This is a genomic window from Microbacterium sp. NPDC056052 (assembly GCF_042266785.1).
GTDB lineage: Bacteria > Actinomycetota > Actinomycetes > Actinomycetales > Microbacteriaceae > Microbacterium.
The window spans coordinates 1-56002 of record NZ_JBHJWV010000002.1; the positions used below are offsets into that span (position 1 = coordinate 1).

Annotated in this window: 53 protein-coding genes (1 of these 53 cut by a window edge); 27 read left to right on the forward strand and 26 right to left on the reverse strand. The window is 71.6% G+C overall.

Annotated features, from left to right (window positions below; all coding sequences use genetic code 11):
• Window positions 1-344: 344 nt before the first annotated feature.
• Both ACFC1J_RS04085 and ACFC1J_RS04090 read left to right on the forward strand, forming a co-directional pair.
• Window positions 345-740 carry a hypothetical protein gene (locus ACFC1J_RS04085; RefSeq protein WP_375902750.1) on the forward strand — a complete coding sequence of 132 codons (396 nt, stop codon included), beginning with the start codon at window positions 345-347 and terminating at the stop codon, window positions 738-740.
• Window positions 741-1009: 269 nt separating this feature from the next.
• Window positions 1010-1498, forward strand: coding sequence for an FBP domain-containing protein (locus ACFC1J_RS04090; RefSeq protein WP_375902752.1), 489 nt, complete (start codon window positions 1010-1012; stop codon window positions 1496-1498).
• Between the two features lie 52 nt (window positions 1499-1550).
• Here ACFC1J_RS04090 and ACFC1J_RS04095 read toward each other — a convergent pair whose 3' ends face one another.
• The 3 genes from ACFC1J_RS04095 to ACFC1J_RS04105 all read right to left on the reverse strand — a co-directional run bounded on the left by ACFC1J_RS04095 (window position 1551) and on the right by ACFC1J_RS04105 (window position 4938).
• Window positions 1551-1898 (reverse strand): hypothetical protein, encoded by a 348-nt coding sequence (locus ACFC1J_RS04095; protein WP_375902754.1) that lies wholly within the window; start codon window positions 1896-1898, stop codon window positions 1551-1553.
• Between the two features lie 176 nt (window positions 1899-2074).
• Window positions 2075-3790, reverse strand: coding sequence for an amidase (locus ACFC1J_RS04100; RefSeq protein ID WP_375902756.1), 1716 nt, complete (start codon window positions 3788-3790; stop codon window positions 2075-2077).
• A 113-nt stretch (window positions 3791-3903) separates the two neighbouring features.
• Window positions 3904-4938 (reverse strand): agmatine/peptidylarginine deiminase, encoded by a 1035-nt coding sequence (locus ACFC1J_RS04105; protein WP_375902758.1) that lies wholly within the window; start codon window positions 4936-4938, stop codon window positions 3904-3906.
• 69 nt (window positions 4939-5007) lie between these two features.
• Here ACFC1J_RS04105 and ACFC1J_RS04110 point away from each other — a divergent pair, with 69 nt between their 5' ends.
• The gene (locus ACFC1J_RS04110) at window positions 5008-5604 is read left to right on the forward strand and encodes a TetR/AcrR family transcriptional regulator (RefSeq protein WP_375902760.1); all 597 of its coding nucleotides are present in this window, start codon (window positions 5008-5010) and stop codon (window positions 5602-5604) included.
• A 97-nt stretch (window positions 5605-5701) separates the two neighbouring features.
• Here ACFC1J_RS04110 and ACFC1J_RS04115 read toward each other — a convergent pair whose 3' ends face one another.
• Together ACFC1J_RS04115 and ACFC1J_RS04120 are read right to left on the reverse strand one after the other, a co-directional pair.
• Window positions 5702-6316, reverse strand: a complete 615-nt coding sequence (locus ACFC1J_RS04115; RefSeq protein ID WP_375902761.1) for a cysteine hydrolase family protein — start codon at window positions 6314-6316, stop codon at window positions 5702-5704.
• Window positions 6313-7773 (reverse strand): purine-cytosine permease family protein, encoded by a 1461-nt coding sequence (locus ACFC1J_RS04120; protein ID WP_375902763.1) that lies wholly within the window; start codon window positions 7771-7773, stop codon window positions 6313-6315. Before ACFC1J_RS04120 ends, ACFC1J_RS04115 begins: the two co-directional genes overlap by 4 nt.
• Window positions 7774-7992: 219 nt before the next feature.
• Here ACFC1J_RS04120 and ACFC1J_RS04125 point away from each other — a divergent pair, with 219 nt between their 5' ends.
• Entirely contained in the window at window positions 7993-9366 is a 1374-nt protein-coding gene (locus ACFC1J_RS04125) for a pyridoxal phosphate-dependent decarboxylase family protein (RefSeq protein ID WP_375902765.1), read from the forward strand.
• A gap of 169 nt (window positions 9367-9535) precedes the next feature.
• Here the strand turns inward: ACFC1J_RS04125 and ACFC1J_RS04130 are convergent, their stop codons facing one another.
• Window positions 9536-10822, reverse strand: a complete 1287-nt coding sequence (locus tag ACFC1J_RS04130; RefSeq protein ID WP_375902767.1) for a M18 family aminopeptidase — start codon at window positions 10820-10822, stop codon at window positions 9536-9538.
• Between the two features lie 325 nt (window positions 10823-11147).
• Here ACFC1J_RS04130 and helR point away from each other — a divergent pair, with 325 nt between their 5' ends.
• Window positions 11148-13406 (forward strand): RNA polymerase recycling motor ATPase HelR, encoded by a 2259-nt coding sequence (gene helR, locus ACFC1J_RS04135; protein WP_375902768.1) that lies wholly within the window; start codon window positions 11148-11150, stop codon window positions 13404-13406.
• 139 nt (window positions 13407-13545) lie between these two features.
• On the opposite strand, the gene ACFC1J_RS04140 is transcribed toward helR, so the two are convergent.
• Window positions 13546-14562, reverse strand: a complete 1017-nt coding sequence (locus tag ACFC1J_RS04140) for a DUF5937 family protein (protein ID WP_375902770.1) — start codon at window positions 14560-14562, stop codon at window positions 13546-13548.
• Between the two features lie 67 nt (window positions 14563-14629).
• Here ACFC1J_RS04140 and ACFC1J_RS04145 point away from each other — a divergent pair, with 67 nt between their 5' ends.
• From ACFC1J_RS04145 to ACFC1J_RS04155, 3 genes are read left to right on the forward strand one after another with little or no spacing between them, the layout of a single operon-like run.
• Window positions 14630-14986: a cupin domain-containing protein gene (locus tag ACFC1J_RS04145; RefSeq protein WP_375902772.1), complete on the forward strand. Its 357-nt coding sequence runs from the start codon at window positions 14630-14632 to the stop codon at window positions 14984-14986.
• A gap of 20 nt (window positions 14987-15006) precedes the next feature.
• Entirely contained in the window at window positions 15007-15300 is a 294-nt protein-coding gene (locus tag ACFC1J_RS04150) for a DUF4287 domain-containing protein (protein WP_375902773.1), read from the forward strand.
• Between the two features lie 34 nt (window positions 15301-15334).
• Window positions 15335-15979, forward strand: a complete 645-nt coding sequence (locus ACFC1J_RS04155; RefSeq protein ID WP_375902775.1) for a dihydrofolate reductase family protein — start codon at window positions 15335-15337, stop codon at window positions 15977-15979.
• A 112-nt stretch (window positions 15980-16091) separates the two neighbouring features.
• On the opposite strand, the gene ACFC1J_RS04160 is transcribed toward ACFC1J_RS04155, so the two are convergent.
• Window positions 16092-16439, reverse strand: coding sequence for a DUF4229 domain-containing protein (locus ACFC1J_RS04160; RefSeq protein WP_375902776.1), 348 nt, complete (start codon window positions 16437-16439; stop codon window positions 16092-16094).
• A gap of 126 nt (window positions 16440-16565) precedes the next feature.
• Between ACFC1J_RS04160 and ACFC1J_RS04165 the strand changes: the two genes are divergently transcribed.
• The 11 genes from ACFC1J_RS04165 to ACFC1J_RS04215 all read left to right on the forward strand — a co-directional run bounded on the left by ACFC1J_RS04165 (window position 16566) and on the right by ACFC1J_RS04215 (window position 30029).
• On the forward strand, window positions 16566-16925 hold the full coding sequence (locus ACFC1J_RS04165) for a PLD nuclease N-terminal domain-containing protein (protein ID WP_375902778.1): 360 nt from the start codon (window positions 16566-16568) through the stop codon (window positions 16923-16925).
• 98 nt (window positions 16926-17023) lie between these two features.
• Window positions 17024-18655, forward strand: coding sequence for a 2-succinyl-5-enolpyruvyl-6-hydroxy-3-cyclohexene-1-carboxylic-acid synthase (gene menD / locus ACFC1J_RS04170; RefSeq protein WP_375902780.1), 1632 nt, complete (start codon window positions 17024-17026; stop codon window positions 18653-18655).
• A gap of 65 nt (window positions 18656-18720) precedes the next feature.
• Window positions 18721-19578 carry a polyphosphate kinase 2 family protein gene (locus ACFC1J_RS04175; RefSeq protein ID WP_375902781.1) on the forward strand — a complete coding sequence of 286 codons (858 nt, stop codon included), beginning with the start codon at window positions 18721-18723 and terminating at the stop codon, window positions 19576-19578.
• 176 nt (window positions 19579-19754) lie between these two features.
• Window positions 19755-20699 (forward strand): ABC transporter ATP-binding protein, encoded by a 945-nt coding sequence (locus tag ACFC1J_RS04180; RefSeq protein WP_375902784.1) that lies wholly within the window; start codon window positions 19755-19757, stop codon window positions 20697-20699.
• Complete coding sequence (locus ACFC1J_RS04185) at window positions 20696-21520, forward strand: ABC transporter permease subunit (protein ID WP_375902786.1); 825 nt, start codon at window positions 20696-20698, stop codon at window positions 21518-21520. The genes ACFC1J_RS04180 and ACFC1J_RS04185 overlap by 4 nt, the downstream gene beginning before the upstream one ends.
• Window positions 21521-21764: 244 nt before the next feature.
• Window positions 21765-25442, forward strand: coding sequence for an efflux RND transporter permease subunit (locus ACFC1J_RS04190; RefSeq protein ID WP_375902788.1), 3678 nt, complete (start codon window positions 21765-21767; stop codon window positions 25440-25442).
• Complete coding sequence (locus tag ACFC1J_RS04195) at window positions 25439-26797, forward strand: sensor histidine kinase (RefSeq protein ID WP_375902790.1); 1359 nt, start codon at window positions 25439-25441, stop codon at window positions 26795-26797. The genes ACFC1J_RS04190 and ACFC1J_RS04195 overlap by 4 nt, the downstream gene beginning before the upstream one ends.
• Window positions 26794-27489, forward strand: a complete 696-nt coding sequence (locus ACFC1J_RS04200) for a response regulator (RefSeq protein WP_375902792.1) — start codon at window positions 26794-26796, stop codon at window positions 27487-27489. The genes ACFC1J_RS04195 and ACFC1J_RS04200 overlap by 4 nt, the downstream gene beginning before the upstream one ends.
• Window positions 27490-27511: 22 nt before the next feature.
• The gene (gene dcd / locus ACFC1J_RS04205) at window positions 27512-28117 is read left to right on the forward strand and encodes a dCTP deaminase (RefSeq protein WP_375902794.1); all 606 of its coding nucleotides are present in this window, start codon (window positions 27512-27514) and stop codon (window positions 28115-28117) included.
• Window position 28118: 1 nt separating this feature from the next.
• Complete coding sequence (locus tag ACFC1J_RS04210) at window positions 28119-28703, forward strand: hypothetical protein (RefSeq protein WP_375902796.1); 585 nt, start codon at window positions 28119-28121, stop codon at window positions 28701-28703.
• A gap of 114 nt (window positions 28704-28817) precedes the next feature.
• Window positions 28818-30029: an MFS transporter gene (locus ACFC1J_RS04215; RefSeq protein WP_375902798.1), complete on the forward strand. Its 1212-nt coding sequence runs from the start codon at window positions 28818-28820 to the stop codon at window positions 30027-30029.
• A gap of 150 nt (window positions 30030-30179) precedes the next feature.
• Here the strand turns inward: ACFC1J_RS04215 and ACFC1J_RS04220 are convergent, their stop codons facing one another.
• Both ACFC1J_RS04220 and ACFC1J_RS04225 read right to left on the reverse strand, forming a co-directional pair.
• Window positions 30180-31097 (reverse strand): helix-turn-helix transcriptional regulator, encoded by a 918-nt coding sequence (locus ACFC1J_RS04220; RefSeq protein ID WP_375902800.1) that lies wholly within the window; start codon window positions 31095-31097, stop codon window positions 30180-30182.
• Between the two features lie 131 nt (window positions 31098-31228).
• Window positions 31229-32086, reverse strand: a complete 858-nt coding sequence (locus tag ACFC1J_RS04225; RefSeq protein ID WP_375902802.1) for a MarR family winged helix-turn-helix transcriptional regulator — start codon at window positions 32084-32086, stop codon at window positions 31229-31231.
• Window positions 32087-32237: 151 nt separating this feature from the next.
• Here ACFC1J_RS04225 and ACFC1J_RS04230 point away from each other — a divergent pair, with 151 nt between their 5' ends.
• Window positions 32238-32828, forward strand: a complete 591-nt coding sequence (locus ACFC1J_RS04230) for a MarR family winged helix-turn-helix transcriptional regulator (protein ID WP_375902804.1) — start codon at window positions 32238-32240, stop codon at window positions 32826-32828.
• 16 nt (window positions 32829-32844) lie between these two features.
• Here the strand turns inward: ACFC1J_RS04230 and ACFC1J_RS04235 are convergent, their stop codons facing one another.
• Window positions 32845-33813: an alpha/beta fold hydrolase gene (locus ACFC1J_RS04235; protein ID WP_375902805.1), complete on the reverse strand. Its 969-nt coding sequence runs from the start codon at window positions 33811-33813 to the stop codon at window positions 32845-32847.
• A 73-nt stretch (window positions 33814-33886) separates the two neighbouring features.
• On the opposite strand from ACFC1J_RS04235, the gene ACFC1J_RS04240 reads away from it, so the two are divergent.
• Entirely contained in the window at window positions 33887-34576 is a 690-nt protein-coding gene (locus tag ACFC1J_RS04240) for a TetR/AcrR family transcriptional regulator (RefSeq protein ID WP_375902807.1), read from the forward strand.
• Window positions 34577-34622: 46 nt separating this feature from the next.
• On the opposite strand, the gene ACFC1J_RS04245 is transcribed toward ACFC1J_RS04240, so the two are convergent.
• Window positions 34623-36038, reverse strand: coding sequence for an MFS transporter (locus tag ACFC1J_RS04245; protein WP_375902809.1), 1416 nt, complete (start codon window positions 36036-36038; stop codon window positions 34623-34625).
• Window positions 36039-36148: 110 nt separating this feature from the next.
• Here ACFC1J_RS04245 and ACFC1J_RS04250 point away from each other — a divergent pair, with 110 nt between their 5' ends.
• Window positions 36149-36703: a hypothetical protein gene (locus ACFC1J_RS04250; protein WP_375902811.1), complete on the forward strand. Its 555-nt coding sequence runs from the start codon at window positions 36149-36151 to the stop codon at window positions 36701-36703.
• A 147-nt stretch (window positions 36704-36850) separates the two neighbouring features.
• On the opposite strand, the gene ACFC1J_RS04255 is transcribed toward ACFC1J_RS04250, so the two are convergent.
• The 13 genes from ACFC1J_RS04255 to ACFC1J_RS04315 all read right to left on the reverse strand — a co-directional run bounded on the left by ACFC1J_RS04255 (window position 36851) and on the right by ACFC1J_RS04315 (window position 50748).
• Entirely contained in the window at window positions 36851-37903 is a 1053-nt protein-coding gene (locus tag ACFC1J_RS04255) for an NAD(P)/FAD-dependent oxidoreductase (RefSeq protein WP_375902813.1), read from the reverse strand.
• Window positions 37896-38225 carry a ferredoxin gene (fdxA, locus tag ACFC1J_RS04260; protein WP_375902815.1) on the reverse strand — a complete coding sequence of 110 codons (330 nt, stop codon included), beginning with the start codon at window positions 38223-38225 and terminating at the stop codon, window positions 37896-37898. The genes ACFC1J_RS04255 and fdxA overlap by 8 nt, the downstream gene beginning before the upstream one ends.
• Window positions 38222-39661: an FAD-dependent oxidoreductase gene (locus tag ACFC1J_RS04265; protein WP_375902817.1), complete on the reverse strand. Its 1440-nt coding sequence runs from the start codon at window positions 39659-39661 to the stop codon at window positions 38222-38224. Before ACFC1J_RS04265 ends, fdxA begins: the two co-directional genes overlap by 4 nt.
• The gene (gene cobA / locus ACFC1J_RS04270) at window positions 39658-40515 is read right to left on the reverse strand and encodes a uroporphyrinogen-III C-methyltransferase (protein ID WP_375902819.1); all 858 of its coding nucleotides are present in this window, start codon (window positions 40513-40515) and stop codon (window positions 39658-39660) included. The genes ACFC1J_RS04265 and cobA overlap by 4 nt, the downstream gene beginning before the upstream one ends.
• Window positions 40515-41498 (reverse strand): ABC transporter permease, encoded by a 984-nt coding sequence (locus ACFC1J_RS04275; RefSeq protein WP_375902821.1) that lies wholly within the window; start codon window positions 41496-41498, stop codon window positions 40515-40517. Before ACFC1J_RS04275 ends, cobA begins: the two co-directional genes overlap by 1 nt.
• On the reverse strand, window positions 41488-42288 hold the full coding sequence (locus ACFC1J_RS04280) for an ABC transporter ATP-binding protein (protein ID WP_375902823.1): 801 nt from the start codon (window positions 42286-42288) through the stop codon (window positions 41488-41490). Before ACFC1J_RS04280 ends, ACFC1J_RS04275 begins: the two co-directional genes overlap by 11 nt.
• On the reverse strand, window positions 42285-43355 hold the full coding sequence (locus ACFC1J_RS04285) for an ABC transporter substrate-binding protein (protein WP_375902825.1): 1071 nt from the start codon (window positions 43353-43355) through the stop codon (window positions 42285-42287). The genes ACFC1J_RS04280 and ACFC1J_RS04285 overlap by 4 nt, the downstream gene beginning before the upstream one ends.
• Window positions 43356-43492: 137 nt before the next feature.
• Window positions 43493-44941 (reverse strand): sulfate adenylyltransferase subunit 1, encoded by a 1449-nt coding sequence (locus tag ACFC1J_RS04290; RefSeq protein ID WP_375902827.1) that lies wholly within the window; start codon window positions 44939-44941, stop codon window positions 43493-43495.
• Window positions 44941-45903: a sulfate adenylyltransferase subunit CysD gene (gene cysD, locus ACFC1J_RS04295; protein WP_375902829.1), complete on the reverse strand. Its 963-nt coding sequence runs from the start codon at window positions 45901-45903 to the stop codon at window positions 44941-44943. Before cysD ends, ACFC1J_RS04290 begins: the two co-directional genes overlap by 1 nt.
• Complete coding sequence (locus ACFC1J_RS04300; RefSeq protein ID WP_375902831.1) at window positions 45900-46613, reverse strand: phosphoadenylyl-sulfate reductase; 714 nt, start codon at window positions 46611-46613, stop codon at window positions 45900-45902. The genes cysD and ACFC1J_RS04300 overlap by 4 nt, the downstream gene beginning before the upstream one ends.
• A 140-nt stretch (window positions 46614-46753) precedes the next feature.
• Window positions 46754-48481 (reverse strand): nitrite/sulfite reductase, encoded by a 1728-nt coding sequence (locus ACFC1J_RS04305; RefSeq protein ID WP_375902833.1) that lies wholly within the window; start codon window positions 48479-48481, stop codon window positions 46754-46756.
• A 340-nt stretch (window positions 48482-48821) separates the two neighbouring features.
• Window positions 48822-49862 (reverse strand): hypothetical protein, encoded by a 1041-nt coding sequence (locus tag ACFC1J_RS04310; RefSeq protein WP_375902835.1) that lies wholly within the window; start codon window positions 49860-49862, stop codon window positions 48822-48824.
• Between the two features lie 157 nt (window positions 49863-50019).
• Window positions 50020-50748 (reverse strand): sirohydrochlorin chelatase, encoded by a 729-nt coding sequence (locus ACFC1J_RS04315; protein ID WP_375902837.1) that lies wholly within the window; start codon window positions 50746-50748, stop codon window positions 50020-50022.
• Window positions 50749-50841: 93 nt separating this feature from the next.
• Between ACFC1J_RS04315 and ACFC1J_RS04320 the strand changes: the two genes are divergently transcribed.
• On the forward strand, window positions 50842-51111 hold the full coding sequence (locus tag ACFC1J_RS04320) for a hypothetical protein (RefSeq protein WP_375902839.1): 270 nt from the start codon (window positions 50842-50844) through the stop codon (window positions 51109-51111).
• A gap of 375 nt (window positions 51112-51486) precedes the next feature.
• Here ACFC1J_RS04320 and ACFC1J_RS04325 read toward each other — a convergent pair whose 3' ends face one another.
• A complete protein-coding gene (locus tag ACFC1J_RS04325) occupies window positions 51487-52365 on the reverse strand; it encodes a serine protein kinase RIO (protein WP_375902840.1) in 879 nt (292 codons plus the stop codon).
• Between the two features lie 274 nt (window positions 52366-52639).
• On the opposite strand from ACFC1J_RS04325, the gene ACFC1J_RS04330 reads away from it, so the two are divergent.
• The 4 genes from ACFC1J_RS04330 to grpE all read left to right on the forward strand — a co-directional run.
• Window positions 52640-53104 carry a DUF3817 domain-containing protein gene (locus ACFC1J_RS04330; RefSeq protein ID WP_375902842.1) on the forward strand — a complete coding sequence of 155 codons (465 nt, stop codon included), beginning with the start codon at window positions 52640-52642 and terminating at the stop codon, window positions 53102-53104.
• 114 nt (window positions 53105-53218) lie between these two features.
• Window positions 53219-53545 (forward strand): NIPSNAP family protein, encoded by a 327-nt coding sequence (locus ACFC1J_RS04335; RefSeq protein ID WP_375902843.1) that lies wholly within the window; start codon window positions 53219-53221, stop codon window positions 53543-53545.
• A 181-nt stretch (window positions 53546-53726) separates the two neighbouring features.
• Window positions 53727-55586, forward strand: coding sequence for a molecular chaperone DnaK (dnaK, locus tag ACFC1J_RS04340; protein WP_375902845.1), 1860 nt, complete (start codon window positions 53727-53729; stop codon window positions 55584-55586).
• A protein-coding gene (grpE, locus tag ACFC1J_RS04345) for a nucleotide exchange factor GrpE (protein WP_375902847.1) crosses the window boundary here: on the forward strand, window positions 55586-56002 show its 5' portion. Its footprint extends 246 nt past the window's final position; the window shows 417 of its 663 coding nt (coding positions 1-417); the start codon lies at window positions 55586-55588; its stop codon lies beyond the right edge, outside the window. The genes dnaK and grpE overlap by 1 nt, the downstream gene beginning before the upstream one ends.

The window sequence follows — 56002 nt, forward strand, 5'->3', positions numbered from 1 at the left end:
GCCGATGGTACTGCAGGGGGGACCCTGTGGGAGAGTAGGACACCGCCGGACTTCCTTTAACAGAAAGGCCACCCAACGCAGGGTGGCCTTTCTGCATTCTGCGAGGTTCATAAGATTCAAGGCCGCCCTTCGGGGCGGCCTTTTTTCGTGCGGGCGCGCCCCCGCGACCTCCGCCGCTTCGCGGCGGGATTCGCGTGCCCGCGCCCGGGGCGCCGGACCGCGCGGAGCAGTGAGGAGCGTCGGCGAGCTCGAGGTTTGGGCATCGACGCGGCGGCGACTCCGGGCTACCCTGGGCCTCAGACGGGCCGTTCGCCCGCCATCCCCGGTGGACGAAGGAGCGCAAGATGGACTCGATGATGATGGACTCGATGAAGAGCATGGACATGATGCCCGGCATGGAGGCGATGGACATGGCTCTCATGCAGGCCTGCATGGACGCGTGTTCGGCCTGCGAGCAGGCGTGCACGGTCTGCTCGACGCAGATGATGGACTGTTCGCCGGCCTGCATGAACTGCGCGGACATGTGCAACACGATGATGCGGTCCATGATGCGCATGCAGGGGATGACGCCGGCCGTGATGATGTCGATGCTCGACGCGTGCATGGCGATGTGCCAGCTCTGCATGGACATGTGCATGACGCACGAGGCGCACAGCGAGGTGTGCCGGATGTGCGCGGCCGCCTGCAAGGCGTGCATGGACGCCTGCATGGCGATGCGCTCCTCGATGATGGCCGCCTGAGCAGCCCGCAGCTGCCGTGCCGCCCTCCACCCGGGGGCCTAGGATCGAAACATGCTCGTTGTTCGTGGCGCCCGTTCGGTGCCGAAGGAGGTCACTGGCGCGTTCCGCGCCGGTGACAGAGGCTGACGCTCCCGCCGGCAAGGTTCTCCTGCCGGTGTGTTTGTCGCGCCCGCGTGAGAACCCCGCGGGTCAACCTCCGGCTGCATTCGGCAGCCGTCTCCTCCCGCCTGCGCTCGGCAGGCGGTCAGACACCGCACAGAGAGCATGACATGCTTCCCATCGATGAGCGCGCCATCCGCGCATCCTTCCGCAACACCTCGCGCAAAGAGGCTTCCTCCGCCGCCCTGCCGCCGGGCTTCGCCGAGGTCGACTTCTCGTTGCTCGACTTCCTGGGCTGGTCCGACCCGAAGATGCCTCGGCGCGCGTACGTCGCCGCGCACCGCGACGACGGCTCGCCGGTCTCGGTGATGCTGCAGCAGGCCGAGCAGCGCGTCCTCGCCCGGGCGCAGTGCTCGTGGTGCGAGGACGTCACCCTGCGCAACGACGTGCAGTTCTTCGCCGCACGCAAGGCCGGTCCCGCGGGCCGCAACGGGGACACGCTCGGCGTGCTGATCTGCGCGAACTTCGGCTGCTCGGCGAACGTACGGCGGCTGCCGGTGCTCGCTTACGAGGGCTTCGACCGCGAGGCGGCGCGCGCACAACGGATCCTGCGCCTGCAGCAGCACGTGCAGGGCTTCCTCCGCGAGCTCGGCGCGTAGCGGTGAGCGCCCTTCGCCTCCCGTCGCGGAGGCGAAGGGCGCCTTCCGGATCTCAGACGCGGGCGACGTTGTAGCGCAGGGCGCCGATCGCGAGCACGTCCCAACGGGTGTGCACCGCTACAGGCTGACCCGGCTCGACCTCGAGGGCGGCGCCGCCGGCGTTCCAGAGCGACAGCGCCTCGCCGTCGAGCGTGGTGACCTGCACGATGCCCGCCGCACGGTCGACGCTCGAGACGAGGGCATCGGTCCAGCCGGCGGTCGTCGCGGCGGCGAGACGCGCCTGGATCAGGTGCAGCGCGTGCCCCGGGGCGAAGGAGGAGCAGACGTCGCCGTGGTCGCACATGCACGCCGCAGCCTCACGCACCGGAAGGGGCGAAAGGTGGCTGCGGGGCGTCGTCACGGTGGTCTCCTCACAAGATCGGTCCGATCAGGCTACGTCCGGGCATGTCGCGGGCGCCAACGGTCGCGAAATGTGCCGACACACTTCCGATCGCCGGGAGCTCCGCCCCGATCGCGGCAGGAATGCGCGCGAACGTCGCTCGGCCCACCGAACGGGCCTGCCCGCACTCGCCTCCGTCAGAGCCGGGGCGTGCGCGGCGGCGCGGTGCGGCGGTCCCCGTCGGCGCCGATCGCCTCGAAGCCGGCGCCGAGCCGCAGCAGCGCCGTGTCGTCGTAGGCGCGGCCGATAAAGGTGAGCCCGATCGGCATCCCGATGTCGGCCATGAGGCCCATCGGCACCGTCACGCTCGGGATGCCGAGGTGGCGCATCGGCAGGTTGCCGTTCGCGATCCAGGTGCCGTTGCGCCAGCCGAGGTCTGCGGAGGCGGGGTTCACATCCATGTCCGCAGGGCCGACATCGGCGATCGCGGGGAACGCGACGGCGTCGAGGCCGAGGTCATCCATCCACAGCTCGAGATCGATCCGGCGCGTCTCCTCGAGACCGGCCAGGCCCTCCTGGAGCTCGGGGATCGACGCGATCGTCGCGCCGGGGTTCCGGCGCACCCAGTCCGGGTACTCCGCGATGTCGTCGTCGAAGCCGGTGTAGCGATCGGGAAGGGCGCCCGCGGGGTGCGGGAAGATCGTCGCGCCGTCGACGTCGGCGAGGCTGTGCAGCTGCGGATCCCCGTTCGCGTCCAGGAAGTCGTTCCAGCCCCACGCCGACAGGTCGACGATCTCTCGGTGCAGGTACTCCGGCGTGACCAGACCGCGCGTGCCGATGGTCGGGGCGCCGGGACGGTCTCCTTCGTAGTTCGTCACGACCGGGAAGTCGACCTCGACGACCTCGGCCCCGGCGCGCTCCAGATCCGCCCTGGCCTGCTCCCAGCGGGCGATGACCGACGCACGGGTATCGATGCGCCGCCCGGTCGGTCCGCCGATGCCGGGGTGCTCGGCCGTGCCGGCGTCGGGGTCCGCGTTGATGTACATGCGGGGGATCCCGATCCGTTTCCCGGCCAGCGCTGCGGCCGCGCCGTCGGCGAGCGCCGGGTACGCGTCGGGACGGACGGCCGAGGAGGGGGGCAGGGCGATCCACGGCTGGGCGCGCCAGAAGTCGCCGCGGGTCTCGGCGTCGTCGGCGACGATCACGTCGAGGATCTCGAGCAGATCCGCCATCGTGCGGGCGTGCGGCACGACGACGTCCATGGTCGGCACGAGCGGCCAGTTGCCGCGCACCGAGATCACCCCGCGCGACGGGGTGTACGCGCACAGGGCGTTGTTGGTGGCGGGGCCGCGCCCGCTCGACCACGTCTCCTCGCCGAGTCCGAACGCGGCGAAGCTCGCCGCGGTGGCGGTGCCGGATCCGTTCGAGGATCCGGACGCGAACGGCGCGGTGAGGAAGGCGGCGTTGTAAGGGCTCTCGGCGCGGCCGTAGACGCCGCGCTGCATGCCGCCGTTGGCCATGGGCGGCATGTTCGTGAGGCCGAGGCAGATCGCGCCGCCCGCGCGGAGGCGCTCGATCGTGAACGCGTCGCGCTGGGCGACGAGCTCGGCGAACGCGGGGGAGCCCGCTGCTGCGGTGAGCCCGCGCACGAGATAGCTGTCCTTCGCGGTGTACGGGATGCCGTCGAGCGGCCCGAGGACCTCGCCGCGGGCGCGCCGCGCGTCGGACGCCTCGGCCTCGGCGCGCGCCCCGGGGTTGCGCACCACGACGGCGTTCAGCGCGGTCTCCGTACCGACGCCGTCGTAGGCGTCCATGCGGGCGAGGTAGGCGTCGACGAGTTCGACGGCCGTGGTCTCGCCGCTCTCCAGCGCTTCGCGCAGGCGCGCGATGGGGGTCTCGACGACGTCGAACATGGGCTGTCCTTCGGAGGGCTCGGTCGCTGCGGAGGGCGGGGCGACGGTGGATGCGGTTCGGGCGATCCGAGGCTGCGGCGCCCGCCGGCTGAGGGGTGGGCGCCGCGAGAACCTCAGCGGACGAGGGAGGGCTGCTGCTGGGTGATGCAGTGGACGCCGCCGCCGCGGTCGAAGAGCGGGCGGGCGTCGACGCTCACGACGCGGCGGCCGGGGTACGCCTCGGACAGGATGTCCCTGGCGCGCGTGTCGGCGACGTCGTCCCCGAAGCCGCACGCGATGACCCCGTCGTTCGTGACGAGGTGGTTGACGTAGCTCCAGTCCACGAAGCCCTCCTCGTCGCGCAGCGTCGACGGGGCCGGCAGCTCGAGGATCTCGAACGTGCGACCCGCGGCGTCCGTCTGCGCGGCCAGGTGCGCGCGCAGTGCGGCGGACACCTCGAAGTCGGGATGCCCGGGATCCTGCTGCGCGTGCAGGAGGATCCGTCCGGGGGAGGGGATCGCGGCGACGATGTCGACGTGGCCGTTGGTGCCGAAGTCGTCGTAGTCGCGGGTGAGGCCACGGGGGAGCCATACGGCCTTGGTCGCGCCGATCGTACGGAGCATCTCGGCCTCGACGCGCTGCTTGTCGAGGTACGGGTTGCGGCGCGGGTCGAGCTGCACGGTCTCGGTGAGCAGGACGGTGCCCTCGCCGTCGACGTGGATGCCTCCGCCCTCGTTCACCAGGGCGGAGCTGATGAGCTCGGCGCCCGCCTCTGCCGCGATGATGCGCGCGTGCTGCGCGGCATCGTGCCAGCGTGCCCAGGCCGGGGCGCCCCAGCCGTTGAACACCCAGTCCACGGCGCCGAGCGCACCGGGGCGCTCGGGGTCGATGACGAACGTGGGGCCGGCGTCGCGCATCCAGAACTCGTCGACCGGCGCCTCGAGGATCGTCACGTCGGACGACAGCATCCGCCGGGCGCGGGTGAGCTCGCTCGGATCCACCAGGATCGTCACGGGCGTGAACTCGGAGACGGCGTGCGCCACGGCGGTCCACGTGGCGTAGCCCTCCTCGCGGAGCGCGTCGGTGTCGCCGAGGGTCTCGCCCTCGGCGGGGAAGGCCATCCAGACGCGGTCGTGTCGGGCGGTCTCGCTGGGCATCAGCCAGGGCATCGGTGCTCCTCGGATCGGGTTCGTCACGCTTATTGAACAAGCGGCCAACTAGCGATACGGTATATCCCCATGAGCACCTCGTCAACCCCTCGGCCGAAGCGGATGCCGCCGGAGCAGCGGGAGAGGGCGATCCTCGATGCCGCGGTCGGCCTCGCCCGGCAGGGCGGCATCGCCGGGCTCACCGTGCGCACGGTGGCCGCCGCCGCGGGTGTGACGCCGGCGCTGGTCGCCCACTACCGACCGAGCATGGACGCCTTCGTCGCCGAGGTGTTCGGTGCGATCGTCGGGGCGGAGCGCGAGGAGGTCGTCGCGGTCGGCCGCGCCGGCACCGGCCTCCGTGCGCGAATCACCCGCGTCGTGGAGACGCTGCTCGACGGCGACCGCGACGACGTGACCCTGGTCTGGGTGCAGGCCTGGGCGGCGGGCGCGCGGAATGAGGAGCTCGCCGCGCGCGTGCGGCTCGAGATGGACCTCTGGCAGCAGGACCTCGAGCGGATCGTCGCCGAGGGCGTCGAGGCCGAGGAGATCTCCCCGGAGCGCGCCGAGGGCGTGGCGTGGCTGCTGCTCGCGACCGTGGACGGGATGAACGCGCACTCCCTCGTGAAGTGGGCGCCCGAGGACCGCGGCGCGCTCGCCCGGCGCACCGTCGCGGCCCTCCTGGGTTAACCGCGAGACTCCATCTGGGCGACGAAACTGCAGTGCAAAGGTGCAGTCTCGTCGCCCAGATGGAGTCTCGCGGTCAGATCGAGGGCCTGAGGCTAGGTCAGAGGGGGAGAGGCGAGCTGAGGAGGGGGAGAGCGGTGGCAGTGTCGGCGATGGTGAGCTGAGGCGGGTAGAGGGACATGACCTGGATCGCGGCGGCATGATTGGCCGGATCCGAACCCGCGCAGGCGTCGGCGGCGATCGTGACGCGCGCACCCGCGTCGGCGGCGGCCAGGGCGGTCGAGATCACGCAGCAATCCGTCGAGACCCCGGCGAGCACGACGGGGGCGGATCCGATGATCCGCTCCAGTGCCGGACCCCACTTGCCGAACGTGGGCAGGTCGAGCGTCGGATGCGGGGAGAGGTCCCGCGCCTCGGGCACGAGGTCGTAGAGCGGGTCCTCAGCCGGCTTGTCCGCGAAGGGCCAGGCCGCGAAGTAGCCGCCCCACGACGTGCGCCGATCCGCGGTCGGCAGCCAGCGGGTCACGAGCACCCTGCCTGCCGCGGCCTCGGCGAGGCGGCGGATGTTGACGAACGCATCCGGGAACATCGGGGATCCCCACGCCGAGTCCGGCGCCGCGAAGATGTTCTGCGGATCGATCACGACGAGCCAGGGCGCAGCGAACGGCGCGGGAGGCGCCGGGGAACCCGCCGCGCTCGGCGGCGCCCCCGTCATGCCTGCTCCTGGCGGCGGATCCTCCCGGCGCGCGCGAACCAGGTCACCACGAAGCCCAGCACGAGCGCGAAGAAGACGCCGAGGTTCGCGTAGGCCCACTCGCCGTCCTTGCCGCCGATCAGACCCAGGAAGTAGCCCTGCCAGTTGTTCCACGGTGCGGCCTCGGCGAAGGTGTTGATCACGAAGCCCCAGCCGATGACCGAGGCGACCACGAGCGTGCCGATCGAGACGCCGTCCCAGGCCCCGTACCGCCCGCGCGCGTCGAAGAGCGCCTCGTCGTCGTAGTCCTTCTTCCGGCGCAGGATGTCGGCGATCAGGATCCCGGCCCAGGCCGCCATCGGCACGCCGAGCGTGATGAGGAACGACTGGAACGGCCCGATGAAGTTCTGCGCGAAGAACACGACCACGATCGTGCCGATCGTGAGGATCACGCCGTCGACGGCCGCGGCCGCGGGACGGGGGATCCGGATTCCCAGGCTCAGCAGGGTGAGGCCGGAGGAGTAGATGCCGAGCACGGCGCCGGAGACGAGGGTGAGGATCGCGACGATGAGGAACGGGAACAGCGCCCACGTCGGCAGCAGGGTCGCGAGCGCGCCGATCGGATCGGCGGCGACCGCGGCGCTGAGCGTGTCGTCGGACCCCGCCAGCAGCAGGCCGAAGAACACCAGCACGATGGGAGCGACGGATCCGCCGATCGTGTTCCAGGCGACGATCTGCGTGTCGGAGGCCGTGCGCTTCTGATAGCGCGACCAGTCGGCGGCGATGTTGATCCAGCCGAGCCCGAAGCCCGTCATCACCATGACCAGCGCGCCGATCGTCTGCGCGAGCGTGCCGTCGGGGTGCGCGAACGCCTTGGCCCAGTCGATGCTGCCCACCGTGAGGATGAGGAACAGGACGGTGAACGCGCCGGTGAGCCAGGTGAGCACCGACTGCAGCTTCATGATCGTGTGATAGCCGAGCACGGAGGCGCCGACGATGAGCGCCGCGACCAGCACGGTCGCGATGAGGTGCACGGCGATGTCGCCGTCGGCGCCGACCCAGCCGAGCGCGTGCAGCACGGTCGTGGTCGCGAGCACGGCGGTGATCGTGAGGGACGTCTCCCAGCCGATCGACGTCAGCCACGAGACGATGCCGGGGATCTTCTGGCCCTGCACGCCGAACGCGGCGCGGGACAGCACCATGGTCGGCGCGGATCCGCGCTTGCCGGCGATCGCGATGAGCCCGCACAGCGCGAACGACACCACGATGCCGATGACGGCGACGACCGTCGCCTGCCAGAGCGAGATCCCGAATCCGAGCAGGAAGGATCCGTAGGACATGCCGAACACCGAGACGTTCGCCGCGAACCACGGCCAGAACAGGTCTCTGGGGCGCGCGGTGCGCTCGGACTCTGGGACGATCTCGATGCCACGCCGCTCGATGAGGGCGGCGGATCCGGGCTGGGAATCGGCGGACATGGCTTCATCCTGGCAGGGGTCGCGATCGTGTGGGCGGTCCTGCCGGAATTCGATGCCCGCGGACCACGCGGCGGGGGTCCCGATCGGCAGGCGTGCGGGCGTGTCAGACCCTGTGGCGCGCCCCCGGCGACGCGGTACGATATCGCCGACCCGTTGATCCGGCGCGGCATTCTGCTCGTCGCCGGGCGCCCGTCGGCTTCCGGGTCGGAAGGATCCTTCATGGACGCCGCGCGCATGCATGCCGCCTCGCCCGAATCCGCCGCGATCGTCGACGCCGTGCTCGACTACTCCCGCCGCCGGATGCTCGCCACGGATGTGCCGCTGGACAAGCCGCAGCCCGAGGCCGAGCTGCGCCGCCTGGTCGGCACGACCATCACCGACCAGGGCCTCGGCGCCCAGCGCGCGCTGAGCGTGTTCGAGCACATCCTCGCCCCTGCCAGCCTCACCACGAGCCACCCCGCGTACCTGTCGTTCATCCCGACCGCGCCGACGGTCGCCTCGATCGCGTTCGACCTCGTGGTCTCCGCCTCCGGGCTCTACGGCGGCAGCTGGCTCGAGGGCGCCGGCGCCGTGCATGCCGAGAACGAGGTGCTCGCGTTCCTCGCGGCCGAATTCGGGCTGCCCGCGACCGCCGGCGGCGTGTTCGTGCAGGGCGGCACGATCGGCAACCTGTCGGCGCTCGCCGCCGCGCGGGACCGCGCCGCGCGGCGGCTGACCGAGGCCGGCCGGCCCCTCCCCGCGCGCTGGAAGCTCGTATGCAGCATCGAGGCGCACTCCTCGAACAAATCCGCCGCGAAGATCATGGACGTCGACGTCGTCGCCGTCCCTGCGGGGGCCGACGGCAAGCTGCGCGCCGACGCCGTGCGCGAGGCGCTCGAGGAGCACGGCGAGGCCGCGTTCGCGGTGGTCGCCACCGCCGGATCCACGAACTTCGGCATCGTCGACGACATCGCCGGGATCGCGGCGCTCAAGGACGCGTTCGACTTCTGGCTGCACATCGACGGCGCCTACGGCCTCACCGCGATGCTCGCACCCGAGGCGCGCGAGTGGTTCGCGGGCGTGGAGCGCTCCGACTCGCTCATCGTGGATCCGCACAAGTGGCTGTACGCACCGTTCGACTGCTGCGCGCTGCTGTACCGCGACCCGGAGGACGGCCGTCGGGCGCACACCCAGCATGCGGAGTACCTGGACACCCTCACCGACACCGACGAGTTCAGCCCGTCGGACTACTCGATCCAGCTGACCCGCCGCCCGCGCGGGCTGCCGCTGTGGTTCTCCCTCGCGACCTACGGCGTGGACGCCTACCGCACCGCGGTCTCGTCGACGCTGTCGCTCACCCGCCGGATCGCCGACGAGATCGCCGCCCGACCGGAGCTGCGCCTCGTGCGCGACCCGCAGCTGTCGGTCGTCGTGTTCGAACGCGAGGGCTGGGAGCGCGCCGACTACGACCGCTGGTCCGACGAGCTGCTGCAGACGCAGCGCGCGCTCGTCGTGCCGAGCTCGCACGCCGGCCGCACGAACACGCGCTTCGCGATCCTCAACCCGCTGACGACGTTCGAGGACCTCGTCGGGATCCTGGACACGATGCGCTGACCCTTCGTCTCGCTGCGCTCGCTCAGGGACCGGGGTGCGGGGTGGTCTCTGAGCGAGGAGCGCCGCGACGAGACGAAACGCCGTGCCTTGCGAGCGTGCCGCGTTTCGTCTCGGTCGCGCTGCGCGCGTCCTCGCTCAACGACCCCGGGGCGGGCCGCCGCGTGCCGGCTCAGCCCGCGAAGAACGCCTTCGCGACAGCGGCCAGATCGAGCAGGTCTCTCACGCCGGCGAGCTCGCGCGCGGAGTGCATCGACAGGATCGGGATCCCGACGTCGACGGTGCGGATCCCGAGGCGGGTCGCCGTGATCGGGCCGATCGTGGATCCGCAGGGCACGTCGTTGTTCGAGACGAACTCCTGCGTCACGACGCCGGCGGCGTCGCACCAGCGGTGCCAGGCTGCCGCGCCCACGGCGTCCGTGGCGTAGCGCTGGTTCGCGTTGATCTTCAGGATCGGTCCGGAGCCGAGCACCGGCTGCACGACCGGGTCGTGCTTGCCGGCGTAGTTGGGGTGCACCGAGTGGCCGACATCGCTGGACAGGCACCACGATGAGGCGTACGCGCGGCGCACGTCGACGGCGTCGGCGCCGAGGCCCGCGTAGATGCGCTCCAGCACGTCTTCGAGGATCGGGCCGGCGGCGCCGGAGCGGGAGCCGGATCCGAGCTCCTCGTGGTCGAAGGCGGCGAGCACGGCGATCGCGTGCGGGTCGCCGTGGGCGGCGACCTCGCCGAGCGCGACCACGCCGGCGTGCACCGAGGCGAGGTCGTCCAGGCGCCCGCTCGCGAAGAATGCGTCGTCCTTGCCGAACACGGCGCCGCGGGCGCTGTCGGCGACCACGGCGTCGAAGCCGCGGATCTCGAGCGGATCGACCCCGGCCGCGCCGGCCAGCTCTGCGAGCAGGTCGGCGTCCTCGGGGTCGCCCAGGCCCCACACCGGCTGGGTCTCGTTCTGCTTGTCGAGCGCGAGACCGTTGTTCACGCCCCGGTCGAGGTGGATCGCCAGCTGCGGCAGCCGCAGCAGCGGCCCGGTCGCGGCGAGCACGACCCGGCCATCGGCGAGGGCGAGACGTCCGGCCAGGCGCAGCTCGCGGTCGAGCCACGAGTTCAGCAGCGGGCCTCCGTACACCTCGACGGCCGCCTGGAGCCAGCCCTTGGCGCCGGTGGTCGGACGGGGCTTGAGCTTGAAGCCGGGGGAGTCGGTGTGCGCACCGAGCACGTGCGAGGGCGTGGTCGCCGTCGCCCCCGCGGGAACGACCCAGGCGATGGCCGCGCCGTCGCGTACGATCACGAAGCGTCTGCCCGCCTGCGCCGGCCAGGCCTCGGTCTCGTCGAGGCGGGTGAAGCCCTGCTCCTCCAGACGCCGGGCGACCTCCTCCGCCGCGTGGTAGCTGGACGGCGAGGCGGCGACGTAGTCGGCCAGATCCTCGACATGCGTGCGGGCGGAGGCGGCGTGGGACATGAGGATCCTTCCGGGGCGGGTGCGCGACCGCCGAGGCGGCGCAGAGCACCTTCGATGCTATCCGTGCGACCTGTCCGCGAGGCGGATCCGTCCGGCGTCCGTTCGGCCTTCAGGTCGCGATTTCTGCTCCTCCGGACGCCGTTTCGGCACCGAAAGTGCGACCCGAGCGTCGGGGGAGGGAGGAAACAGTCGCTGGGGACGAGAAAAGGGAGGGATCCGTGCGGACCACTCCCTGCTCTTCCATTCTAACGGCGGGGGTGGGGCTTGCGGCAAGACCCCCCTGCAGGGGCAGACTGTGTGGTTTCGCCCAGGAACCGGAGGATCCGTGCGCCCTGAATCCACCCCTGTCACCGCCCTCGCCGCAGACCCGCAGGCCCCCTCGTGGTCGCCCTCGGTCTTCGCCCTGCCGCCTGCCCTGTCCCGCAAGGCGGATCCGGCCCTCATCGCCGCGGACGACGCCCATCTCACCGCGATCCGCGACCGCCTCGCCGAGGAGGTCGACGCCCTCGAGGGGCGCCTCGTCCGGCTCCGCTCCGCGCCCGCGCGGCTCGGACAGGAGGCGCTCGAACGCGACCTCGAGATCCACCGCTCGAGCTCGCGCCTGCAGCTGCTGCGCCGATTCGGCGTCGACCTGTGCCTCGGCCGCATGGTGGTCGCCGGTGCCGCCGGACCCGGCGTCGCGCCCGGCGTCGCGCCCGCCGCCGGACCCGAGTCCGTCTACATCGGCCGCATCGGGCTGTCCGACGCCGACGGGAGACGGCTGCTCGTCGACTGGCGCGCGCCCGCGGCCGAGCCGTTCTTCGCCGCGACGCATGCGGATCCGGAGGGCCTGATCAGCCGCCGCCGGTACCGCTGGGCCTCGCGCCGCATCACCGACTACTGGGACGAGGTGTTCGACCCCGAAGGGCTCGAGGGCGCGGCCGCCCTCGATGATCAGTCGGCGTTCATCGCCAGCCTCGGCGCCTCGCGCTCGCCGCGGATGCGCGATGTCCTCAGCACGATCCAGGCGGACCAGGACGCGATCATCCGCGCCTCATCCCGCGCCCCTCTGGTGGTGGACGGCGGGCCCGGCACGGGCAAGACGGTCGTCGCGCTGCACCGGGCCGCGTACCTGATGCACGCCGAGCAGCGGCTCGGCCACGGCGGGATCCTGTTCATCGGGCCGCACCAGCCCTACCTCGCCTACATCGAGGACGTGCTGCCCGGTCTCGGCGAGGACAGCGTCCGCGTCTGCACGCTGTCGGATCTGGTCAGGGAGGGGAGGGCCGGCGACCGCATGCCGGAGGAGCGGGATCCGCTCGCGAGGACGTTGAAGTCGAACGCACGCCTGCTCGACGCCGTCACCGCCGCGGTCCGCTATCACGAGCACGCGCCGAACGCGCGGCTGTTCGTGGAGACACCGTGGCGCGACGTCATCGTGGAACCGGCGGCGTGGACCGAGGCGTTCGACGCGCCGGAGCCCGGCACGCCGCACAACGATGCGAGGGACGTCGTGTGGGAAGCGCTGATCGGCGCCCTCGTGGAGGACAACGCCGACGAGGACGTGCCGCCGCGGCAGCTCGATCGCGCCCTGCGGCAGAGCGACGTGCTGCAGCGGGCGTTCGTGGCGGCCTGGCCGGTGCTGGATCCGGCCGGGGTCGTCGCCGATCTCTGGTCGACGCCGGCGTACCTGCGGATCTGTGCGCCGTGGCTCGCCGAGAACGAGCGCGCGGCCCTGCGGCGGGAGGATCCGAGGGCGTGGACGCGCCAGGACCTGCCGCTGCTCGATGCGGCCAGGGCGCTCACCGGGGACCCGGAGGGGGCGCGGCAGCGACGACGGCAGGAGGCCGTGACCGCCGAGGAGCGGGAGCAGCGCGAGCGGGTGCTCGACGAGCTGCTCGCTGCGGATGACGACAAGGAGAGCGCGATCACCGGGTTCTTCTTCGGCGACGACAGCGCGGGGGTGCGTGCGATGCTGCAGGACGAGGCCGCTCTGCCGCGCCTCAACCCCGATGCGCTCGCCGGGCCGTTCGCGCACGTGATCGTCGACGAGGCCCAGGAGCTCAGTGATGCCGAGTGGGCGATGCTGCTGCGGCGCGTGCCGTCGCAGAGCCTCACGGTCGTCGGCGACCGGGCGCAGGCACGGCACGGGTTCCGCGAGTCGTGGACCGAGCGGCTGGAGCGGATCGGCCTCCGGCGCATCGCTCAGGCGTCGCTGCGGATCAACTACCGCACACCGGAGGAGGTCATGGCGGAGGCGGAGCCGGTGATCCGCGCCGCACTGCCCGACGCGAACGTCCCGGTCTCGGTGCGCGCGAGCGGGATCCCGGTGCGCCGTGCGACGCCGGCGGACCGGGACGGGATCCTCGCCGCCTGGCTCGCGGCGCACGACGAGGGCATCGCCTGCGTGATCGGCGACGACCGGCCGTTCCCGGATGCGCGGGTGCGGTTCCGCACGCCCGTGACCGCGAAGGGGCTCGAGTTCGACCTCGTCGTGCTCGTGGATCCGGAATCCTTCGGCGAGGGCATCGAGGGCGCGGTCGACCGCTACGTCGCGATGACCCGCGCGACCCAGGAGCTCGTGGTGCTGGACCGGGGTCGTTGAGCGACCGGGGGGGCGAGCGGGACGCCCTTCGTCTCGTCGCTACGCTCCTCGCTCAGGGACCGGTCCCTGAGCGAGCGCAGCGAGACGAAGGGCGCTCAGCGACCGCGGGGGACCCGGGGACCGCGAGGGACCGCGGGGGTCAGAGCGCGGCGCCGACGAGCGCCTCGCCGAGCGGGCTGCGCAGGTGCATCATCCGCGCCCCGTCGCGCGTGCTCACGATCAGGCCGGCGTCGCGCAGCACCGTGAGGTGGTGCGAGGCGGTGGAGGCGGCGATCCCGGCCTCCTCCGCCACGCGGGTAGTGGTCCGCGGCACGTGCGCGGCGAGCAGGATCCCGGCGCGGACAGGGCCGACCAGCGCCTCGAGCGCGTGCACGAGGTCGTCCGCGTTCCTGGCCCAGCCCGCGGTCACGCCGCGAGCGGGGTAGTAGAGCGTCGGCTGGGCGGGCGGCTCCGTGATCACCATGCAGCCCCAGGACGATATCACGGAGGGAACCAGCACCAGCCCGCTGCCTCGGCAGTCGACGTCCTCGCTGTGCCGGCGCAGCCGCACCCGCACGGATCCGTCTCCCCAGCTCACCCAGGGATGGATGGCGGAGGCCATCGCGGCGAGGCCCTCGGTGGCGACGCTGCGGGAGCGCACCGCGACATCCGCGCGCAGTATGCGCTCCAGTTGCGGCCAGACTGGAGCCATCGCGCTCTCCCAGACCTCGGCCCAGGCGTCGGCGATGACGGCGCGCGCCCGAGCAGGGCGATCCTGCATGCCGCGCAACATCTCCCGACGTCGGCCGGAGGAGCGCGCGACCATCTTCCCGAGGTCCACGCGCATGCCCGCGACGGGCGCGGAGCGGATCGCCGCGAGCTCTTCGTCGGGGGTGAGATCCCAGCGGGCGGTCGTGGTGAGGAAGTCCGGCATGTAGCCGTCGGCGCCGATCACCTGCGCAAGCACGCCGAAGGCCTCGCGGGGGACCCGCCCCCGGAACTCCTTCAGCCATCCCCACGCGAGCGGGTACTGCTCCGGCCGCAGCAGCACGCGGACCGCGTGCGCGAGCTCATGCCCGGGGGAGACGCCGAAGCGCACGGCCTGGATGTCACCGGGACTGAGCCGGAAGTCGACACGGTGGTGCTCCCACTCCACGCCCTCCATGTTTCGATCCACATCGAAACTCTACGGCGCGGAGAACGCCCCCGCGAGAGTGGGAGCACCCCGCAGAGAGGACCAGATCATGAACACCATCGCCCCCGCCGTCGCCGTCGTCGCACCGGAGGAGATCCGCCTCGGCACCGGCGACGGACGACGCTTCGAAGGTGCAGGGCACGGCGCCGGCATCTCGTACTTCTACGTCGACAACCAGCCGGGGCAGGGATCCCTGCTGCACTGGCATCCGTACCCCGAGACCTGGATCGTGCTGGAGGGCGACGCCGCGTTCACCGTCGGCGACCGCACCATCACCGCGACCGCGGGCGACACGATCACCGGCCCCGCCTTCGTGCCGCATCGCTTCGAGAACGTCGGATCCGGCACAATGCGATTGATCGGCATTCACGCCTCGGCCGTCATCATCCAGACCGTGGTCGACTGACCGCACCCAAGGAGAAGAACATGTCCTTCCAGGCATATCTCGACGCCGTCGAGACCAAGACCGGGCTCACCCCCCGTCAGATCGTGGACCTCGCCGCCGCGCAGGGCTTCGGCCCCGGCACCAAGGCGACGCCGATCCTCGAGTGGCTCAAGTCCGAGTACGACCTCGGGCGCGGCCATGGCATGGCGATCGTGCACGTGATCACGAAGGGCCCCGGCATCGGCACGAAGCACGTCGGCACCGATGGCGTGCACCGGGACGCGAGCGATACGCTCTGGCTCGACGGCAAGGACTCGAACCCGCACCGCGGGTGAGGCCTCCCACCCGCTACCAGCAAGGACACCGCACATGGCCGTTCGCGCCGACCTCAACATCTCCCTCGACGGATACGCCACGACGACCGACCAGACCCCGGAGAATCCGTTCGGCGAGGACTGGGGCCGACTCGTCGCCGCGTACACGGCCACGCGCATCTTCCGAGAGCGCGTCCTGGGAGATCCGTCCGGCGGCACGACCGGCGTCGATGACCGCTACGGCAGGGCATACTTCGAGAACATCGGCGCGGAGATCATGGGCGCCGGCATGTTCGGGCTGCACAACTTCCCCGACGACGCGGACTGGCGGGGCTGGTGGGGCGAGGAGCCGCCGTTCCGCTGCCCGGTGTTCGTGCTGACGCGCAGCGCGGGCCGCGCGCCGATCCCGTTCGCCAACGGCACGGAGTTCCGCTTCCTCGATGCCGCTCCGGAGGAGGCGCTCGCGCTCGCCACCGCGGCGGCGGCCGGCGCCGACGTGCGCATCGGCGGCGGCGTCGACACGGTCCGCTCGTTCCTGGCCGCGGGGCTCGTGGACCGCCTGCACGTCGGCATCACGCCGATCCTGCTGGGACGCGGCAAGAACCTATGGGCGGACCTGCGCGGGCTCGAGAGCGACTACACGGTCACGAGCGAGGTCGCCGAGAGCGGTGTCGTGCACGTGACGTTCGCACGCGACTGACGCTGCGCGCGAGAAACCACTTTCCGCGTGAGACACCACGACAGCAGGCGTGTCTCGCGCTGGATCTGGTTTCTCGCGGCCGTGCGGTCCTGAGCGGAGCCCGGGCCTCGGATCAGGCCGCGTGGCGGGAGCCGGCGTCGCCGGAGCCGTTCGTGTCGGGGCTGTTCGGGTCCGACCCCTCGGCGCCGGAGGGCTCGGTGTCCTCGATGTCTTCGATGTCCTCGTCGGAGGGGGCGGAGTCGACCTTCGACGCGCGCTTGGCGTAGATCGCGCGCGAGGCGTCGGAGAGCGGGTTGCGCAGGAACAGCAGCGAGATGCTGATGCCGATGAGCGCGGCGAACAGCGCCGCCAGCCACCAGAACTCCCGGAAGATGGGGAAGAAGAACCACAGGATCCCCAGCGGCACGAGGAACGCCAGCAGGCGCAGCACCGAGTACACGAGCAGGGGAGGAAGTTTCACGGCTCCAGTCTAGGAGGGCGCGTTCGGCACGCGCTGTGAGGCCGCTATGCCGATGCTCGATCCCGGGGCTCCGCCCTGCGGCAGCGGGACGGATCCGCGAGGCGCGGGCATGCCTACACTGGAAGGGTGGCACGTTTCCTTGTGATCGGCGGTTTCCTGGCCGCGGTCTTCTGGGTGTTCAGCATCGTCGACTGCATCGTGCAGCCGGCGAGCCGGCACCGCGGCGTGCCCAAGGGCGTGTGGATCGCGATCGTCGCCGTCTTCCCCGTGATCGGCGGCCTGCTGTGGTTCACGATCGGGCGCACCCGGCGCGGACGCACCGCGGATCAGGAGCGCTACCTGCCGCTCGACGACGTCGATCCCGCCGCGCGGCCGGCCGACCGGATCAGCGCTGCCGAGCAGGAGCGGCTGATCCGGGAGCTCCAGGAGGAGCTGTCCCGTTTCGACGACCGCGGTGACACCGACACCCCCGGCCCGCGCCCGTGACGCCGCCGCCCTCCGCGGATCCCGCTCCGGCTGCGGCGGGGACCACAGGGCGTGAGGCGTCCTCGTCTCCTTCCCCCTCTCCCGCGACCGAGGCTGCCGTGCGCCTGCTGACCGGCCTCATCGCGCACGGCGTCCGCGACATCGTGCTGTCTCCCGGTTCGCGCTCCCAGGCGCTCGCGCTCGCCGCGGTCGCGCTCGCCCGATCCGGATCCGTGCGCGTGCACGTGCGGATCGACGAGCGGGTCGCCGGGTTCACCGCCCTGGGCCTCGGGCGCGGATCGGGCGTCCCCGCGGTCGTCGTCTGCACCTCGGGCACCGCCGCCGCCGGATACCTGCCCGCGGCGATGGAGGCGTTCCACGCCGGGGTGCCGCTGATCCTGCTGACCGCCGACCGTCCTCCCGAGCTGCGCGGCGTCGGGGCGAACCAGGCCACGATCCAGCCCGGCATGTACCGCCCCTGGGCGCGATCGAGCGTCGACGCCCCCGTGCCGGGGGATGTGGAGCCGGCGCTCTTCGAAGCGCTCGCCGCCGAGGCCGTGGCCGTCGCCCTCGGCGCGCCGGCTGAAGGGCTCGACGGCGTCGCCGGACCCGTGCACCTGAACCTGCCCACGCGCGAGCCGCTGTCCGGACCGATGCCGGATCCGCTCCGCGCCGTTTTCGGATCCGCTCCGCACCTCGCACCCGCGGAGCCGCTGCGGGTGCGCCGGGGCCCGCGCACGCTCGTCGTCGCCGGTGCGGACGCCGGTCCGGATGCCGAACGGATCGCCCGAGCCGGCGGCTGGCCGCTCATCGCTGAGGTCGTGAGCGGATCCCGCTTCGGCACGCATCTCGTCCCCGCCTACCGCGAGCGACTGCGCGACCCCGCCCTGGCAGACAGGATCGAGCGCGTGATCGTCTTCGGGCATCCGACGCTCAGCCGCGAGGTCGCGGCCCTGCTGCGCCGCACCGACCTCGAGGTGATCGCCGTGCGCCGAGGCGGGGAACGGCTGGACCTCTCCGGTGCTGCGACCGACGCCCGCGCGATCGAGATCGACGCGGGGCCGGGTGCGGGCTCCGGCGCGGATGCGGAGGCATGGCTGGCCGCGTGGACCCGGCCCGAGGCGCCGTCCGCGGACGGCCCGGGCGCTGGTGCGCGCGTGGATGTCGACGCCGACCGGACGGTGGACCGCGCCGCGCTCGTGCGGGCGGTGTGGGCGGCGACCGGATCCGAGGATCGTCTGCTGTTCGGATCCTCCCGGATCGTCCGGGTGGCGGACCAGGTGCTCGCGGGCAAGGACGTGCGCGTGCACGCGAACCGCGGGCTCGCCGGGATCGACGGCACGATCGCGACGGGCGTCGGCATCGCCCTCGCCGCGGTGGCCGGGTCGGCGGGGCCTGCGGACGAGGGCGCCGGTGGGGTCGGGGTCACCCGGGTGCTCCTCGGCGACCTGTCGCTCCTGCACGACGTCGGATCCCTCCTGCTGCCTGGTGACGAACCCGCCCCGCGGATCCAGGTCGTGGTCGGCAACGACGGGGGTGGGACGATCTTCGACGGGCTCGAGGTCGCCGGCACCGCCGCGACGGAGGACCTGGACCGCGCTTTCTACACCCCGCACTCCGTCGTGCTGGCACACCTCGCCGCGGCGTACGGATGGGCCTCTGCGAAGGCGGCGACCCCCGACGATCTCGCCCGTGCGCTGTCCGCAGAGGTCGCGGGACCGCAGCTGATCGAGGTGCCGCTGGCGCGCTGACCGGCTCGGCGCGCCGAGATCCGTTCCGCTCCGCTGCGGTCGCGCGGATGCGGCATCATAGGGCCATGAGCCAGCACTCCGCCGGGTGGACAGCCCCCGCTTCGGACACCCTCCGCGTCACCTCCGCAGGGCTGAGCGGGGTCGATCCCGAAGCGACGCCCGGATACCAGGGGAAGAAGACGGACGGCGCCGAGTCGCTGGCATCCGGGCTCGCTGCGCTCGGCGACCTGCAGGAGCGGCTCTTCGCGCGCTCGGCGGTGGGCGAGGCGCAGGCGAGCGTGCTGCTCGTGCTGCAGGCGATGGACTCGGCGGGCAAGGGCGGCATCGTCCGGCACGTCGTCGGCGGGGTGGATCCGCAGGGCATCGAGCTCGCCGCGTTCAAGGCGCCGACCGCCGAGGAACTGCAGCACGACTTCCTCTGGCGCATCGAGAAGCGCCTGCCCGCGGAGGGCAAGATCGGCGTCTTCGACCGTTCGCACTACGAGGACGTGCTCATCGGGCGGGTGCGCGCGCTTGCGCCGGCCGAGGAGATCGAGCGGCGCTACCGGGCGATCGTCGACTTCGAGAAGCGCGTGGCGGATTCCGGGACCCGCATCATCAAGGTGATGCTGCACATCTCCCGCGACGAGCAGAAGCAGCGCCTCATGGAGCGGTTGGAGCGGCCAGAGAAGCACTGGAAGTTCAATCCGGGCGACACCGATGAGCGCCTGCTCTGGGACGACTACATGGCGGCGTACGACACCGTCTTCGAGCGCACCTCGACCGACGACGCCCCCTGGTACGTGATCCCGGCGAACCGCAAGTGGTACGCCCGCCTCGCGGTGCAGGAGCTGCTGCTGGGCGCGCTCGAGGACATCGACCCGCAGTGGCCGGTCGCCGACTACGACGTGGCGTCCGAGAAGAGGCGCCTCGCCGCGAGCTGACTCCGGCGCCCGGGCGTCGACGCCCCCTCGTGGCATCGACGCCCCCTCGTGCGCGCGTCCGTGCGAGGGGGCGTGGAAGTGCAGCGTTCGGGGTATCCGGAGTCATCCTCGGGGGTTTCCGGAGTCATCCTCCAGAGGGATGCGCCCGGGGCCCGTCGCCGCATAGCGTCGAAGGCATGATCACAGCAGAGGGCCTCAGCAAGAGATACGGACCCAAGACCGCGGTCGACAACGTGTCGTTCACCGTCCAGCCGGGTACGGTCACCGGCTTCCTCGGGCCGAACGGCGCCGGCAAGTCGACCACGATGCGCATGATCGTGGGCCTGGACCGGCCGAGCTCCGGCCGCGTCACCGTGAACGGCCAGGAGTACCGCCGCCTGCACGCGCCCCTCACCGAGGTCGGCGTGCTGCTGGACGCCAAGGCCGTGCACACGGGCCGCTCCGCCCGCAACCACCTGCGCGCGCTCGCCGCGACGCACGGACTCCCGTCGAAGCGCGTCGACGAGGTGATTGAGATCACGGGCATCGGATCCGTCTCCCGCAAGCGCGCGGGCGGGTTCTCCCTCGGCATGGGGCAGCGCCTCGGCATCGCGGCGGCCCTGCTCGGCGACCCGCACACGCTCATCCTCGACGAACCGGTCAACGGCCTCGACCCCGAGGGCGTGCGCTGGGTGCGTGAGTTCGTGCGGCACGCCGCGGCCGAGGGGCGCACGGTGCTGCTCTCCAGCCACCTCATGAGCGAGATGTCGCAGACCGCCGACCACGTGATCGTGCTCGGCCGCGGCCGGGTGCTCGCCGACGCGCCGCTGGCGCAGCTCGTGCAGCAGTGGACCACGGCCCAGGTGCGGGTCCGGAGCCCTCGCGCCGCCGAGCTGGGCGACCTGCTCGTCGCATCCGGCGCCCTGGTCAACGCCTCCGGCCACGACACGATCGACGTCACCGGCCCCGAGGCATGGTGGATCGGCGACCTCGCCGCCGAGCGCGGCATCCCGCTGCATGAACTGACCCCCACCAGCGGCTCGCTCGAGGACGCCTATCTCGCCCTCACCGGCGAGGCCGTCGAATACCGCACCCGCGCCGTGCCCGAAGCCGGCGCCCCGATTCCGGAGGTGGTCGCATGAGCGCCGTCGCTCCTACCGTCCCCGCCGTCTCGGGGCCGTTCCGCCTGAGCTTCCCGCGCAGCCTGCGCAGCGAATGGATCAAGCTGACCACGCTCCGCTCGACCTGGTGGTCGATCGCGATCACCGCCGCGCTCACGATCGGCATCGCCGTGCTGATCGCCTTCGCCATGTCGTCGTCGGCCGGCCCGCAGGCGGGAGCCCTCAACGGCATCATGGCCGTGGTCATGCCGATCCAGTTCACGGCGTTGCTGGCCGGCATCCTGGGAGCCATCGCGGTCACCGGAGAGTACTCCACGGGCATGATCCGCTCCACGCTCACCGCGGATCCCCGCCGGGGCCGGGTGCTGGTGGCGAAGGCCGTCGTGCTGGCGCTGTTCCTGTTCCTCGCGTCCCTGGCGATGTTCGTGATCGCCGCCGTCATCGTGTCGGCGATCCTGGGCGGGCACGGTCAGGCGCTCGAGTGGGGTGCGCCGGACAAGGTGCTCCTGCCGCTGCTCTCCGCCGCCGCGACGATGGCGGTGTGCGCGCTGATCGGCGTCTCGTTCGGCTTCCTGCTGCGCTCCGGCGCCGGTGCGATCGCTGCCACGGTCGGGCTGCTGTTCGTGCTGCCGATCATGTCGAACTTCTTCGCCTTCGCGGGCGAGTCCTGGAAGTGGGTGCTGGACGCGGCGAACTACCTGCCGCTGTCGGCCGCGCAGAATGCGATCCTGCCCAGCGACACCTCGTCGCTCTCCGGGGGTGTGGCGTTCCTCACGCTCGGCGCGTGGGTGGCCGCGGGGCTGCTCGGGTCCTGGGTGGTGCTGCGCTCGCGCGACGCCTGAGCGTCGCGCGTCTCCCCCGCCCCATCGCCCCCTTCGGCCGTCCGTGCCGGAGGGGGCGATGTCGTCCGCTCCCACGGGCACCCGCATGCGGATGTGGTACTTGAGGACGACCCCGGGACGGGCGGGATCCTCCCCGAAGCGGATGTGCCGACCCGGTCGCGCCCGGTTTCCTGAAGATACGGCTCGTCGCAGGTGGCGGCGGTCGGGGCGCTCCGCGCCCGCTCGTGATCGCCCTGGAGGATCCGTGACCCTGCTGACCCGACTCAGCCTCGCCAACCGCGCCGTCGTCGCCCTGTTCACCGTCCTCATCGTCGGGGCGGGGCTCTGGGCGACCGGCAGCATGAAGCAGGAGCTGCTGCCGTCGATGTCGCAGCCCGCGGCAGTGGTGCTCGTCACCAAGCCCGGCGCCTCGGCCGAGACCCTCGACCACGACGTGGTGAAGCCGCTGTCCGACGTGCTGGGCTCCGTGACCGGGGTGGACGAGGTGCGCACGAGCACCTCGAGCGGCAGCGGGCAGCTGACCGTGTCCTGGGCGTTCGGGCGCGACGACGCCAAGATCCTCGCCGACCTCAAGGCCGCAGCATCCGCCGCCGGATCCGCCGCCGACGGCATCCACACCGAGGTGTACGCGGGCAGCTCCGCCGACATCCCGGTGCAGAGCCTCGCGATCACCGGTGACGGCGATGTCGAGGCCCTGGCCGACCGGGTCGACAAGACCCTCGTCCCGGCGATCGAGCACGTCCCCGGCGTGCGCGCCGTGCAGGTGTCTGGTCGCGTCTCGGAGCGCGTGCTGGTGACCCTGGATCCGGCCAAGCTGTCGGCGCGATCGGTCGACGCGGCCGCGGTGTCGGGGATCCTGCGCACCGCCGGCGTCGTGGTGCCGGCCGGCACCAGCAGCGACGGCACCCGCGCGATGGCGATCGAGGTGGGTCAGGAGGGCACGTCGATCGAGCGCATCTCCGCGATGCCGATCCCGACGATGCAGGGGCCCGTGCCGCTGGCCGAGGTCGCGACCGTGGAGCTCGCCCCCGTCCCGCAGAGCTCGATCTCGCGCGCGGACGGCCGCCCGGCGCTGAGCTTGACCATCACCAAGACGCCCGAGGCGAACGCCGTGCAGGTGTCGCATGCCGTGACCGCCGCGGTCGCGAAGACGCTGCCCTCTCTCGGTGCGAACGCCGCGAGCTCGGTGCTGTTCGATCAGTCCACGATGATCGAGAAGTCGACCCACGACCTGGCCGTCGAGGGCGGCCTGGGCCTGGTGTTCGCGGTGCTCATCATCCTGGTCTTCCTGTTGTCGCCCAGGGCGACGGTGATCACGGCCGTCTCGATCCCGCTCTCGCTGCTGATCGCGGTGATCGGGCTGCGCGTCGGCGGCTTCTCCTTCAACGTGTTCACGCTCGCCGCGCTGACGGTCGCGGTGGGCCGGGTGGTCGACGACTCGATCGTGGTCATCGAGAACATCGCGCGACGACGCGGATCCGCGCCGCTCACGCCCGCCGACGTGCTCGCCGCGGTGCGCCAGGTGGCCGGTGCCGTGACGGCGTCGACCCTGACGACGGTCGCAGTGTTCCTGCCGGTGGCCCTCGTCGGCGGCATGGCGGGGGAGCTGTTCCGGCCGTTCGCGCTGACGGTGACCATCGCGCTGCTGGCCTCGCTGCTGGTGTCGCTGACGATCGTGCCCGTGCTCGCGTACTGGTTCCTGCGCCGTCCGGCGAAGGGTGCGGCGGCGGAGGCCGCCGCCGCGGACGCCGAGCACGGCGCGACGGCCCTCGTGGAGCACGCGGACGCGTCGGGCGCGGCCGCCGCGGATACGCATCGGGCCGGCACGGCAGAAGCGACGGCCCCGGGCCCGGAGGAGGCGGCGCAGGATCCCGCCGAGCGCGTCACGCGGATGCAGCGCGCCTATCTGCCCTCGCTGCTGTTCGCGCTGCGCCGGCCGGTCACCGTCGTGCTGATCTCGGTCGTGGTGTTCGCGGGCACGATCGTGGCCGCCGGGTTCCTGAAGACCGACATGCTCGGCAGCTTCGCCGACGATCGCGCGGTGACCGTCACTCAGACGATGCCGCTGGACACGACGCTCGCGGTCTCGGACAAGGCCGCCACCGCCCTGGAGAAGAAGGTCCGCGACCTCGACGGCGTGGCCTCGTATCGCACCACCGCGGGTGAGCAGGGGGCTCCGGTCACTCTCGACATCGTGATCGCCGCCGATGCGGATCCGAAGGCCGTGCTGCCGCGGATCCGCACCGCGGTGGGGGAGCTCCCGGACGCCGACCGCATCACGGTGTCGACGCAGGCGACGCAGACCACCTCCTCCTCGATCGACGTGATCGTGAAGAGCCCCGACGAGAAGGCGCTCGCGAGCGCGTCCGAGAAGCTCACCGCCGCGCTTGGCAAGGTCGACGGCATCGGCACGGTGAAGAGCGATCTCGCCGCGGATCTCCCGGTGCTGAAGGTCTCGGTCGACCCGGCGCGTGCCGCGACGCAGGGCTTCACCACCGCCGAGGTGGGCGCGGCGATCTCCGCCGCCGTGCAGGGCGAGCGGCTCGGCTCCGTCGGCATCGACGGCACCGCGACGGATCTGGTGGTCCGCGCGCAGTCGACGGCGACGGATCCCGAAGCGGTCAAGGCGCTCACTCTCCCGATCTCTGCGCTGCAGGCGCAGAAGACGCAGAAGGACGCCGCGGATGCGCTGCAGCGCGAGCAGGAGGCGATGTCCTCCCAGGCGCGCACGGAGGCCGAGAACAAGGCCGATGAGCAGCTCTCCGAGCTGTACGACGCCCGCTCCTCGGGGGCGCAGGATCTGGTCGCGCTGCGCGAGCAGCTCGCGCAGCTGCTGGCCTCGCCGCCGCCCGCCGACGCGAGCCCCGCGACGCAGGGTCAGCTGAGCGCGCTCGAGTACCAGAAGCTCGTCCAGCAGCTCACCCAGGCCGTGGCCGGAGCGGAGAGCGGGCTGAGCAACCTGGACGAGCAGATCTCCGGGGCACGCACCGCGATCGCCGACGGGGCGCGGCAGCAGGCCGAGACCGACCGGCTCACCCAGGCGCAGCGCGACCTCGAGCACCTGCGGGCGACGCCGATCCGCGTCGGCGACATCGCCGCGGTGGAGGTCGTCTCGGCGCCCGCCACGATAACCCGGATCGACGGCGCCCGCGCGGTCACGATCTCGGCCACGCCCGCGGAGGGAGCGGATCTCTCCACGGCGTCCTACGGCGTGCAGACCGCCGTGGACGGGGTCGCCCTGCCCGCCGGCGTGAGCCTGGACGAGGGCGGCGCGGCCGCCGAGCAAGCGCAGTCGTTCGGCGAGCTCGGCATCGCCATGCTCGCCGCGATCGCCCTGGTCTACATCGTGCTGGTCGCGACGTTCCGCTCGCTCGTGCAGCCACTGCTGCTGCTGGTCTCGGTGCCCTTCGCCGCGACGGGCGCGATCGCGGGCCTGCTGATCACCGGAACGCCGCTTGGCATCCCGGCGCTGATCGGCATGCTCATGCTGATCGGGATCGTGGTCACGAACGCGATCGTGCTGATCGACCTCATCAACGAGTACCGCCGGAACGGCTCGGGGCTCGACGACGCCGTGGTGCACGGCGCGCGGCTGCGCCTGCGGCCGATCATCATGACGGCGTGCGCGACGATCTTCGCGCTCATCCCGATGGCGCTCGGCATCACCGGCGGCGGAGCGTTCATCTCGCAGTCGCTGGCGATCGTCGTGATCGGCGGGCTCGTCTCCTCCACCGTGCTGACGCTGCTGCTGGTTCCGGCGCTGGTCGTGCTGTACGAGCGCCGCGGCGACCGCCGGCAGGCACGGCGGGAGCGTCGCGAGGCCCGTCGTCACGGCCGCACCGCCGGAGTCGAGGTGTTCGAGAACGAGCAGGATCCGGCGGCGTCCGCCGACGCGGAGGACCGTGGGAGACTGGCGACGTGACCGACGGCTCCGCGCGCGCCCTGGATCGCGCCGCGTCGCGCTGGCAGCGCCATCCGCACGCGGCGGATGCCCTCACGACGCTCAGCTGGGTCGTGCTGACGGCTGTGCCGATGTTCACGGCGGAATCCGCGATCGCGGTGCGACCCGTCGGGCCGTGGGGGCTCGGCCTCGGGCTCGTCGTGGTGGCGATCGTCGCGACGACGATGATGCTGTTCCGCCGGCGCAACCCGGTGCTGCTGTTCCTCGTCGCGGTCACGCTGCCGCTCGTGCTGCTGCCCTTCTCCCTCGACGTGGGAGCCTTCGCCGTCGCCTATGCGGTGTTCGCGATCGCCGTGTACGACCGTATGTCCCGGGCATGGATCGCCGGAGCGATCGCCTACGCGGTGACCCTGGCGCTGAGCGCCGTGCACCTGCTCACCGGATTCGGCTTCACGCCGGTGAACCGTTCCGGGTCGCGGCTGGACACCGCCCTCACCTGGGCCGCCTTCGACCTGCTGCTGCTCCTGGTCGCGCTGCTGTGGGGGCAGAACGCGGGCAACCGCCGCCGCTACGTGGCGGCGCTCGTCGAGCGGGCGCGGATCCTGGAGCACGAGCGGGATCAGGAGGCGCAGCTCGCGGCCCTCGCCGAGCGCTCGCGGATCGCCCGCGACGTGCACGACATCGTGTCGCATTCGCTGAGCGTGATCGTGCGGCTGGCCGACGGCACGAGGGCCGTCTTCGATGCGGATCCGGACCGCGCGCGGGAGGCGGTGGGCCAGATCGGCGGGGTCGCGCGCTCCTCCCTCGACGAGATGCGGAGGGCGCTCGGGGTGCTCGAGCGCCCGAACGGGCAGGAGTCGGCGCGCAGCGGCACGGGCCTGGAGGATCTGCCGCGCCTCGCCGAGGTCTACCGCGGGATCGGGCTGCCGGTGCGGCTGGACCTCGACCTGGGGCCGTCGGAGCACCGCGAGCCCCCGGCATCCGCGGCCGTCGATGCGCAGGGGATACCGGCAGGGCTCCAGATGACGGTCTTCCGGGTAGTGCAGGAGTCCCTCACCAATGCGCTCCGGCACGCCGAGGCGCCCACCCAGGTGCGGGTCGAGGTGCGGGTGACCGAGGACTCGATCCACGCCGAGGTCCGCGACGACGGCACGCCGGCGACGGTCGCGGCGGAGAGCGTGCGCCCGGGGCACGGCGGCCCGCCGGAGCGCGGACGCACGAGCGGATCCGCGTCCGTATCCGCCCCCGCCCGCGTCGGGCGCGGGCTGCTCGGGATGCGCGAACGCGCGGCCCTCTACGGCGGAACGCTCGACGCCGGCCCCGCGGGCGCCCGCGGCTGGGCTGTGCGTCTCGCGCTTCCGAGGAGCGGGTCATGACGGCGGTGCGGGTGCTCATCGCCGACGACCAGGCCCTGATCCGCGCCGGCCTCGCGATGGTGCTGGGCGCGCAGCCGGACATCGAGGTGGTCGGCGAGGCGCAGGACGGCATCGAGGCCGTGGCGCTCGCGAACGTGCACCGGCCCGATGTCGTGCTGATGGACGTGCAGATGCCCCGCATGGACGGCCTGGAGGCGACGAAGGAGCTCGTCTCGTCCGGCAGCGGCATCAGGGTGCTCGTTCTCACGACCTTCGACCTGGACGCCTACGCGTTCGGCGCGATCGACGCCGGGGCGAGCGGATTCCTGCTCAAGGACTCGGACGCCGATGACATCATCGCGGCGATCCGCGCGGTGGCCGCGGGCGACGCCGTGCTCGCCCCACGGGTCACCTCGGAGCTGCTGCGGCGCTTCGGCGCGCTCACCCGCGCCGCGGAGGATCCCGCCCGCCGCGCGAGGGAGGACGACCGGCGCGCCGCCGCGGCCCGACTGCAGGTGCTCACCGACCGGGAGCGCGAGGTCTTCGACGCGCTCGTGCAGGGGCTGTCCAACGCCGAGATCGCGGAGAAGCTCTGGCTGAGCGAGTCGACGGTCAAGACCCATGTCGGCCGGGTGCTGCAGAAGCTGGGCATGCGGGACCGCGTGCTGGCGGTGGTGTTCGCGTTCCGCAACGGCCTGACCGATCCGCGGTGACGGCACCGACTACGCTGAGACCGTGCTGCTGAGCGACAGGGATATCAGGGCGGGGCTCGATGCCGGACGGATCGGACTGGATCCGTCCGAACCGTCGATGATCCAGCCGTCGAGCATCGACGTGCGGCTGGACCGCTATTTTCGCCTCTTCGACAACCACAAGTACCCCTTCATCGACCCGGGCGAGGACCAGCCCGAGCTGACGCGGCTGATCGAGGTCGAGCCGGATGAGCCGTTCGTGCTGCACCCCGGGGAGTTCGCGCTCGGCGCGACGTTCGAGCAGGTGTCGCTCTCGGACGACGTCGCCGCGCGCCTCGAAGGCAAGTCCTCGCTCGGCCGTCTCGGGCTCATCACGCACTCCACCGCGGGCTTCATCGACCCCGGCTTCACGGGTCACGTCACGCTCGAGCTCGCGAACGTGGCGACTCTGCCGATCAAGCTCTGGCCCGGCATGAAGATCGGCCAGCTGTGCTTCTTCCAGCTGTCCTCTCCGGCGGAGAACCCGTACGGATCCGGTCCCTACGGCAACCGCTACCAGGGGCAGCGCGGTCCGACCGCCTCGCGTTCCTTCCAGAACTTCCACCGCACCGACGTCGGCGTCACCGACGCCGGATCCACCGGAGGCTGACATGACCGCGGACGAGACGGATCCGAACCAGGACGAGCAGTCCGCGCCGCAGCCGTCCGCCGCGCCAGCATCGCTGCCCGCCGGCGACACCGAGCTCGCCCCTGCCCCCGTGGAGAGCGAGGGCCTGGCCGAGATCCTGGCGGATCCCGAGATCCCCCCGGCCGAGGAGAGCGCGGCGCTCGCCGCCCTGCTCGCCCCGCCCGCGGAGGCCGCGCCGGCGGAGGAGACCCCCGGTCTTGCGGAGATCCTCGCTTCGCCCGACCCTGCTGCGTTCGGCGACACGGAACCCGCGCGCGAGAGCCCGGCCGTCGCCGAGGCCAAGGGACCGCGGACGCCGGTCCCCGCGGAGGACCCGGGTCCTGTCGCGGGGCCTCCGCCGCTCCCCGTGCTCCCGCCGGAACGGCCCTCGCCACCGCTCGCCCCGGAGGCCGGGCGGGGCGGTTACCCCCTGCTCGTGGGGCTGGTGTTCCTGCTCCTCCTGGTGCTGCTGGTCGGCGCCGTCGTCCTCATCGCCGTGCTGGTCGCGAACGGAGCCTGGCAGTTCCCGGTCGCGGCCGCGCTCCCGGCCGTGCTGCCTCTCGTCTGACGGCGCCCGCGATCATCGCGCGAGCGCCGCGTCGCGGAACCGATCCGGACGATCGGTCGGGTCGGGCGGACGTACGGTCGGGCGGGGACCCCTCTCCTGCGCCAGGCTGGAAGCATGACCACCACCGCCCCTGTGCCCACGGTCGCCGCCGTCCCGCGCCGGCTGAACTACGGCGCCCTGCTCGCCATGATGGCGACCGCGTTCCTGCTCGTCACCGCGGAGTTCCTCCCCGGCGGTCTGCTCACCGATATCGCGGCGGAGATCGGCGTCACACCCGGCCAGGCCGGGCAGATGGTCACCGTGACGGCCCTCGCGGGACTCATCGTGGCACCGACCATCGGCCTCATGCTGCCGCGCTTGGATCGCCGCTCCCTGCTGGTGTGGATGGCGATCGGCGCGGCCGTTTCGAATCTGATCGTCGCGGTCGCGCCGAACCTGCCGCTGCTGCTGGTCGCACGCGTGCTGCTGGGCGCAGCCCTGAGCGGATTCTGGTCGATGTCGGTGACGGTCGCGGCACGGATCGCCGGGCCCGAGCGTCTGGGGCGGGCGATGATGTTCAACTCGGCCGGCGTGTCGCTCGCGACCGTGGCGGGCGTGCCGGCGGGTGTCCTGCTCAGCCAGGTTCTCGATTGGCGCGGAGTGTTCGGGATCGCGGCTGCGGCCAGCGCCGTCCTCGCCGTCCTGCTGCGGATCCTGCTCCCGAGCGTGCCCGCCGAGGGAGCGGCGCGGCTGTCCACCCTGCTCGAGACGTTCCGTCGTCGCGGCATCGGGCTGGGCGTGGTGGGCCATGTCCTGGTCGTGCTCGGGCATTTCCTCGCCTACACGTACATCCGGGTCGCCCTCGAGCGCGTCCACGAGGGCGGCGCCGCGATCACCGAGGGGACGATCATCCTGCTGCTCGCGCTGTTCGGCATCGGCGGCTTCATCGGGAACATCGCGATCGGCGTGATCGTGGACCGCAGCTATCGCACGCTCGCTGTGATCACCCCGCTCGTGATCGCGGGCACGGTGCTGCTGATGAACGCGATGACCGGATCCCTGTGGGCGATCGGCGTGGTCGCGTTCGTCTGGGGCTTCTTCTTCGCCTCGTGGCTGCTGATCGTGAACACCTGGATCGGGCATCGCATGCCGGACCGGCTCGAGGCGGGCGGGAGCCTGGTGGTCATGGGGTTCCAGGCCGCGATCATGACCGCCGCGGGCATCGGGGGCCTGCTGGTGGACGGCATCGGGATCGCTCAGGTGTACGTGATCGGCGCGGCCGTGCTCGTCGTAGGTGCGGTGCTGTTCGGCTTCTCGAGCAGGATCAGCGCTCGCGCGGATCACTGATCGGGCCGGCGGGGCCATCCGATCCGACCGGCGGCCCCGCAACTCTGAAGGACGATGGCGACTCTGCAGGAGGATCCGGGCGGATCCATCCTCAGAAGTTGCCATCGTCCTTCACGGTTGAGGCGAGGATCCGGCCGGATCGGCGCGTCGTCAGACGGTGCGGGCCTCGCGCCAGGCGGATGGCGTCTGTCCGGTCCTGCGGCGGAACGCGCGGCTGAAGCCCTCGTCGGAGCTGTAGCCGAGGTCGCGGGAGATCTCGCTGACCAGGCAGCCGAGCGCCAGGCGGTCCTGTGCGGCGCGTATTCGCACCTCGGTCACGTAGCTCGCGGGAGAGGTGCCGAACGCGGCGCGGAACCGCTCCGCGAACACCGTCCGCGACATGGCGCCGACGCTCGCCATGCCCTCGACGCTCCAGTCTCGTCCCGGTGCCGCATGGATCGCCTCGATCACGCGCTCCAGGAACGGATCGCTCGTGCGCGCAGGCCAGCCCGCGGGCGCGCAGCCGTGCGCGGCCCAGGCTCGGATCACCGACGCCAGCACCGTGTTCGCCATCATGCGGCAGATCACGGCGTCGCCGTCGCGGCTGGCGTCCTCGATCGCGGCGGCGTCGACCGGGAGCGCGGTGAGGTCGAGCCCCACCTGTGCGGCGAGGGCGGCGGCGGCCGGCTCGTGGTGGGCGAAGTCGCGCACCAGGGCGATGTCGGGCAGCGCGTCCGCGATATGCGCGGCGGCGGGCGCGAGGATGAGGGTGGACACCAGGATCCGCGTGCCGGGGTCCGTCTTGAGCGACATCGGCGCCCGGCCGGGGGTCAGCATCGCGTCGCCTCGTGTGAGCGACATCGGCTTGTCGCCGCAGCGGGTGTGCACGGTGCCTTCGATGACATAGACGACCGAGAGCGCGTTGCGGTCCAGGGCGATGGTCTCGGCGGGATCCGGCGCGATGCGCACCTGCCGCCGCAGTCGAACGTCGACCGTCGCGAGGAGGGCGTCGACCGCGCCGCCGGCCTGCATCGCCGTGTCCGGCACGGCGTGCAGCGGCGGCATCCGGTCGGGAGCGACAAGGGTCATGTGAAAGGGAAACCCTGCGCGCGCGTGCTCTATTCCGTCGCGAGGACCGGGTCGTCGGCGGCGATGAGTCTGACAGAGGGATCCGGCCCCCGCCGCGGAGTGCGGGCAGGGGCCGGATCGGGTGCGCGAGGTCAGCCGTTGCGGCGGCGACCGTCGTGCAGGTGGATGTGGAGGTGCGCCGGGGAGTGACCGGACGCACCGTGCGAGCGTCCGCGGAACGGGTGCTCGCCGCGCGCGTGCTCGCGGGAGAGGCGCTCGCCGTCCGCGTGCCCGCCGCAGCGGTGCTCGTGACGGAGGTGCTCGTGACGGAGGTGCTCGTGACGGAGGTGCTCGCGGTGCGGCCACTCGCGGCCGCCGTCGGGACGCCCGCCGAAGCGGTCGCGGTCGAAGCCGCCGGGGAAGCCGTGCTCATGACGGGGGTGCTCGCCGTGGCGCGCGAAGCGCTCGCCGGAGCCTCCGTCGTGGAACTCCCCGTGGTGACGGCCGTGGCCGCGGCGACCGTGGCCGCGGTGTCCGTGCTCGCGACGGTCGTCGTCGCCACCTCGGCGCTCGCCGGTCTGACGGCGGGGGAGGCGCTTGCCCTCCTCGTAGCCGAGGCCACGGGCGAGCTTCTCGAGGGCGGTCGCCATCGTGGCGAACTCCTCGGGATCGAGGGCACCGGCGACCTGCGCGCGGATCTCCTCGACGGCGGCGGTCAGGCGCGCCTTGGCGGCGATGCCGTCTGCGGTGAGCGCCCACCCGTCCGGGCCGGGCTCGACCCAGCCGAGGGTGGCCAGGTGGCGGACCTTCCCGTCGGTGAGGTCCCAGCCGAGCGGAACCGTGCCGTCGACGGCGTTGAGGATCCGCCAGTCGCGGCGGGTGATCCCCTCGTCCTCGAAGGCGGTGGCGAACTCGGCCGCCAGCAGGCGGTCGACGGCGGTGATCCAGAAGCCGAACGGGCGGCTCTGGTCGGCAGGCGTGTTCTCTGGGGTGTTGTCTGTGCTGTTCATGCGAAGTCCTTCAGGTATCGGGGCGATGACGGGGCGGCTCGTCGCTGTGACGGCCGCTTCTCCGGGCTCTCCCGGATCCATGTCATCTGCCATGTACATGCAGTGTGACATGTAATTGGGATCCATGTCAAGTCGCATGTAAAATCGGAGCATGCCTCACAATGCTGAGAACCCGGATCCGCTCGACGCGATCGTCGCCGCGCTCGGTCTGCTGCGCGGACGGGGGCCGCGCCCGCCCCGCGAGCACCGCCACGGGATGCATGACGGAGACCCCCGGCGGGGGGAAGGGTTCCGTGGGCACGGCGGACCGCACGGCGATCACGGTGATCACGGGGCGCACGGGGGTCCCCACACGGATCCGCACGGACGAGGCGCTGGACCCTGGAGTGGCGGGCCCTGGGGCGGCGGGCGCGGCGAGGCGCCTGCGCGCCTGCGCATGCTCGAAGCGCTGGCGGCGGGGCCGCTCAGCGTCAGCGCGCTGGGCGAGGCGATCGGCGTGGACCAGCCGCGCGCCTCGCGCCTGGTGCAGCAGGGCGTCGAGCGGGGCTGGCTGAGCCGCGAAGCGGATCCGGACGATGCCCGCCGCACGCGGATCGCGCTCACCGATGAGGGCAGGCGGATGGGACGCGGCGTCCGCGGCGACCGACGCGAGGCTCTGCGCGGCGCGATGTCGGCGCTGACGGCGGAGGAGCAGGCCGAGCTCGCGCGCCTGCTGGCCAAGGTCGCCGCGAACTGGCGCTGACCGACGCGGCCGCCGCTCAGCGTGCGGTGACGACCTGCGATTCGGGCGGGCCGTCGATGCGCGGCCCGGTCTCGACGGCGCCGTCTCCGGCGGACGTGGTGTCGCCCCCGCTGGTTCCGCGCGTCCCGAGGCCCGCGATCCCCGTGCCGGTGAACGCGATGACCGCGTCCAGCACCGGATCCGCCTGCAGCACGCGGTTGTGCCCGAACCCGACCGTGCGCAGCAGGTGAGAGCGGCCGGCGTGCGCGGTGTGCAGGCGCAGAGCGTCGGCATCGGGCATGCGGCGGTCGGTGCGGTCGTGCACCACGAGCAGTTCGGTGCCGGAGGGCAGCGGGTCCCGCACCGCGTCGTAGGCGTTGGCGATCCCCTCCCGGTCGAGGCCGAAGCGCGCCCCGAACCGCTGCTCGAAGCGGGCGGCCACCGCGGGCTCGAGGCGCAGGGTGCGGGAGAACTCCGCGAGGAACGCGGCCGGCGCGGAGGCGCCGGCGATCACCGCGACGCGGGAGGAGGGCACGGTCGTGCGGGCGGCGGTGAGTGCGGCCAGCCCGCCGAAGGAGTGGCCGACGATCGCGTGGAACGGGCCGTCGCCGCGCTGCAGCCGCGCTGCGGCCGTGACCCAGTCGCGGAGATCGGTGCTCCGCCCAGGGGAGTCTCCGTGCGCCGGGGCGTCGAAGGCGACCACGCGGAAGCCCTCGGCGACGAGCTCGCGCACGAGCGGCGCGAACTGCGACGCGCGCCCCTGCCAGCCGTGCATCAGCAGCACGGCGCGCTCGCCGCGCCCCCAGCGGTACGCGACGATCTCGGATCCGCTGATCGGGATCCGCTCCCGCTGTGCGTCCCGATGCGTCGCGAGGTCGGCGCCGCGCACGGCCATGCGCGGCGCCGTCGTGAAGAACAGTCGAAGCGCGAGGCGGCCGGCGAGGCGCGGCGACACGGCTCCGGCGGCGCGGATGCCGCCGAGGATCAGGCGGGCGGAAGCGGGCATGGGTTCCCCTTCGGACAAAGAATACGAACGGTCATACGTAGAATAAGCGAACGATCGTTCGTACACTAGGGGCATGTCGGAAGTTGCCATCCAGGAAGCGGCCGATGCCGGGATCGCAACGGTTCAGGCGTCGGACGGGCGTCGCCTGCGCGGCGACGCCTCGCGGCGCACCGTGCTCGAGAGCGCGACCGACATCGCCTCGGTGGACGGCCTGGACGGCCTCACGATCGGGCGGCTGGCGACGGCGTCAGGGCGGGGCAAGAGCAGCATCGCGACGCTCTTCCAGAGCAAGGAGGGGCTGCAGCTCGCGACGGTCGCCGCCGCGCGGGAGATCTTCACGGCGCTCATCGTCGAGCGGGCGCGCACCGAGCCGCGCGGGGTACGGCGGTTGTCGGCCCTGCTCCGCAACGCCCTGGACTACTCCCGCGACCGGGTCTTCACGGGCGGGTGCTTCTTCGCGGCGACGGCGGCCGACGTCGATTCCAAGCCCGGTCCGGTGCGCGACGCCGTGCACACCGCCCTCGTGGACTGGTACGGCTACGTCGAGGCGCAGGTGCGGCACGCGATCGCGACAGGAGAGCTCGATGCCCGAGCGGATGCCGAGCAGCTGGCGTTCGAGCTCGTCGCGCTGAACGAGGAGGCCAACTCGCGCTCGCTGCTTCTGCAGGACCAGCGCCCCTACGCCCTCGCGGCGCGGGCGATGCGCGACCGGCTGCGCGCGGCCGGTGCGGTGCCGGGGCACGTGACCGCGCTCGACGCGTAGGGATCCGCCGGGCGAACCCGGGCCAGGGGCCTGGCCGGGATCCGATCTAATGCGGGAGCCGCACGCTCCGCCGCGTCTCCTTGACCGGCAGGAGCAGCAACAGGCCCGCCAGCAGCACCGCGACGATGCCGAGGATGCCGAACTTGGTGTTGCCGGTCAGGATGATCAGCACCGTCCAGGCGCCCTGGGCGATCCAGCTCGCGGCGCGCCCGGTCGTGGCGTAGAGGCCGAAGACCTCGCCCTCGCGGCCGGCCGGGGTGACCCTGGCGAGGAAGGATCGTCCCGCGGACTGCGCCGGTCCGACGAACGCACACAGGATCAGACCGCCGATCCAGTAGGCGACCTGGCCGGTGTCGACCAGCGCGAACACCGCGATGCCGGACACGATCATGCAGGCGAGCGAGATGATGATCAGCCGCTTCGGGCCCCAGCGGTCGTCCAGGCGGCCGGCGAGGATCGTCGACACGCCGGCGATGAGGTTCGCGGCGACGCCGAAGATCACCAGATGGATGAAGTCGAAGCCGAAGACGGTGCTCGCGATCACGGCGCCGAAGGTGAAGACCGCGCTCAGCCCGTCGCGGAAGACCGCGCTCGCGACGAGGAACCAGAACGTCGTGCGGGTGCTCGGGTTGCGGTAGAGGCCGATCACGTCCTTCACGAGGAGCACGTAGGAGGCGAAGAAGCCCACCTTCCGATCCGGCCGTCCGAGCGACGGCTCCGGCACGTTCAGGAAGATCGGGATCGAGAACGCGATCGCCCACACGGCGCAGCCGACCGCGATGAGGCGGAACGGCAGCCCGCCGTCCTCGGAGAGCCCGAACCAGTCCGACATGTAGAAGACGATCACCAGGACGAGGGCGACGATGCCGCCCAGGTAGCCGAAGCCCCACCCGAGACCCGAGATCCGCCCGACCGTCTTCGGGCTCGCGATCGAGATGAGCATCGCGTTGGAGTTGACCGAGGCGATCTCGCTGAACACGACGCCGGCGGAGATGAGCGTGACCCCCAACCAGAACAGCGACGGCGTCGGCGTGACGAACCAGAGCCCGAGCATGCACAGGATCAGGGCGCCGGTGCCGATCCCGAGCCACAGCTTCTGCCGGCCCGCCGCGTCGGCGCGCTGCCCGAGCACGGGCGCGAGCAGCAGGATCGCGAGGCCGGCGATCGTGCCGCCCAGTCCCAGACCGCTCGTGAGCTCCGCGATCCCGGCCACCCTGGCCGGATCCGTCTTGTCGAGCTGCGCGAGCTCGGGCGGCAGGAAGGCGTTCGTCGTCAGGTACAGCGCGGTGAAGATGAAGGTCAGGATCACCGAGTGGAACGGCTGCGTGGCCCAGTCCCACAGCGCCCAGGAGTAGATCTGCTTCTTCGGCGCCGGCTCGTCCCCGCGGAGGTCCAGGCCCACCACTGCGACGGCGCCGCTCGTTGCGGTCGCCTGGGGTTCGGGATGATCGCCGTTGCTCATGCAGGAAGTCTCGTGCGTGCCGGTGAACGAGAGGTAGCGGCGCGCCGATGCGCGAACCGCGATCCGCGATCCGTGGCGCCGCAGCCGGTGACGCCCGGTACCGTCGGGGGATGGTGCTGCCCGTCGTGCTCGTCGAGGGGGAGAGCGATCGACTCGCTCTCCTTGCCGCCGCGCGCGTCCGCGGAGACGACCTCCGCGCGGACGTGGTCTCGCTCGGAGGGATCACGAACCTGCGCTCCTGGCTGGAGCGGCGGGATCCGGTGGTGCCGGTGCGCGGGCTCTACGACGCCGCCGAACTGCGCTACGTGATCGGGGCGCTCGCCGCCGCCGGGCTGCTGGCCGAGGGTGAGACGGATCCGGTCGCCATCGCCCGGGCGGGATTCTTCGGCTGCGAACGCGATCTCGAGGACGAGGTGATCCGCGCGGCCGGTCCGGAGCTGGTGCTGGAGACGCTGGCCGCCCGCGGCGAGCTGGCACTGTTCCGGGTCTTCCAGGGGCAGCCGGCGCAGCGGGTCCGCTCGGTCGAGGCGCAGTTGCATCGCTTCGCCGGCACCGCGAGCGGCCGCAAGGCGCATTTCGCGGCCGATGTGGTGGCGGCCCTGCCGCCGGACCGGATCCCGGATCCGCTGGTGGCGGTGCTCGACGCCGCCGTGTCGCAGGCCTGAGGAGGATGGGGCTGTCGCTCACCGACCGTGTCCCAGTTTTGGCTGCAGTATCCGGCCCCGTTGGACCAGAAGTGGGACACGGTGCCGCCGAAAGTGGGACACGGTACGACAGCACTCGCTGGCACCGGGCCGCCTGCGGGGACCGGGTCAGTGCGCCGTCGCGACGCCGATCGAGTCGTGGATCATCACGGCGGCGACCCTGGCGCCGGCGCCCGCGGCGACGATGAGCTGCTGTGGTCCGGGGGAGGCGACGTCGCCCGCGGCGTAGAGGCCGGGAACGCTGGTGCGGCCGGCGCGGTCCGCGGCGAGGTGGCCGTGCGCGTCGAGATCTGGTGCGAGTGCGGGCAGAAAGGAGAGGTCGGTCTCCCACTCCGGGCGCACGAAGCCTCCCTCGACCGCATGCGCGGATCCGTCGGCGAGGCGGATGCCGGTGAGCGCGCCGCGCTCGCCGTGGAGTTCCGCGATCGGGCTGCGCTCGACCCCGATCCCCGCGGCCGCGAGCTCGGCCTCCTCCGCGGCGTCGACCACGTCGGCGCCGTTCGTGAAGACGGTGAGGTCGCGGGTCCACCGGGCGATGAGCCGCGCGCGGGCCGCCAGATCCGGCGTCTCGCCGATGAGGGCGAGCGCGCGGCCCTGCAGTTCCCAGGCGTCGCACGCCGCGCAGCTGAAGAGACTCACGCCGTAGAAGCCGCGCAGGTTCGGCACATCGGGCAGCGTCTCGCGCAGCCCCGTGGCGAGCAGCACGCGGTGCGCCGTGACCCTCGCCTCGGGCGCGCGGCGGCCGATCTCGGCGACGAAACCGGATCCTTCGGCCTCGATCTGGAACACGCGCTCCCTGGTGCGGATCGTCACCTGGGGGTAGGCGGCGAGTTCCTCGCGGGCGAGGCGCCGCAGCTCGTGCGGGGGGATCCCGTCGCGCGTGAGGAATCCGTGCGAGATGAGCGTCGCGGCGTTGCGCGGCCGGTCCGCGTCGACGACGAGGACGCGCGCGAGCGAGCGGGCAAGGTTCAGCGCGGCGGAGAGCCCGGCCGGCCCTCCGCCGACGATGAGCACGTCGTACGGCTCGTCTGCGTCCTTCGTCTCGCTGCGCTCGCTCAGGAACCGGGGGTCGCTGCGCTCGCTCAAGGACCGGGGGTCGCTGCGCTCGCTCAGGAACCGGGGGTCGCTGCGCTCGCTCAAGGACCGGGGCTCGTCAGTCATGATCCTCAGCCTGCGGCGGGAGTGCCGCCACGAACGGGTGGTCGAAGGCGTAGACGCCGACCTTGGCGGCGCCGCCCGGGGATCCGATCTCGTCGAAGAACTCGACGTTCGCCTTGTAGTAGTCGGTCCACTCGTCGGGCAGGTCGTCCTCGTAGTAGATCGCCTCGACGGGGCAGACGGGCTCGCAGGCGCCGCAGTCGACGCACTCATCGGGGTGGATGTAGAGGGACCGCTCACCCTCGTAGATGCAGTCGACCGGGCACTCGTCGATGCACGCGCGGTCCTTCACGTCCACGCAGGGCAGCGCGATCACGTACGTCATCGGGTGAGCGCCCCGCTGCGCGAGATCTCCACCTGCTCCTCGCGCGGCACGACCTTGACCCGCTCGCGGGTGTGCGCGTGCCCGGCGCCCAGGGCGCGCTCGTGCGCGTCGAGCTCGAGCCAGCCGTCCCAGGTGGTCACCTCGACCTCGCGCTCGGCGAGGAGTTCCAGGACGTCGGCGGTCTCGGACGGCGCCACGAGGCGGCCGGCCTCGGCATCCTCGAGCAGGTTCGCGATGGTCTCGGTCGCGTCGGACTTGGTGTGCCCGATGAGGCCGACGGGGCCGCGCTTGATCCAGCCGGTCGCGTACAGTCCCGGAACGCCGTCGACGCGGCCCGCTTCGTTCGGCACGACGCCGCGCTGCGCGTCGAAGGGGGCGTCGACGATCGGCGAGCCGAAGTAGCCGACGGCACGGTACACGGCGGTGATCGGGTACTCGACGAACTCGCCGGTGCCCGAGACGGATCCGTCCTCGTTCGGCGCGGTGCGCTCGAAGCGCACCGACTCGACGCGGTCGGATCCGGCGATCTCCACCGGAGCGTGCCAGAAGTGCAGGTGCAGGCGGCGGGTCGCCCCCGTGCTCTCGCCGCGGTTCTCGGGCCGGTCGCGCCAAGCGTTCAGGGTGCGCAGCATGATCTTCAGCTGGTTGGTGGGAGCGGCGGCCGGATCCACGCCCTCGAAGTCGGCGTCGTCGAGGATGATGTCGACACCGGCGACCTCGCCCAGCTCGCGCAGCTCGATCGGGGTGAACTTGATGTCGGCGGGACCACGGCGGCCGAACACGTGCACGTCGGTGACGGCGGAGGCCTCGAGCCCGGCGAGCACGTTGTCCGGCACCTCCGTGCTGCGCAGGTTCTCCGGCAGCTTGGCGAGGATACGGGCGACATCGAGCGCGACGTTGCCGTTGCCGATCACCGCGACCTGCTCGTCGACGAGCGGCCAGGTGCGTGGGACGTCGGGGTGGCCGTCGAACCAGGACACGAAGTCGGCGGCGCCGTAGGATCCGGGCAGGTCGGCGCCGGGGATCCGCAGGGCGGCGTCGCGGATCGCGCCGGTCGCGAGCACGACGGCGTGATACCGGGCCTGCAGCTCGTCGAGGGACACGTCGCGGCCGACCTCGATGTTGCCGAGGAAGCGGATCACCCGGCGGTCGGCGCCGACGGCTTGGGCGTCGAGCATCTCGTGCAGCGAGTTCACGATGCCCTTGATGCGGGGGTGGTCGGGTGCGACGCCGTAGCGGATCAGGCCGTAGGGCGCGGGCAGCGACTCGAACAGGTCGATCTCGACCGCGTCGTATCCGAGGTCGGCGGCGTCGGCGGACGAACCGTCCGCGCGGGCCGCCACGGCGTTCGCGAGGATGTTGCCGGCGTAGATGCCGGCCGGGCCGGCGCCGACGATCGCGACGCGGAGCGGGGCGGAGGAGTTCAGAGCGGTCACGGCTGCAGGGTCTTTCGGTCGGTGCGGGTGAAGTATGACCGCGAGACTCCATCTCCGCGACGAGACTGCACGCCAGATGTGCTGTCTCGTCGCGGAGTTGCAGTCTCGCGGGTAAGGGAGGGGGTGGCGTGGGGGCTCAGGCGCACCACGTCGCCGACGACGACGACGGCGGGGTTGCGGACCTGGCGCGCGGCGGCGAGGGCGGCGATCGTGCCGAGTGTCCCGATCGTGACGCGCTCGTCGGATCCGTAGCCGTCCTCGACGATCGCGACGGGGCAGTCGGCTCCGCGGTCGCCGCCGGCGAGGACGCAGGCCGTGTGCGCGAGCGTCCCGATTCCCATGAGCAGCACGACCGTGTGGTCGGATCCGCCCGGCAGCTGCGCGATCGGATCGTGCGCGCTCGCGACCGTGAAGGCCGTGGCGATGCCGCGGTGCGTGAGCGGGATGCCGGCCACGGCGGGCACCGAGATCGCGCTCGTGATGCCCGGCACCACGCTGACGGCGATGCCCTCGGCCTCGCAGTACAGCGCCTCCTCGCGGCCGCGCCCGAGCACGAACGGATCGCCGCCCTTGAGGCGCACGACCTCGCGCCCGGCACGGGCGTGCCGCACCAGGAAGGCGTTGATCTCGTTCTGCGGCACGGGATGATGCCCCGGGGTCTTGCCCACGTCTATCACCTCGGCCGCGAGGATCACGCCCTCGGCCGCGAGCTGGTCGAGCACGGCGCGCGCGCCGAGACGGTCGGCGACGATCACGTCGGCGCGCTCGAGGGCGCGCAGCCCGCGGATCGTGAGCAGGCCGGCATCGCCGGGTCCTGCACCCACGAGGGTGACGGTTCCGTACGGCGTGGTCATCATGCGCCTCCGAGCAGAAGTCCGCGGCGGCGCAGCACGGCCCGCTCGAGCGGCGCGAACAGCACCAGCTCGATCAGGATGCCGATCGCCAGGATCAGGATGATGGTCGCCAGCACGCCCGGGAGGTCGGCGAGCTGACGGGACTGATCGAGCATGGATCCGAGCCCGAAGCCGATGGATCCGCCGGTCGCGATGATCTCCGCGGCCATCAGGGACCGCCACGAGAACGCCCAGCCCTGCTTGAGCCCGGCGAGATAGCCGGGCAGCGCAGCAGGCAGCACGATCGCGGTGGCGGCCTGCCAGCGGTTCGCGCCGAGCACGGTGCCCACGCGGCGCAGCTGCGGCGGCACCTGGTCGACGCCGGCGAGCAATCCGTTCACGATCGAGGGGATCGCGCCCATCAGGATCACGAAGTACACGGTCGCGTCCGAGAGCCCGAACCAGATGATCGCCGCGGGCACCCAGGCCACGGACGGCAGCACCTGCAGCCCCGAGATCAGGGGTCCGGCGGCGCGGCGCAGCAGCTTCCATTCCGCGAGGAGCAGGCCGAGCGGCGTGCCGACGACGATCGCGATGACGAAGCCGATGCCGCCGCGCTCGAGACTCGTGAGCACGGCCTCCTGCAGACGCCCCGCCTGCCAGGCCTCGCCCAGCGCGCCCAGCACCTGCACGGGGCTGGGCGCCTTGTCGGGGCGGGGCTGCGCGATGACGACGTACAGCTGCCAGGCGGCGAGCAGCACGACCAGCAGGCCCACCGGCGGGAGGATCGCCCGCAGGCGCTCGCGCGTGCGGGATCCGGATCCGCTGTCGACGGTCTGCAGGCGGTCAAGACCCGCTTCGAGGCGGGAGAGGTCGTCGTCTCGCTCCGTGGTGCGCGATCCCGCGAGGGCACCGCGTTTCGTCTCGGTCGGCGCTGGCGCGCCGTCCTCGCTCAACGACCCCGGGGGGACAGCGCTCGCGGAGGGGAAGGTGTCAAGAGGCATTGCGGCGGATCTCCTTCCGCAGCTCGACGGTGATCTCGGCGGCCAGCGCCGACACCTCGGGGGATTCGATCCGGCGGCCGCGGGTGCGGGCGACGCGCCATTCGCGCGAGATCCGGCCGGGGCGGCTGCCGAGCAGCACCACGCGCTCGCCGAGGCGGGCGGCCTCGCGCACGTTGTGCGTGACGAACACGATCGTGCGCCCGGTCTCGCGCCACACGTTCTCCAGCACCTCGTGCAGCAGGTCGCGGGTGATCGCGTCGAGCGCCGCGAACGGCTCGTCCATGAGCAGCACGGGCCGGTCCTGGGCGAGGGCGCGGGCCAGCGCCACGCGCTGCCGCATGCCGCCGGAGAGCTCATGCGGGCGCTTGTCCGCGGCATCGGCGAGGTTCACGATTCCGAGCAGGCGCAGCGCCTCGGCCCGGCGCTCGGCGCGGGGCACGCCGCGCAGGCGCAGGGCGAGCTCGACGTTGCGCCGGGCGCTCAGCCAGGGCATGAGCGCCGCGTCCTGGAACATCACGGCCGCGCCCTCGCCGGGCGCGGTGAGCGAGCCGGAGGTCAGCGGCTCGAGGCCTGCGATGAGGTTGAGCAGGGTGGACTTGCCGCAGCCGCTCGCGCCGAGCAGGCAGACGAACTCTCCCGGCGCGATGTCGAGTGAGACGTCGTCGAGTACGACAGGACCGGATCCGTACCGCTTGGTGACGTGCGCGAGGCGCACGGCCGGATCCACCGGATCCGGAACGGGCAGGACCGGGGCGACCCCGTCGAAGCTCGGCGCGAGCGGGGCGGTCATTTCTTGGTTCCCAGCCCGCCGTCGTCGACCGCGGGCTCGTTCCGGGCCTTGAGTGCCGTGTTGAGCGCCGCGAGGTCGAACAGACCCTCGATCGAGCCCTTCGTCTGCGTGCCGGCGGTGACGCCGTTCTTCACGAGGGTCGCGAACGCGGCGGCGTTCGGATCCGCGGAGAACGACACGTTCGCCAGCGACTTCGTGAGCACCGCATCGGCCAAGGGCTTTCCCGTGGCCTTCTGCAGGGCGGCGTTCACGACACCCGGCACCTCGGTCGGATTCTTCGCGATCCAGTCCAGCGAGTCGAGGTGCCCGGCCAGGAGCTCCTTGACCGCCGTCGGGTGCTTGTCGGCGAAGTCCTTGCTCACGAGCAGCACCGTGGTGGGGAACTTCCCGTCGGGCCATAGGTCGCGCTCGTCCTGCAGCACGTGGGCGCCCGCCTCGACGACCAGGCGCGAGGCCCACGGCTCCGGAAGCCAGGCGCCGTCGAGCTGCCCGTTCTTGAAGAGCGTGAGGGTCTGCGCGTTCTCGGTCGGGGTGATGGTCACGTCGCCGCCGCCGGAGACGTTCGTCTTCAGACCCTTCGAGGAGAGCCAGGTGCGCAGCGCGACGTCCTGCGTGTTGCCCAGCTGCGGCGAGGCGAGCGTCTTGCCCTTGAGGTCCTCCGCGGTGTTGATCCCGTCGCGCACGACGAGCGAGGCGCCGCCGCTGGTGGCTCCTGCGATCACGCGCGCCGACGCGCCGCCCGACTTGATGAACGTGTTGATCGCCGGGTTCGGGCCGATGTAGGCCGCGTCGATCGCGCCGGCGGAGAGCGCCTCGACGGCGGCGGGGCCGGCGTTGAAGACCTCGGTGTGCAGCGCGGTGTCGCCGAGCTCCTTCTGGATCAGGCCCTTCTCGACGCCCACCAGAGCCGGTGCGTGCGTGACCGTGGCGAAGTAGCCCAGGCGCAGGGTGTCGAGCTTCTCGTCCTTGTCGGCGGCCGAGGCCTGTCCGGAGGCACAGCCGGCGAGCATCGCCATCGCGAGTCCGAGGGTCGTGATGGCCGTGCTGATGCGGGTCTTGCGATTCACTGTCGCCTCCTTAGGGCGTTCTTGGTGGGGTCTTTTCTGTTGGTCGTTGAGCGTCCTTCGTCTCGTTGCTTCGCTCCTCGCTCAGGAACCGGCCCCTGAGCGAGCGAAGCGAGAAGAAGGGCGCATAACGACCCCGCTTATGCCGCCGCGACCACGGTCGCGGCGGCGAGGGTCGCGCCGTCGACCGGGTGGATGAGCAGCAGCGCGCCGCCCTCCCGGTCTTCGGCGTACGGCTCCAGGGGCAGGGCGGATGCGAAGCGGATCCGCACGCGGCCGATCTCGTTCACGGCCAGCTCGGCGGCGTCCTCGAGGGCGAGCGTGTCCAGGTCGCGGCGCGAGAGCACCTCGGTCACGATCGCCTGCACGGTGGCGGTGCCGTGCTTGGCGAGCACGCGCGCACCCGGCGCGATCGGCCGCACGTCGAGCTGGAAGATCTCGACCTCGGCCTCCGCATGCCCGCTCGGCGCGGTGCCGGCCGTCGCGATGAGGGCGCCGCGGGCGGCGTCCACCTCATCGGCGAGCGTCACCGCGATCGACTGCGCGGTGTGCGCCGACTCCGCGACCCGTCCGGCGACGCGGATCCCGGTGACGGTCGTCTCGTACCCGCCGGGGAAGACCTGCACGCGATCGCCGACCCGGACGGATCCGCTCGACACCCGCCCGGCGAAGCCGCGGTAGTCGCGCAGCTCGTCGGCCTCGGTGTCGTCGATGAGGGCCGAGAGGCCGCCCTGCGGCCGGATCACGGTCTGCACGGGCAGGCGGAAGGCGGCGTCCTCCTCGGCCTGACGGGCGGGGAGCGTCTCGAGCAGCTCGCGCAGCGTCGGGCCGTCGTACCAGGGGGTGCGCGCGGACCGATCGACGATGTTGTCGCCCTCGAGCGCCGAGACCGGGATCACGTGCGTGTCGATCAGGCCGAGCTCGACGGCGACCGCGAGCGCCTGCTCCTCGACCGCACGGAAGCGGTCCTCGTCGAAGCCGGTGAGGTCGATCTTGTTGACCGCGACGATCACGTGCGGCACGCGCAGGAGGGACACCACGGCGAGGTGCCGACGGGTCTGCTCGACGACGCCCTTGCGCGCGTCGATGAGGACGACCACGGCGTCGGCCGTCGCGGATCCGGTGACCATGTTGCGGGTGTACTGCACGTGGCCGGGGCAGTCGGCGAGGATGAAGCTGCGTGCGTCGGTCGCGAAGTAGCGGTACGCGACGTCGATCGTGATGCCCTGCTCGCGTTCGGCGCGCAGGCCGTCGGTGAGCAGCGCGAAGTCGAACTCGCCGTGCGCGAAGCCGCGATCGGCCGAGGTGCGGGCGACCTGCTCGAGCTGGTCGGCGAGGATCGCCTTCGCGTCGTGCAGCAGCCGGCCGACCAGGGTCGACTTGCCGTCGTCGACGGATCCCGCCGTCGCGAACCGGAACAGCGTGGTGTCCTTCAGTACCCCCGCCTCCCGCCCCCCTTCTGACCGCGAGACTTCATCTCCGCGACGAGACTGCACGTCTGCGGCGCTGTCTCGTCGCCCAGTTGCAGTCTCGCGGGCAAGGGAGGGGGAGGGGGAGTGGGTGAGGGGGGATCCGAGGTCGGTGCTCATCAGAAGTATCCGTTCTTCTTGCGGTCCTCCATGGCGGCCTCGCTGATCCGGTCGTCGGCGCGGGTGGCGCCGCGCTCGGTGAGCGTGGAGCGGGCGACCTCGGCGACCACCTGGTCGACGGTCGCCGCGTCGGACTCGACGGCGCCGGTGCAGCTCGCATCCCCCACCGTGCGGTAGCGGACCACGCGACGTTCGACCTGTTCGCCCTCGCGCGGCTGGGCGTGCTCGTTCACGGCCCACCACATGCCGTCGCGGCGGAACACCTCGCGCTCGTGCGCCAGGTACAGCGGCGGCAGCGCGATCCGCTCCCGGGCGATGTAGCGCCAGACGTCGAGCTCGGTCCAGTTCGAGATCGGGAACGCGCGGACGTGCTTGCCCGGCGTGTGCCGGCCGTTGTACAGGCTCCACAGCTCCGGGCGCTGGTTGCGCGGATCCCACTGCCCGAACTCGTCGCGCAGCGAGATGATGCGCTCCTTGGCGCGCGCCTTGTCCTCGTCGCGGCGGGCGCCGCCGAACACGGCGTCGTGCTTGCCCGCGGCGATCGCGTCGAGCAGCGGTTGGGTCTGCAGCACGTTGCGGGTGCCGTCGGGGCGCTCGGCGAGGCGGCCGTCGTCGAGGTAGTCCTGCACGCGGGCGACCTGGAGCGTCAGGCCCAGGCGCTCCACGGTCTCGTCGCGGAACCGGATGACCTCGTCGAAGTTGTGCCCGGTATCCACGTGCAGCACGGGGAAGGGGATCTGGCCCGGCGCGAAGGCACGGGCGGCGAGATGCAGCACGAGCACGGAATCCTTGCCGCCGGAGAACAGCAGCACGGGGCGCTCGAACTCCGCCACGACCTCGCGGATGATGTGGATCGCCTCGGCCTCGAGCAGGTCGAGCCCGGTGAGCCCTTCGTCTCGTCGCTGCGCTCCTCGCTCAGGGACCGATTCGATGGTGGGGTCGAGGGTGTCGATGATGCTCATACGTGGAGTCCGCATTCGGTCTTGGCGAGTCCGGCCCAGCGGCCGGAGCGGGGGTTTTCGCCCGCGGCGACGGGCTTGGTGCACGGCGCGCAGCCGATCGAGGGGTAGCCGTTCGCGATGAGCGGGTTCACCACGACCTCGTGCGCGCTGGCGTAGGCGAGGAGGTCGTCGAACGACCACGCCGCGACGGGGTTCACCTTGATGAGGCCGTTGCGCTCGTCGAACGTGATCAGGGGCGTGTTCGCCCGCGTGGGCGCCTCCTCGCGGCGGACGCCCGTGAACCACACCTCGTAGGCGCCGAGGGCCTGGTGCAGGGGTGCGACCTTGCGCATCTCGCAGCACAGCGCCGGATCCCGGGAGAACAGGTCCTTGCCGAACTCGGCGTCTTGCTCGCGCACGGTCTGCGCGGGCTTCACGTCCACGATGCGGACGTCGAGCGTGCGGGCGACCTCGTCGCGCGTGAACGTCGTCTCCAGGAAGTGGTAGCCGGTGTCCAGGAACAGCACGTCGATACCAGGGATCGCCTCGGCGACCAGGTGCGGCAGCGCGGCGTCGGCCATCGAGCAGGCGACGGCGGCGAGGCGCGGTGAGACGTTCTGCGCGACCCAGGCGACCGCCTCTGCGGGCGAGGCCTCGTCGGGGGATCCGCTGCGCAGCTCCGCGGCGCCGCGCTCGGCGAGCGCGCGCAGCTCGTCGAGTGGACGCTTCACGGGGACGTTGAGCGAGGACGGCGCAGCCGACCGAGACGAAACGCCGTCTTCGGAAGGGCGCCGCGTTTCGTCTCGCGCAGACCCGCCCTGAGCGAGCGGCAGCGAGTCGAAGGGTCGCTCAACGACCGGTTCGGACGTGCTCACTGCAGTGCCTCCTCGTCGGCGCGGTGCGCCCAGACCGCGAAGGTCTCGTCGGCCTCCCGGTCGGCGAGGAACCGGCGCACGACCCGTTCTGTGTAGTCGGCGATGCCGTCGGCGGTGACCTTCAGGCCGCGCACCGTGCGGCCGAGCCCGGCCTCCTCCCGCAGCGGGGATGCGAGTCCGCCGCCGAGGTGCACCTGATAGCCGGGCACCTGCTCGCCGTCGATCGTGACGAGCTGGCCCTTCAAGCCGATGTCGGCGGTCTGGATGCGGGCGCACGAGTTGGGGCAGCCGTTGACGTGGAGCGAGATCGGGTGCGGCAGGTCGATGCCGGCCAGGCGGTCCTCGAGCTGCTCGACGGCGGCGGCCGCGTTCACCTTGGTCTCCACGATCGCGAGCTTGCAGAACTCGATGCCCGTGCACGCGATCGTGCTGCGCCGGAACAGGTCGGGACGCGAGGACAGCCCGAGCGCATCGAGCCCGGCGACGAGGGAGGGGACGCGGTCCTCCGGGATGTCCAGGATGACCAGCTTCTGGTGCGGGGTCGTGCGCAGCCGCGCCGAGCCGTGCTCTTCGACGAGGTCGGCCAGCTTCGCCAGCGACGGGCCGGAGATCCGCCCGACGAGCGGGGTGACTCCGATGTAGAACCGGCCGTCCTTCTGCCGGTGGATGCCCACGTGGTCGCCCGGGCTGGTCGGCTGGGGAGCCGCGGGGCCGTCGGGGAGCGGTGCGCCCAGGTACTCGGTCTCGAGGATCCGGCGGAACTTCTCGGTGCCCCACTCCGCCAGCAGGAACTTCAGGCGGGCCTTGTTCCGCAGCCGGCGGTAGCCGTAGTCGCGGAAGATCCTGGTCACCCCGTGCCACACCTCGGCGACGAGCTCTGGAGCGACGAACACGCCGAGGCGCTCGCCGAGGCGGGGGGTGGTCGACAGCGCGCCGCCCACCCAGAGGTCGTAGCCCACCCCGAGGTCGGGGTGCACGACGCCGACGAACGCGACGTCGTTGATCTCGTGCACGACGTCCTGGCTGGGGTGTCCTGTGATGGCCGTCTTGAACTTGCGGGGCAGGTTCGCGAGTTCCGGGTCGCCGATGAACCGCTCGGTGATCTCGTCGATCTGCGCGGTCGGGTCGATGATCTCGTCCGCGGCGATCCCCGCGACGGGCGAGCCGAGCACGACGCGCGGCACGTCGCCGCAGGCCTCGGTGGTCTGCAGGCCGACCGCCTCCAGGCGCCGCCAGATCTCCGGCACGTCCTCGACGCGCACCCAGTGCAGCTGGATGTTCTGCCGATCGGTGACATCGGCCGTGTCGCGCGCGAAATCGACGGAGATCCCTGCGATGACGCGCAGCTGCTCGGTGGTCAGCTGTCCGCCGTCGATGCGCACGCGCATCATGAAGTACTTGTCCTCGAGCTCCTCCGGCGTGAGCGTCGCGGTGCGGCCGCCGTCGATGCCCGGCTTGCGCTGCGTGTACAGACCCCACACACGGAAGCGGCCGTGCAGGTCGGTCGGGTCGATGCTCGCGAAGCCGCCCTTCGAGTACACCTGCTCGATGCGCTCGCGCACGCTCAGGCCGTTGTCGACCTGCTTCCACTCCTCGTTGCCGTTGAGCGGCGCGGTGCCGTCGATCTTCCACTGACCGTTGGGCTTGGACGACGGGCGCGGCGGGCGAGCGCGATCGGTCGTCGGTCGTGCGCCGCGCACGGCAGCGGTCGGTTCGGGAGACATGCGGACACGCTACGTGCGGATCCGCGCGGACGCCCGTGTATGTCACGCCCTCCGACACGGGGCGTCATTGTTCGACATGGTGCAGATTCTTCACGGGCGGATGCGGTTGGATGGAGGGCCCGCCGTGCGGTTCATCGGCCCCGCCGTCGCGCCTCATCGGCTCCGCGGATCCGTCGCCCGTCGAAGATGGATCTCGCCGTTCTGGGCGGGTTCGGGGCAGCGAAATCCATCTCGCCCCCGAGGTCGCCGGACGCTCAAGAGGGAAAAGGTCGCCCGCACCGCCGTGCGAGCGACGCTTTCCCTCTCATGGCGTCGGCGGTGCGCCTCTGCCTTCCGCGAATCAGTGCGCGACGTACGGGACGCGCTCCCAGCTCAGCACCTGCGCGGCGCCCGGGCGGTTGATCGTGACACTCAGCCAGTCCTTGTTGTTCGAGGACCCGTCGACCGTCAGGCGCGTGAGGTTGTCGGCCGAGCCGGTCACGCCGTACGTGTTCAGCCAGGCGGAGTCCGCCGCGAGCGGCTTGTCGTCGTTGTAGACGTGGCTGTCCCCGTTGACCAGGTACACCTCGCCGTCGAACGCGCTCGACTCGTCGACGAGCGTCTGCACGAGGCCCTGGAACGCCGAGATGTCGCTCCACGCGGGCGCGTAGGTCGGGTCGAACATGTCGGCCTGGAGCAGCACCATGACGGCGCGGTCGTGCTTCTGCCTCGCGGTCGCGAAGGTGCTCTTCACGAGCGAGATCGCGTTCGCCATGCGCGCCTGCTCCGCGGCGAGCTGTTCGGGTCGCGGGCTGGTGTCGCCGAGCCCCGTCCACGGCTGGACGCCGTCGTTGCTGCCCACCACGTGGATCACGGCGAAGTCGACGCCCTGGCGGCGCAGCGACACGTTCTCCGGGAAGCCGGCCGCGGTCTGCGCGTCGACCTTCGCCGGGTTCTGCCCGAGGGAGACCCCCGGGTTCGAGAAGAACACGGAGCGGTCGTAGGCGAGGCGCTCGAGGGGGTTGTACGCACCGTTGTTCGCACGGTGGCAGTCGGTCCACTCGTTGTCGCCCGGGGTGTAGATCAGGGGGTTGGTGAAGGTGTCGAAGTCGCCCTTGACCTGCTGATAGAGGGCGTCGTCGCAGCGCGTCGATCCGTTCTTGATGTCGCCGACGTGGAAGGTCATCGCAGGATCCGCGGCGTTGATCTCCTGGATCCACTGCGGGAACAGCGCCTGCTGCGCGGCGCCGTAGGGGACGTCGCCGATGACGGCGAACGAGTAGTGGCCGGGCTTGTCCTGTCCCGGGGCATCTGCGGCCCCGGCAGCGAACGCGGGACTCGCGCTGGCCGCGACGGCGGCCAGCGCGGCGGCAAGGGAAAGAAGTGCTCGAGAGGCGCGCATGCGTAGCTCCTTCGGTAGGCTGCGGCGCTCCGGGAAGAGCGTCGCAAGCCACACTGCTCCGCTCGGGCGATGCCGAGGTTGCGCCCGGGTGAACGGGTCGGGAAGAAGTTCCGCGCTCAGGCCGGTGCGAGGCCTCGGCGTCGAGGAGTGTCCGCGCTCACTGACCGGATCCGGGCGGATCGGCGAGCCGCGCAGCGCCTGCGAGATAGCGGTCGATCACGAGGTCCACGAGCGGAGCGGGCGGTTCGCCCGCATCGAGCAGCGGCTCCGCGAGGGCGGATCCGGCCGCGCGCTCCGCGACGTCGAAGAAGTAGCCGTGCGCGAGCAGGTAGGTCGACACGGGGGCGCCGGGATGCGCGGCGAGGGCGTCGGCGAGGCTCGGTTCCCGCGCGGCGAGGTAGGCGGGCACGACCGGGCGGTCGAGGCGCTCGCCCAGCTGCGCCGCCATCGCCTCGGCGTCGGGCAGGGAGCGCGGATCCCGGGATCCCGCGACGGCGAGCACGATCGGACCATCCGCATCCGCATCTGCGCCGGGATCGCGGTCGGGAGCGGGGGCCTCCGCCAGCCGGAGCGCGAGCACCTCCGCGAGTCGCGGGTCGGGTCCGAGCGGATCCGTCACGACCGCATCGTCGCGTGTCCGGGCGGCGCCGCCCAGATCCACCTGCACGTGGAAGCCCTGCGACAGCAGCAGCGGCACGACGACCACCGGCCCCTCGACCGAGGCCAGGGCCGTCGGTGCATCCGGCTCCTGCACGTCGACGAATCCGGCGTGCACGGCGACATCGGGGAGGCGCTCGGCGACGCGGCGCACGAGCAGCGCGATCGCGGCGGCGCCGGCGGCATCCGAGGTGCCGTGCGACACGGCGAGCAGTGCGGGGCGGGGCATGGTCGGAGTGTATGCGGATGCCGTGGATAGTGCTCGGAAGTTCTTCACACACCGAAATCGGCCCCGCCGGGGGAATCGCTACGCTCGGTTGCCATGATCGACGGACTCGCCTCGCCCCGGCCGACGGTTTCGGTCTACGTCGACGGGTTCAATCTCTATCGACGCCTCCTTGAAGGGCAGCCGCAGGACAAATGGCTTGATCTGGAGGCCTTGGCGCGTGCGCTGCTCCCGGAGTATGAGCGGGTGAGGGTCCGCTACTTCACCGCGATCGTGAAGGCCCTTCCCGGCGCGGACCGTGATTCGCCACAACGGCAGCAGGCCTATCTTCGGGCGTTGGCCACTGTTCGTCGTGCTCAGCAATGATTCCGATCTCGTGACGCCGATGCGTTCGGTCTGCGAAGAGCTGGGGAAACGGATCGGACTGCTTTCGCCTATGGAACGGAAGCGGGCGAGTAACGAACTCAAGCAGACGGGGATTTCGATTCACCGGCAGGTGACGATCGAGAGCCTGGCTGTATCGCAGTTGCCGGAGGAAATATCGGACGCCCACGGCACTGTGCGCAGGCCGTTGAAATGGCGGCGGGCACCGTAAGCCAGTGCAGAAATTCCGAAGGCCCCGCCGGAGCGGGGCCTTCTAACCAGTAGCCGAAGCATCTGGGGGTGTACGTCCAGGTTAGCTGATCCGCGATGGCGTCGCATGTGTCCAAGAACGATGTTGCGCGCGCTCAACGATCGACCTCACCCGAACGACTCCGCGACCAGCTCGCCGAAGAGCTCTTCGGCGTCGACGTCGAGGCGCTGTCGGGCGAACCAGTCGCACACGTTGACGCAGTCGCGGTGCAGCAGATCCAGACCCTGCGGGTTCGCGACCGTGTCCACGATCTGCGGCAGGTCGATCACGATCACACGGCCGTCCTGGACGAGCAGGTTGTACGGGGACAGGTCGCCGTGCGCGACCCCGGCCCTGGCGAAGGTTCGCATGAGTGCGGTGACCTGCGCGAACAGATCGGGGAGCATCTCCGGATCGTGCCGCACCTGCGCGAGCCGGGGTGCCGCGGCGCCGTCGGCGGATCCGATGAACTCCATGAGCACCTCGGTGCCGCTCACCTGCACCGGATAGGGCACGGGGGCGCCGAGCTCCCACATCCGGCGCAGGGCCTCGAATTCGGCCAGCGACCACTGCGCGGCGGCGACCCCGCGGCCGTGCTCCGACTTCTTCGCGAGCGCGCGGGCGTCGCGGGAGTTCCGCGTGCGCCGGCCCTCGGTGTACACGGCGGAGCGGTGGAACGAGCGGTGCTCCGTGCCGCGGTAGCGCTTGGCGGCGAGGAGCGTGCGCTGGCCGGGATCGCCCGGCACAGCGCGCTCGAGGAGGAAGACATCGGCCTCCTTGCCGGTCTTGAGGATGCCGAGCTCGGTGTCGACCGCGCCGGCTGAGGTCACGACCCAGTCGGGGCGTGGTTGCGGGCCGCGTTCGGTCGGCGTCGCGGCGGGCCAGGTGGTCCAGCGCTGGCCTTCGCCGAGTTCGACATCGGCGAAGGAAAGGCCGAGGTCGTCGTCATCGGCGGCGGAGAGGAACAGGGAATCAGAAGCATCCGAGGATGCGGAGGAAGGGATCACGAGAAGCTCCGGGTCGGGGCCGCTCGCGAAGGGATCGGGCGGGCGGCCTCAGGGAAGAAGGTCGGCGAAGGGCGCGACAACAGAGACGTTCATCGTCAGCTCCTTCCCTCGGATCCCGGGGCGTTCCCGGTGCCCGCCGAGTCTACGGGGCCGTGGCGCTCGCGCGGAAGCCCTCGCGGAGAATCCCGAAGACCCATCGAAAGGTGGAGGCCGGCGGGAGGCGACGGGCGGTTCCCGATCCCTACGCTGGAGGGGACCCGACCCGAGGAGAGACGTGTTCACCACTCCCGCCCGCCTTTTCCGCGTGCTCGCGATCGCGGAGGCCATCACCTGGACCCTGCTGATCGGCGCACTGATCGGCCGCGCCACGGGTCTGCCGCCGGTGCTCGTGACGATCGCAGGATCCATCCACGGCTTCGTCTTCCTCTCCTACGGCGCTACGGCGGTGCTGCTCGCGTTCCACCAGCGCTGGGGCGTCGGCGTCGCGATCCTCGCGATCGCGAGCGCGATCGTGCCCTACGCCACGATCCCCGCCGAGATCTGGCTGCACCGCAGCGGCCGCCTCGCCGGCGACTGGCGTCTGGAGCAGACCGAGGACCCGCGCGACGCCGCCTGGTACGACCGCGCGATGCGCTGGTTCCTGCACCGTCCGTGGGTGCTCGCGCTGCTCATCGTCGCCGCGGTCGCCGCGCTCTTCGCGGTGCTGCTGCTGATCGGCCCTCCCGGCGGGGGCCACTGACCGCAGTCCGACCGTGGAGGAGTCTGGATCGCGCGCGGAAGAGTCTGGATCGGGCACGGGGTGCCGTGCGAGGATGGCGGTCATCCGCGCCCGCCGTCCTCTTCCGGAGTCGTCATGACCGTGCTCGAGATCCGCTCCTACGTCCTGCATCCCGGTGCCCGTGAGGGCTTCCACGACCTCTTCCGCACGAAGGTCATGCCGATGCTCGCCGATCAGGGGATCCGCGTGGTGCGCTACGGCGCGAGCGAGCATGACGACGTGTCGTACGTCCTCATGCGTGCGTTCGACTCGACCGTCCATCGGGACGAGCAGGAGGACCGCTTCTACGGCAGCGCGCTCTGGCGGGAGGGTTACCGCGAGGAGGTGCTGGCGATGATCGCCTCCTATCAGGAGGTCGTCCTCACGCTGGACGACGCGACGGTCGACGCGCTCGGATCCTGAGTTCCGAGAGGATCCGAGCCCCATCACCAAACTTGAGCCGACTGGTATCAAGTTTGTTGACAACTCTTGACGTCGAGCGTACCCTTGAGTCATCGCGACTCAGGTTTCGCAGGGATCTTCTCCGGTGGAACAGGGGATCGCGCAGACTTTCCCAGAAACTTCCGACTGAAGGAGAAAACAAATGGCACGTGCTGTCGGTATCGACCTCGGTACGACGAACTCCGTCGTCAGCGTCCTCGAGGGCGGCGAGCCCAAGGTCATCGCCAACGCCGAAGGCTTCCGGACCACCCCCTCGGTGGTCGCCTTCACCAAGGACGGGGAGGTGCTCGTCGGCGAGACCGCGAAGCGCCAGGCCGTCACCAACGTGGACCGCACGATCGCATCGGTCAAGCGCCACATGGGCACCGACTGGTCGTTCGACGTGGACGGCAAGAAGTGGACGCCGCAGGAGATCTCCGCGCGCATCCTGCAGAAGCTCAAGCGTGACGCCGAGGCGTACCTGGGCGACACCGTGACCGACGCGGTCATCACCGTCCCGGCGTACTTCAACGACGCCGAGCGTCAGGCCACCAAGGAGGCCGGCGAGATCTCGGGCCTCAACGTCCTGCGCATCATCAACGAGCCGACCGCCGCGGCCCTCGCCTACGGCCTCGACAAGGGCAAGGAGGACGAGCTCATCCTCGTCTTCGACCTCGGTGGCGGCACGTTCGACGTCTCGTTGCTCGAGGTGGGCAAGGACGACGACTTCTCCACCATCCAGGTGCGCTCCACCGCCGGTGACAACCGCCTCGGCGGCGACGACTGGGACCAGCGTCTCGTCGACTACCTGATCAAGCAGTTCAAGGACTCGACCGGCGTCGACGTCTCGGGCGACAAGATCGCGCTGCAGCGCCTCAAGGAGGCCGCGGAGCAGGCGAAGAAGGAGCTCAGCTCCTCGACGTCGACCAGCGTCAACCTGCCGTACCTGTCGCTCACCGAGAACGGCCCCGTGTCGCTGAGCGAGACGATCACCCGCGCGAAGTTCGAGGACCTCACCAAGGACCTGCTCGACCGCACCAAGAAGCCCTTCGAGGACGTCATCCGCGAGGCCGGCATCAAGGTCGGTGACATCGCGCACGTCGTGCTCGTCGGCGGTTCCACCCGCATGCCCGCCGTGGCCGAGCTCGTCAAGCGCGAGACCGGCAAGGAGGCCAACAAGGGCGTGAACCCGGACGAGGTCGTCGCCGTCGGCGCCGCCCTGCAGGCCGGTGTCCTCAAGGGCGAGCGCAAAGACGTCCTCCTCATCGACGTCACCCCGCTGAGCCTCGGCATCGAGACCAAGGGCGGCATGATGACCAAGCTCATCGAGCGCAACACCGCCATCCCGACCAAGCGCAGCGAGACCTTCACGACCGCCGACGACAACCAGCCGTCGGTCGCGATCCAGGTCTTCCAGGGTGAGCGCGAGTTCACCCGCGACAACAAGCCGCTGGGCACGTTCGAGCTGACCGGCATCGCGCCGGCTCCGCGCGGCATCCCGCAGGTCGAGGTCACCTTCGACATCGATGCGAACGGCATCGTGCACGTGTCCGCCAAGGACAAGGGCACGGGCAAGGAGCAGTCGATGACCATCACGGGCGGCTCGTCGCTCTCGAAGGACGACATCGACCGCATGGTGCGCGAGGCCGAGGAGCACGCCGCCGAGGACAAGAAGCGCCGCGAGTCGGCCGAGGTCCGCAACCAGGCCGAGACGCTGTCGTACTCGATCGAGAAGCTCATCTCGGAGAACGAGGACAAGCTCCCCGAGGACGTCAAGACCGAGGTCAAGGCCGACGTCGACGCGCTCAAGACCGCACTGGCCGGCGAGGACGACGAGGCCGTGAAGACCGCGTTCGACAAGCTGAACCAGTCGCAGACGAAGCTCGGCGAGGCGATCTACGCGCAGTCCCAGGCCGACGCGGCCCCCGGAGCCTCCGAGGGCGCGCCCGCCGGCGAGAGCGCGGCGTCCGATGAGGACGTCGTGGACGCCGAGGTCGTGGACGACGAGGACGAGAAGAAGTAATGACGGATCCCAAGGACTTCGAAGAGCCCGAAGAGGGCCGTGAGGTCGGCGGTCAGGGGTCGGACGCGAACGCGTCCGGCCCCGGGCCGGTCCCTGAGCCCGTCGAAGGATCCGATGACACGCAGGACGCCGAAGAGCTCACGGTCGACGACATCCTGAACATCGCGCAGAACGACGACGCGCTCGCCGAGGACGCGGTGGAGGACGCAGCCCTCCACGACGCCGAGCACACGCTGCTCGTCGACCTCAAGCGCCTTCAGGCCGAGTACGCGAACTACCGCCGCCGCACCGAGGAGCAGCGCGGCATCGAGATCCAGCGCGCGAAGGGCGAGGCCGCCAAGGGCCTGCTCCCCGTGCTCGACGACCTCGACCGCGCCGCCACGCACGGCGATCTGGTGGAGGGGACCCCCTTCGCC

Coding starts and splice junctions, on each gene's coding strand:
- fdxA (WP_375902815.1), bottom strand. CDS start 38,225: ATGACGTACGTGATCGCGCTGCCCTGCGTGGACGTGAAGGACCGCGCG.
- dnaK (WP_375902845.1), top strand. CDS start 53,727: ATGGCACGTGCTGTCGGTATCGACCTCGGTACGACGAACTCCGTCGTC.
- ACFC1J_RS04100 (WP_375902756.1), bottom strand. CDS start 3,790: ATGTTCGACGTCGTCGAGACCCCCATCGCGCGCCTGCGCGAAGCGCTG.
- ACFC1J_RS04125 (WP_375902765.1), top strand. CDS start 7,993: ATGGACGCCGCGCGCATGCATGCCGCCTCGCCCGAATCCGCCGCGATC.
- ACFC1J_RS04220 (WP_375902800.1), bottom strand. CDS start 31,097: ATGACCCTTGTCGCTCCCGACCGGATGCCGCCGCTGCACGCCGTGCCG.
- ACFC1J_RS04180 (WP_375902784.1), top strand. CDS start 19,755: ATGATCACAGCAGAGGGCCTCAGCAAGAGATACGGACCCAAGACCGCG.
- ACFC1J_RS04320 (WP_375902839.1), top strand. CDS start 50,842: ATGATCGACGGACTCGCCTCGCCCCGGCCGACGGTTTCGGTCTACGTC.
- ACFC1J_RS04305 (WP_375902833.1), bottom strand. CDS start 48,481: ATGTCTCCCGAACCGACCGCTGCCGTGCGCGGCGCACGACCGACGACC.
- ACFC1J_RS04105 (WP_375902758.1), bottom strand. CDS start 4,938: ATGCCCTGGCTGATGCCCAGCGAGACCGCCCGACACGACCGCGTCTGG.
- ACFC1J_RS04290 (WP_375902827.1), bottom strand. CDS start 44,941: ATGAGCACCGACCTCGGATCCCCCCTCACCCACTCCCCCTCCCCCTCC.
- ACFC1J_RS04310 (WP_375902835.1), bottom strand. CDS start 49,862: ATGCGCGCCTCTCGAGCACTTCTTTCCCTTGCCGCCGCGCTGGCCGCC.
- ACFC1J_RS04215 (WP_375902798.1), top strand. CDS start 28,818: ATGACCACCACCGCCCCTGTGCCCACGGTCGCCGCCGTCCCGCGCCGG.
- ACFC1J_RS04120 (WP_375902763.1), bottom strand. CDS start 7,773: ATGTCCGCCGATTCCCAGCCCGGATCCGCCGCCCTCATCGAGCGGCGT.
- ACFC1J_RS04200 (WP_375902792.1), top strand. CDS start 26,794: ATGACGGCGGTGCGGGTGCTCATCGCCGACGACCAGGCCCTGATCCGC.
- ACFC1J_RS04230 (WP_375902804.1), top strand. CDS start 32,238: ATGCCTCACAATGCTGAGAACCCGGATCCGCTCGACGCGATCGTCGCC.
- ACFC1J_RS04085 (WP_375902750.1), top strand. CDS start 345: ATGGACTCGATGATGATGGACTCGATGAAGAGCATGGACATGATGCCC.
- ACFC1J_RS04235 (WP_375902805.1), bottom strand. CDS start 33,813: ATGCCCGCTTCCGCCCGCCTGATCCTCGGCGGCATCCGCGCCGCCGGA.
- ACFC1J_RS04175 (WP_375902781.1), top strand. CDS start 18,721: ATGAGCCAGCACTCCGCCGGGTGGACAGCCCCCGCTTCGGACACCCTC.
- ACFC1J_RS04280 (WP_375902823.1), bottom strand. CDS start 42,288: ATGACCGCCCCGCTCGCGCCGAGCTTCGACGGGGTCGCCCCGGTCCTG.
- ACFC1J_RS04315 (WP_375902837.1), bottom strand. CDS start 50,748: ATGCCCCGCCCCGCACTGCTCGCCGTGTCGCACGGCACCTCGGATGCC.
- ACFC1J_RS04240 (WP_375902807.1), top strand. CDS start 33,887: ATGTCGGAAGTTGCCATCCAGGAAGCGGCCGATGCCGGGATCGCAACG.
- ACFC1J_RS04275 (WP_375902821.1), bottom strand. CDS start 41,498: ATGCCTCTTGACACCTTCCCCTCCGCGAGCGCTGTCCCCCCGGGGTCG.
- ACFC1J_RS04115 (WP_375902761.1), bottom strand. CDS start 6,316: ATGACGGGGGCGCCGCCGAGCGCGGCGGGTTCCCCGGCGCCTCCCGCG.
- ACFC1J_RS04155 (WP_375902775.1), top strand. CDS start 15,335: ATGGCCGTTCGCGCCGACCTCAACATCTCCCTCGACGGATACGCCACG.
- ACFC1J_RS04250 (WP_375902811.1), top strand. CDS start 36,149: ATGGTGCTGCCCGTCGTGCTCGTCGAGGGGGAGAGCGATCGACTCGCT.
- ACFC1J_RS04110 (WP_375902760.1), top strand. CDS start 5,008: ATGAGCACCTCGTCAACCCCTCGGCCGAAGCGGATGCCGCCGGAGCAG.
- ACFC1J_RS04185 (WP_375902786.1), top strand. CDS start 20,696: ATGAGCGCCGTCGCTCCTACCGTCCCCGCCGTCTCGGGGCCGTTCCGC.
- ACFC1J_RS04145 (WP_375902772.1), top strand. CDS start 14,630: ATGAACACCATCGCCCCCGCCGTCGCCGTCGTCGCACCGGAGGAGATC.
- ACFC1J_RS04130 (WP_375902767.1), bottom strand. CDS start 10,822: ATGTCCCACGCCGCCTCCGCCCGCACGCATGTCGAGGATCTGGCCGAC.
- ACFC1J_RS04090 (WP_375902752.1), top strand. CDS start 1,010: ATGCTTCCCATCGATGAGCGCGCCATCCGCGCATCCTTCCGCAACACC.
- ACFC1J_RS04225 (WP_375902802.1), bottom strand. CDS start 32,086: ATGAACAGCACAGACAACACCCCAGAGAACACGCCTGCCGACCAGAGC.
- cysD (WP_375902829.1), bottom strand. CDS start 45,903: ATGAGCATCATCGACACCCTCGACCCCACCATCGAATCGGTCCCTGAG.
- ACFC1J_RS04255 (WP_375902813.1), bottom strand. CDS start 37,903: ATGACTGACGAGCCCCGGTCCTTGAGCGAGCGCAGCGACCCCCGGTTC.
- ACFC1J_RS04210 (WP_375902796.1), top strand. CDS start 28,119: ATGACCGCGGACGAGACGGATCCGAACCAGGACGAGCAGTCCGCGCCG.
- ACFC1J_RS04150 (WP_375902773.1), top strand. CDS start 15,007: ATGTCCTTCCAGGCATATCTCGACGCCGTCGAGACCAAGACCGGGCTC.
- ACFC1J_RS04245 (WP_375902809.1), bottom strand. CDS start 36,038: ATGAGCAACGGCGATCATCCCGAACCCCAGGCGACCGCAACGAGCGGC.
- cobA (WP_375902819.1), bottom strand. CDS start 40,515: ATGACCACGCCGTACGGAACCGTCACCCTCGTGGGTGCAGGACCCGGC.
- ACFC1J_RS04335 (WP_375902843.1), top strand. CDS start 53,219: ATGACCGTGCTCGAGATCCGCTCCTACGTCCTGCATCCCGGTGCCCGT.